At 67.1% G+C, this 56,597-nt stretch carries 57 protein-coding genes, 3 tRNA genes and 1 pseudogene (2 of these 61 running past the window's edge); 53 read left to right on the forward strand and 8 right to left on the reverse strand.

From position 1 onward, the window contains the following. From H9Y04_RS18165 to H9Y04_RS18195, 7 genes are all read left to right on the forward strand, one after another. Window positions 1-1,274, forward strand: partial view of a recombinase family protein gene (locus H9Y04_RS18165; RefSeq protein ID WP_187814912.1) — the 3' portion only. The gene continues 388 nt to the left of window position 1, outside the view; the window shows 1,274 of its 1,662 coding nt (coding positions 389-1,662); its start codon lies off the left edge, out of view; its stop codon occupies window positions 1,272-1,274. Window positions 1,275-1,398: 124 nt separating this feature from the next. Further along, window positions 1,399-2,079, forward strand: a complete 681-nt coding sequence (locus tag H9Y04_RS18170; protein WP_187814913.1) for a hypothetical protein — start codon at window positions 1,399-1,401, stop codon at window positions 2,077-2,079. Window positions 2,080-2,117: 38 nt separating this feature from the next. Beyond that, window positions 2,118-2,381, forward strand: coding sequence for a hypothetical protein (locus H9Y04_RS18175; protein WP_187814914.1), 264 nt, complete (start codon window positions 2,118-2,120; stop codon window positions 2,379-2,381). Window positions 2,382-2,776: 395 nt separating this feature from the next. Next, a tRNA-Trp gene (locus tag H9Y04_RS18180) sits at window positions 2,777-2,847 on the forward strand. 101 nt (window positions 2,848-2,948) lie between these two features. Beyond that, window positions 2,949-3,019: transfer RNA gene (locus H9Y04_RS18185), tRNA-Asp, on the forward strand. A 25-nt stretch (window positions 3,020-3,044) separates the two neighbouring features. Then, a complete protein-coding gene (locus tag H9Y04_RS18190) occupies window positions 3,045-3,266 on the forward strand; it encodes a hypothetical protein (protein ID WP_187814915.1) in 222 nt (73 codons plus the stop codon). Between the two features lie 3 nt (window positions 3,267-3,269). Continuing rightward, window positions 3,270-3,368, forward strand: a tRNA-OTHER gene (locus H9Y04_RS18195). Between the two features lie 170 nt (window positions 3,369-3,538). On the opposite strand, the gene H9Y04_RS48460 is transcribed toward H9Y04_RS18195, so the two are convergent. Further along, window positions 3,539-3,865: a carbohydrate-binding protein gene (locus tag H9Y04_RS48460; RefSeq protein ID WP_368858433.1), complete on the reverse strand. Its 327-nt coding sequence runs from the start codon at window positions 3,863-3,865 to the stop codon at window positions 3,539-3,541. Window positions 3,866-3,972: 107 nt separating this feature from the next. Then, a complete protein-coding gene (locus H9Y04_RS46775; RefSeq protein ID WP_236071083.1) occupies window positions 3,973-4,170 on the reverse strand; it encodes a hypothetical protein in 198 nt (65 codons plus the stop codon). On the opposite strand from H9Y04_RS46775, the gene H9Y04_RS46780 reads away from it, so the two are divergent. From H9Y04_RS46780 to H9Y04_RS18350, 32 genes are all read left to right on the forward strand, one after another. Beyond that, window positions 4,114-4,239 carry an HNH endonuclease gene (locus tag H9Y04_RS46780; RefSeq protein WP_308801026.1) on the forward strand — a complete coding sequence of 42 codons (126 nt, stop codon included), beginning with the start codon at window positions 4,114-4,116 and terminating at the stop codon, window positions 4,237-4,239. The two genes, H9Y04_RS46775 and H9Y04_RS46780, sit on opposite strands and share 57 nt — an antisense overlap. A 263-nt stretch (window positions 4,240-4,502) precedes the next feature. Further along, window positions 4,503-4,874, forward strand: coding sequence for a phage terminase small subunit P27 family (locus tag H9Y04_RS18205; protein WP_214661305.1), 372 nt, complete (start codon window positions 4,503-4,505; stop codon window positions 4,872-4,874). Between the two features lie 88 nt (window positions 4,875-4,962). After that, window positions 4,963-6,444 (forward strand): terminase large subunit domain-containing protein, encoded by a 1,482-nt coding sequence (locus H9Y04_RS18210; protein ID WP_214661306.1) that lies wholly within the window; start codon window positions 4,963-4,965, stop codon window positions 6,442-6,444. A gap of 120 nt (window positions 6,445-6,564) precedes the next feature. Then, a complete protein-coding gene (locus H9Y04_RS18215) occupies window positions 6,565-7,821 on the forward strand; it encodes a phage portal protein (RefSeq protein ID WP_214661307.1) in 1,257 nt (418 codons plus the stop codon). After that, the gene (locus tag H9Y04_RS18220) at window positions 7,787-8,536 is read left to right on the forward strand and encodes an HK97 family phage prohead protease (RefSeq protein WP_187814920.1); all 750 of its coding nucleotides are present in this window, start codon (window positions 7,787-7,789) and stop codon (window positions 8,534-8,536) included. The genes H9Y04_RS18215 and H9Y04_RS18220 overlap by 35 nt, the downstream gene beginning before the upstream one ends. Continuing rightward, a complete protein-coding gene (locus H9Y04_RS18225) occupies window positions 8,505-9,707 on the forward strand; it encodes a phage major capsid protein (protein ID WP_187814921.1) in 1,203 nt (400 codons plus the stop codon). The genes H9Y04_RS18220 and H9Y04_RS18225 overlap by 32 nt, the downstream gene beginning before the upstream one ends. Window positions 9,708-9,775: 68 nt before the next feature. Further along, window positions 9,776-10,141, forward strand: coding sequence for a phage head-tail connector protein (locus tag H9Y04_RS18230; protein ID WP_187814922.1), 366 nt, complete (start codon window positions 9,776-9,778; stop codon window positions 10,139-10,141). Between the two features lie 9 nt (window positions 10,142-10,150). Continuing rightward, window positions 10,151-10,585: a hypothetical protein gene (locus H9Y04_RS18235; RefSeq protein ID WP_187814923.1), complete on the forward strand. Its 435-nt coding sequence runs from the start codon at window positions 10,151-10,153 to the stop codon at window positions 10,583-10,585. A gap of 9 nt (window positions 10,586-10,594) precedes the next feature. Further along, the gene (locus tag H9Y04_RS18240) at window positions 10,595-11,605 is read left to right on the forward strand and encodes a phage tail tube protein (protein ID WP_187814924.1); all 1,011 of its coding nucleotides are present in this window, start codon (window positions 10,595-10,597) and stop codon (window positions 11,603-11,605) included. 6 nt (window positions 11,606-11,611) lie between these two features. Beyond that, complete coding sequence (locus tag H9Y04_RS18245; protein WP_187814925.1) at window positions 11,612-12,046, forward strand: HK97 gp10 family phage protein; 435 nt, start codon at window positions 11,612-11,614, stop codon at window positions 12,044-12,046. Between the two features lie 2 nt (window positions 12,047-12,048). Next, a complete protein-coding gene (locus tag H9Y04_RS18250; protein ID WP_187814926.1) occupies window positions 12,049-12,327 on the forward strand; it encodes a hypothetical protein in 279 nt (92 codons plus the stop codon). A 210-nt stretch (window positions 12,328-12,537) separates the two neighbouring features. Continuing rightward, a complete protein-coding gene (locus H9Y04_RS18255) occupies window positions 12,538-14,934 on the forward strand; it encodes a phage tail tape measure protein (protein WP_187814927.1) in 2,397 nt (798 codons plus the stop codon). 38 nt (window positions 14,935-14,972) lie between these two features. Next, a complete protein-coding gene (locus tag H9Y04_RS18260; protein ID WP_187814928.1) occupies window positions 14,973-15,776 on the forward strand; it encodes a phage tail family protein in 804 nt (267 codons plus the stop codon). Continuing rightward, window positions 15,755-16,843 (forward strand): hypothetical protein, encoded by a 1,089-nt coding sequence (locus H9Y04_RS18265; protein WP_214661308.1) that lies wholly within the window; start codon window positions 15,755-15,757, stop codon window positions 16,841-16,843. The genes H9Y04_RS18260 and H9Y04_RS18265 overlap by 22 nt, the downstream gene beginning before the upstream one ends. Before the next feature lie 19 nt (window positions 16,844-16,862). Then, entirely contained in the window at window positions 16,863-17,660 is a 798-nt protein-coding gene (locus H9Y04_RS18270) for a hypothetical protein (protein WP_214661309.1), read from the forward strand. A gap of 9 nt (window positions 17,661-17,669) precedes the next feature. Then, window positions 17,670-17,915, forward strand: coding sequence for an MreC domain-containing protein (locus tag H9Y04_RS18275; RefSeq protein ID WP_187814930.1), 246 nt, complete (start codon window positions 17,670-17,672; stop codon window positions 17,913-17,915). Window positions 17,916-17,977: 62 nt separating this feature from the next. After that, a complete protein-coding gene (locus H9Y04_RS18280; protein ID WP_187814931.1) occupies window positions 17,978-19,891 on the forward strand; it encodes a collagen-like protein in 1,914 nt (637 codons plus the stop codon). Window positions 19,892-19,986: 95 nt separating this feature from the next. After that, entirely contained in the window at window positions 19,987-20,754 is a 768-nt protein-coding gene (locus H9Y04_RS18285; protein WP_308801027.1) for a peptidoglycan-binding protein, read from the forward strand. Between the two features lie 106 nt (window positions 20,755-20,860). Continuing rightward, window positions 20,861-21,061, forward strand: a complete 201-nt coding sequence (locus tag H9Y04_RS18290; protein ID WP_187814932.1) for a hypothetical protein — start codon at window positions 20,861-20,863, stop codon at window positions 21,059-21,061. 55 nt (window positions 21,062-21,116) lie between these two features. Then, window positions 21,117-21,695 carry a deoxynucleotide monophosphate kinase family protein gene (locus tag H9Y04_RS18295; RefSeq protein ID WP_187814933.1) on the forward strand — a complete coding sequence of 193 codons (579 nt, stop codon included), beginning with the start codon at window positions 21,117-21,119 and terminating at the stop codon, window positions 21,693-21,695. A gap of 184 nt (window positions 21,696-21,879) precedes the next feature. Continuing rightward, window positions 21,880-23,079: a hypothetical protein gene (locus tag H9Y04_RS18300; protein WP_187814934.1), complete on the forward strand. Its 1,200-nt coding sequence runs from the start codon at window positions 21,880-21,882 to the stop codon at window positions 23,077-23,079. A gap of 170 nt (window positions 23,080-23,249) precedes the next feature. Next, window positions 23,250-23,453, forward strand: a complete 204-nt coding sequence (locus tag H9Y04_RS18305) for a cold-shock protein (protein ID WP_187814935.1) — start codon at window positions 23,250-23,252, stop codon at window positions 23,451-23,453. Between the two features lie 306 nt (window positions 23,454-23,759). Then, window positions 23,760-24,602: a PD-(D/E)XK nuclease family protein gene (locus tag H9Y04_RS18310; RefSeq protein ID WP_187814936.1), complete on the forward strand. Its 843-nt coding sequence runs from the start codon at window positions 23,760-23,762 to the stop codon at window positions 24,600-24,602. Window positions 24,603-24,764: 162 nt separating this feature from the next. After that, window positions 24,765-25,469 (forward strand): hypothetical protein, encoded by a 705-nt coding sequence (locus H9Y04_RS18315; protein ID WP_187814937.1) that lies wholly within the window; start codon window positions 24,765-24,767, stop codon window positions 25,467-25,469. Continuing rightward, a complete protein-coding gene (locus H9Y04_RS18320) occupies window positions 25,466-25,660 on the forward strand; it encodes a hypothetical protein (protein WP_187814938.1) in 195 nt (64 codons plus the stop codon). The genes H9Y04_RS18315 and H9Y04_RS18320 overlap by 4 nt, the downstream gene beginning before the upstream one ends. After that, a complete protein-coding gene (locus H9Y04_RS18325; RefSeq protein ID WP_187814939.1) occupies window positions 25,653-25,937 on the forward strand; it encodes a hypothetical protein in 285 nt (94 codons plus the stop codon). Before H9Y04_RS18320 ends, H9Y04_RS18325 begins: the two co-directional genes overlap by 8 nt. 271 nt (window positions 25,938-26,208) lie before the next feature. Further along, window positions 26,209-26,337, forward strand: a complete 129-nt coding sequence (locus H9Y04_RS47510; protein ID WP_268980480.1) for a hypothetical protein — start codon at window positions 26,209-26,211, stop codon at window positions 26,335-26,337. Further along, window positions 26,330-26,833, forward strand: coding sequence for a hypothetical protein (locus H9Y04_RS18330; protein WP_187814940.1), 504 nt, complete (start codon window positions 26,330-26,332; stop codon window positions 26,831-26,833). Before H9Y04_RS47510 ends, H9Y04_RS18330 begins: the two co-directional genes overlap by 8 nt. A gap of 49 nt (window positions 26,834-26,882) precedes the next feature. Further along, window positions 26,883-29,360, forward strand: a complete 2,478-nt coding sequence (locus tag H9Y04_RS18335) for a phage/plasmid primase, P4 family (RefSeq protein ID WP_187814941.1) — start codon at window positions 26,883-26,885, stop codon at window positions 29,358-29,360. Window positions 29,361-29,389: 29 nt separating this feature from the next. After that, window positions 29,390-30,316 (forward strand): DNA cytosine methyltransferase, encoded by a 927-nt coding sequence (locus tag H9Y04_RS18340; RefSeq protein WP_187814942.1) that lies wholly within the window; start codon window positions 29,390-29,392, stop codon window positions 30,314-30,316. Window positions 30,317-30,389: 73 nt separating this feature from the next. Beyond that, window positions 30,390-32,237 carry a DNA polymerase gene (locus tag H9Y04_RS18345; RefSeq protein WP_187814943.1) on the forward strand — a complete coding sequence of 616 codons (1,848 nt, stop codon included), beginning with the start codon at window positions 30,390-30,392 and terminating at the stop codon, window positions 32,235-32,237. 485 nt (window positions 32,238-32,722) lie between these two features. Beyond that, on the forward strand, window positions 32,723-33,610 hold the full coding sequence (locus H9Y04_RS18350) for a sigma-70 family RNA polymerase sigma factor (RefSeq protein ID WP_187814944.1): 888 nt from the start codon (window positions 32,723-32,725) through the stop codon (window positions 33,608-33,610). Between the two features lie 732 nt (window positions 33,611-34,342). On the opposite strand, the gene H9Y04_RS18355 is transcribed toward H9Y04_RS18350, so the two are convergent. Next, window positions 34,343-35,686 (reverse strand): NsdA family TPR-like regulatory protein, encoded by a 1,344-nt coding sequence (locus H9Y04_RS18355; RefSeq protein WP_214661310.1) that lies wholly within the window; start codon window positions 35,684-35,686, stop codon window positions 34,343-34,345. Between the two features lie 983 nt (window positions 35,687-36,669). On the opposite strand from H9Y04_RS18355, the gene H9Y04_RS47515 reads away from it, so the two are divergent. The 3 genes from H9Y04_RS47515 (at window position 36,670) to H9Y04_RS18365 (ending at window position 39,088) form a co-directional block, all read left to right on the forward strand. Further along, window positions 36,670-36,795 carry a hypothetical protein gene (locus H9Y04_RS47515; RefSeq protein WP_268980488.1) on the forward strand — a complete coding sequence of 42 codons (126 nt, stop codon included), beginning with the start codon at window positions 36,670-36,672 and terminating at the stop codon, window positions 36,793-36,795. 86 nt (window positions 36,796-36,881) lie between these two features. After that, the gene (locus H9Y04_RS18360; RefSeq protein ID WP_187815125.1) at window positions 36,882-38,348 is read left to right on the forward strand and encodes an asparagine synthetase B family protein; all 1,467 of its coding nucleotides are present in this window, start codon (window positions 36,882-36,884) and stop codon (window positions 38,346-38,348) included. 26 nt (window positions 38,349-38,374) lie between these two features. Then, window positions 38,375-39,088: a class I SAM-dependent methyltransferase gene (locus tag H9Y04_RS18365; protein WP_236070959.1), complete on the forward strand. Its 714-nt coding sequence runs from the start codon at window positions 38,375-38,377 to the stop codon at window positions 39,086-39,088. 23 nt (window positions 39,089-39,111) lie between these two features. Here H9Y04_RS18365 and H9Y04_RS18370 read toward each other — a convergent pair whose 3' ends face one another. The 4 genes and pseudogenes from H9Y04_RS18370 to H9Y04_RS18385 form a co-directional block, all read right to left on the reverse strand. Then, complete coding sequence (locus H9Y04_RS18370) at window positions 39,112-39,369, reverse strand: winged helix-turn-helix domain-containing protein (RefSeq protein ID WP_306660148.1); 258 nt, start codon at window positions 39,367-39,369, stop codon at window positions 39,112-39,114. A 757-nt stretch (window positions 39,370-40,126) separates the two neighbouring features. Beyond that, on the reverse strand, window positions 40,127-41,293 hold the full coding sequence (locus H9Y04_RS18375; RefSeq protein WP_187814947.1) for a pyridoxal phosphate-dependent aminotransferase: 1,167 nt from the start codon (window positions 41,291-41,293) through the stop codon (window positions 40,127-40,129). Between the two features lie 109 nt (window positions 41,294-41,402). Beyond that, window positions 41,403-42,167: pseudogene (locus H9Y04_RS18380) on the reverse strand (aminotransferase class I/II-fold pyridoxal phosphate-dependent enzyme); the annotation flags it as partial. 72 nt (window positions 42,168-42,239) lie between these two features. Next, complete coding sequence (locus H9Y04_RS18385) at window positions 42,240-42,929, reverse strand: hypothetical protein (protein ID WP_187814948.1); 690 nt, start codon at window positions 42,927-42,929, stop codon at window positions 42,240-42,242. A 757-nt stretch (window positions 42,930-43,686) separates the two neighbouring features. On the opposite strand from H9Y04_RS18385, the gene H9Y04_RS18390 reads away from it, so the two are divergent. The 9 genes from H9Y04_RS18390 to H9Y04_RS18430 all read left to right on the forward strand — a co-directional run bounded on the left by H9Y04_RS18390 (window position 43,687) and on the right by H9Y04_RS18430 (window position 53,587). Then, window positions 43,687-44,214: a DUF2617 family protein gene (locus tag H9Y04_RS18390; RefSeq protein WP_187814949.1), complete on the forward strand. Its 528-nt coding sequence runs from the start codon at window positions 43,687-43,689 to the stop codon at window positions 44,212-44,214. 113 nt (window positions 44,215-44,327) lie between these two features. Next, window positions 44,328-45,932: a polyamine aminopropyltransferase gene (locus tag H9Y04_RS18395; protein ID WP_187814950.1), complete on the forward strand. Its 1,605-nt coding sequence runs from the start codon at window positions 44,328-44,330 to the stop codon at window positions 45,930-45,932. 395 nt (window positions 45,933-46,327) lie between these two features. Continuing rightward, complete coding sequence (locus H9Y04_RS18400; RefSeq protein WP_187814951.1) at window positions 46,328-47,314, forward strand: SRPBCC domain-containing protein; 987 nt, start codon at window positions 46,328-46,330, stop codon at window positions 47,312-47,314. Between the two features lie 43 nt (window positions 47,315-47,357). Then, window positions 47,358-48,155 (forward strand): aldose epimerase family protein, encoded by a 798-nt coding sequence (locus H9Y04_RS18405; RefSeq protein ID WP_187814952.1) that lies wholly within the window; start codon window positions 47,358-47,360, stop codon window positions 48,153-48,155. A 121-nt stretch (window positions 48,156-48,276) separates the two neighbouring features. After that, entirely contained in the window at window positions 48,277-48,828 is a 552-nt protein-coding gene (gene pyrE / locus H9Y04_RS18410) for an orotate phosphoribosyltransferase (protein WP_187814953.1), read from the forward strand. Window positions 48,829-48,994: 166 nt separating this feature from the next. Further along, on the forward strand, window positions 48,995-50,017 hold the full coding sequence (gene fbaA / locus H9Y04_RS18415; protein WP_187814954.1) for a class II fructose-bisphosphate aldolase: 1,023 nt from the start codon (window positions 48,995-48,997) through the stop codon (window positions 50,015-50,017). A 182-nt stretch (window positions 50,018-50,199) separates the two neighbouring features. Then, a complete protein-coding gene (malX, locus tag H9Y04_RS18420) occupies window positions 50,200-51,792 on the forward strand; it encodes a maltose/glucose-specific PTS transporter subunit IIBC (protein WP_187814955.1) in 1,593 nt (530 codons plus the stop codon). A gap of 1 nt (window position 51,793) precedes the next feature. After that, window positions 51,794-52,945 carry a MalY/PatB family protein gene (locus tag H9Y04_RS18425; RefSeq protein ID WP_187814956.1) on the forward strand — a complete coding sequence of 384 codons (1,152 nt, stop codon included), beginning with the start codon at window positions 51,794-51,796 and terminating at the stop codon, window positions 52,943-52,945. A 57-nt stretch (window positions 52,946-53,002) separates the two neighbouring features. Further along, window positions 53,003-53,587: a hypothetical protein gene (locus tag H9Y04_RS18430; RefSeq protein WP_214661311.1), complete on the forward strand. Its 585-nt coding sequence runs from the start codon at window positions 53,003-53,005 to the stop codon at window positions 53,585-53,587. 53 nt (window positions 53,588-53,640) lie between these two features. On the opposite strand, the gene H9Y04_RS18435 is transcribed toward H9Y04_RS18430, so the two are convergent. Beyond that, window positions 53,641-54,054: a DUF3151 domain-containing protein gene (locus tag H9Y04_RS18435; RefSeq protein ID WP_187814957.1), complete on the reverse strand. Its 414-nt coding sequence runs from the start codon at window positions 54,052-54,054 to the stop codon at window positions 53,641-53,643. 92 nt (window positions 54,055-54,146) lie between these two features. On the opposite strand from H9Y04_RS18435, the gene H9Y04_RS18440 reads away from it, so the two are divergent. After that, on the forward strand, window positions 54,147-55,784 hold the full coding sequence (locus H9Y04_RS18440) for a hypothetical protein (protein WP_214661312.1): 1,638 nt from the start codon (window positions 54,147-54,149) through the stop codon (window positions 55,782-55,784). A gap of 136 nt (window positions 55,785-55,920) precedes the next feature. Then, window positions 55,921-56,597, forward strand: the 5' portion of a protein-coding gene (locus H9Y04_RS18445; RefSeq protein ID WP_187814959.1) for a tryptophan 2,3-dioxygenase family protein. It continues 178 nt past the right edge of the window; the window shows 677 of its 855 coding nt (coding positions 1-677); it begins with the start codon at window positions 55,921-55,923; its stop codon lies beyond the right edge, outside the window.

Here is a 56,597-nt window from a genome sequence, read left to right on the forward strand (position 1 = left end):
GGAAGCGAATCTTCTTCGGCGCGGACAACCTTGACACCAGTAACCGAAATGACCGCCGCATGATCATGTGGCGAGCGGAGGACGCTAAGGAGTTCTCCGATCAACTCTCGGGGCGCATATCCGACGCGTGGCGCCATTCGAAAGAAGAGGGGATCTGGCTTGCGAAGAAGGTTCCCTATGGGCTGAAGAAGACCAAGAAGCGCAGGCTGAAGGGTGATGACGCTCCGGCAATTCCTGGCAAGCTTGACGGGCCGACGAAGGGGGAAGTCGTTCAGCGCGTTTATCAGGAAGCTGACGATGGGGCGACAGGTCCCACCATCTCCAACCGGCTGAACGAGGAAGGTATTACGGCCCCGGGTACCGCCGTTCGTTGGACTCCGATCCATGTGTATCGGATTCTTCAGAATCCTTCGTACATCGGCTATCAGCCCGCATCGAAGTGGCAGGAGCGTAAGGACCCGTGCTACCGAAACGACGAAGGGCGCCGTGTTCGCATCGGAAAGCCGCTGGTCAGCGAGGCTCAGCAAATGAGGGCCCGTGAGAAGCGAATGGTGCGCGCCAAGGTTTTTGGCCCGAACAACTTGACCCGAGGGGATCGTTCAACGCCAAAGCATCTCCTCAGCGGTCTCGCGTTCTGTGCCGGGTGTGGAAGGACGATGACGAAGTCTGGCCGCTCGTATCAGTGCTCGCACAAAATCAGGGGTGGAGAACCGTGCCCGGCGCCGGCTTCGATGATGGCAACGCATGCGGAGGGCTTTGCATTTCAAGCCTTCCGGAATCGCCTGTCAGCGTGCGACCCGGGAGACCCGCTCATTCAGGAAGTCGCTTCCCGGTGGTTGTCGAGTGAGCGGCCCGACAAGATCTCTGCCAAGAAGGAAGCGGAGACGCGGCTTGTCAATGCTAAGGCGGAGCTTCAGGATCTCTTGGACGCAAAGTACAAGCGCAAGGAGTTTGAGGGTCCTTCGGCGGAGTTCTTCCCGAAGCTGAAGCGTGAGGCAGAGAAGATGGTCAGGGCGGCACAGAAGGCGTACGACGAAATTCCGGAGGGGAACGCGGATATCGGCTTCCTGTTGGACGCGGAGCTAATCCGCGAAGCCTGGGAGGAAGCGACATTGGAGAAGCGCCGCATGCTCCTGCGTCTGGCGCTGGACGGGGTGTGCATCCGGAAGACGCACCTTGCCGGGCGGCACACGGTCACCCCGGACCGCCTCCACTACGCGTGGACCGGCGTGCCGCGCGAGATCAACGCGAAGGGTATGAGCTTGGCTGCCTGATCGTTACGAGCCCCGTCCCTGGGAAGCCGGGGCGGGGCTTGTTCCCATGAGGACATTGCCAGGCGCCCATTGAGGGTCAACGGGTAGACTGCCGGCGGCAGTTCAACCGCTGAGAGGGGGTGTCGTGACAGAGGACGAGCCGGACCGTGCCGAAGAGCCGATGTGGCTCCCGTTGAATCTCGAAGCTGCCGCTCCGGGTGAGTGCGCGGGGCAACTGCCCGGTTTGGGGTCGGAAGAACCCCTTTTGGGGCCTTGCGACCTGAACGAGAGCCAAAGGGCCGTATTGCGTGAGTGGGCTACCAGCCATGAGGTGTCGCCTGATCGCCGTCTTGTGATTTCAGGAACGCCGGGTTCCGGTAAGAGCGCCATCCTTTCAACGGTCATTCAGATGGTCGGGCGGGGTGTCCGTCGCGGAGTCCCTCCTGAGAATCTGATCATCCTTGACGGGTGCTATGTCGGACGTGCGTTCGAGGGCGAAAATGCTCACGCTCGCGTCAAGAAGGCCGCGGAAGGTCTCCGTGCAGCGTCCACGGCCGTACAGCGAAGGGCAGCAGTGAAGGAATATCTCTGCGCTCTGGCCGAGCTGATCGTTTGCCTTCTGCGGTTCCTGCTGGATGTGCTCATCGCGATCCTGTCCGCGATTCTTGGACGCGAAGCGACGGACGACGTACCTGTTTGGAAGCCCGACCCGATCGAAACAACACCGCAGATCACCCCCCGTGGGCCCAATGCCGCCTTCCCTGTGAACACTTACCGGGGCGGGCACTCGCGTAGCGCGCTGGGGAGCGTTGTACTAGCTGCCTGAGTGGCCCGCCGACCCTGCAAGGTCGGAAGGTCAAAGCAGTGAACTGGGTCGGCAACCTGATGCCTGTTGATGCGCCGTGGCAGGCCGTGATCATTCTTCTTGTTCTCGTTCTGCTCGTCTTCGGTGCGTGCAAGATCGCTGGGGCTGTCTGGCCCCAAGAATCAGCGGACCGTGCGGCACTTTTGAAGGATCGTCAGCGGCGGCGTGATGAGCGGCGCCGTGCGCGCGTCCAGGAACGTATCCGCCGGCGAATGTTGGCGGAGGAGCGTAAGCGGGAAAGGGCGATTGAGCCTCCCCGGTGACTGACCGGAGCAGCGCGGAGGGCGGGGCGCAGATTGCCCCCCTTTGCGCACTTACACAGAGTCAGGCAATTGGGCACCCGGTAGTTGCCAGTGACGAAGTGACGGAATGACGATTAGGTCCAATCCACTCTTCAGAGATCCAAATAACGAACCTGTAGAGGCAACCCGGACCGGCACGCCACTTCGTCACTTCGTCACCGGAGCCTGCCACGAGCCCGCCACCGGGCCAACTCCGGCCCGTCCATGGGCAATCCACGCACCAGATACAGGGTGAGGGCAGGGGATACCGCGCACCCTTCCGGCTTCGCGCCACATGGCGGACTGAGTACCCGCCCTCAACTGCCCGCGTGGCTCCCCGGTGTGGCTCTCCTCCCGGGTTCAGAGCCCCGGGCCTTATGGGTGTAGCTCAGTGGAAGAGCGGCGGTCTCCAACACCGTTGACGGGGGTTCGATTCCTCCCGCCTGTGCGAGCGCGTGAAAGCGAACCTTGCGGTGAGCGGCAGCGCGTCAACAGGGCTCGTACTGCGATCCCTTGGCATGGTGGGTAGCTCCCGCGGAATCGCCTAAAGGTCTGGTAGTTCAGCGGCCCAGAACCCCACCGGTCAGGTGGTGACGCCGGTTCGAATCCGGCCCGGACCAACGTAAGACGACAACGGGGGTGAACGTGAGCGGCTACACGGTGGGTTGGCTCGTCTGGCTTGCGGCGCTCGTGGCCCTTGAGGGCAGTGCGCTCGTGAACAAGAAGCCGGGCGACACCCTGAGCGAGCACGTGTGGAAGTGGTTTGCGGTCAAGAGCCGGGGCCGGTTCGCCGGCTTCCGAAGGGCCGTGCTCCTCATGGGGCTTGCCTGGCTCGCCGGGCACTTCCTGTTCCCGGATCGTTTCTGATTAGCCCGCCTGACCCAATCGGTAGAGGTGCGCGGTACCGGCCCCTTCGGGGAGATCCGGCAGTAATCCGCAGAGTTCCCGGTTCGAGTCCGGGGGCGGGCACTGGCCCATGCCGTTCGTGGGGGCACCTGAGCCGCCCATTAGTAACCCGCCCTTGAGGGGTGAGACGAACGGGGTAGCAAGCACGCTCAGGTGGAGCGGCATGGGCCTTAACTCGAAGCTGCGCCCCGGCACGGGCGTTGATCGGCTTGTGCCGGGGCGGGTGAACCTTGCTAGCGCGCCTCCGCCCACAGTGTGAAAGCTTCTGCTGGAGCCCATCCATGGTTGGACGTGTGACTTTGGAGGCAGGTGTATTGCTTGCCCCGGTAGGTAACTCTGTCGCCCGTTTCGTACGGCCGGCTGTTGGGAGTCCATTCCGGGTACGTCGGCGCAGATTCGCTTTCCTCAGACATGTCAGCGTTCCTCCCTGGTCGGCACGCTGCCGACCTGGTCAGAGCGTTACAGGGTGCAGGGTTATGGGGCAGCAACTTTGAATCCATCGGCTGGGAATCGACAGAGTGGCGCAAAGGCGCTGTAGGAGTGCCCCGGTAGGGGGTCATGCGCGTACAAGGGGGTGGCCATGCGGACTCGTTGTCTCGACTGCCGTGCGTTCGCCACCCATGCGGGGCGTTGCGCTGAGCACCACCGGGCCTATGAGTCCGGGCGGTCAGTGCAGTCTCACCGCAAGCGCCGTGCCGCTATCGCCCGGGGCAACAATGCTGCCGTTCGTCTTCGACGTGCTCTGAAGCGTGTGGGCCATGGCCAGTGCGCGCACTGTGGTCTGTCCTTCCTGGCTTCGGCCATCGACGTGGACCACATCGTTGCCCTGTCGTGTGGCGGTGAGGACGTGGACGGAAACGTTCAACTCCTTTGCCATCCATGCCACAGGGCGAAGACCCGCGTGGACATGGGGCACACGTCTCCGCCCTTCTGAGGGAGGGGGAGAGCGGCCCGGAAGTTCCCGACCGTGCCCGCCGGCGATCCCGGCCCCAGCTCGCCTTTCGCGCCCTAGGTGCGGCTCCGCTTTTGGGGCCCCGGGCGCTGTCTGACCTGGGCAAAGCCCGTTACGTACCCCTGAGAAAGGCACTCCTGAAGGGGTCTTAACCCCGGTTAGGAGGGTGTCAGGTGTCGCGAGCGAAGAGCCCGGCCCAGCGAACGGGCAACCCCAATGGAGCCGCTTCTCCGGATGCTGCTCCGGTGGTCTACGAGGGACGCGCCCCGCGGGTGCCTGCCCACCTGAAGGCTTCGGGCCGGGAGGTGTGGCGGGCCGTGTGGCAGGCGGGAGCCGGGGCGTACAGCCCGGAGACGGACCGCAACGTCATTCTCCGATACGCGGAACTCCACGACCGGCGCGCGGACTTGCTGGACCTGATCCACGCCGAAGGGCTCTCTGTCGTGGGCTCCACCGGGCAGCCCGCCATTCACCCGGCCATGCGGTTCGTGGAGTCAACGGAGCGCGAACTCCGCGCCATTGAGAACGCCATTGGATTCACGCCTGAAGCCCGCATGCGGCTGGGCATTGTTGCGGCGGAAGCCCGCCGGGTGGCGGCAAGCCCCGCCGATTTCTGACCGGGGGTGCCGCATGTGGGACGGGCTTGATCCTGTCATCGCACGGCACATCCCGGCCGGAGCTGACTTCCCCTCCGAAGGCCACCGCGTGGCCAACTGGATAGAGACCTTCTGTGTGTTGACCGGCTCCTTCGCCGGGCAGCCCTTCACGCTCCTACCGTGGCAGCGCGAACTACTCGTTGACGCCTACCGGCTCGAGCGGGACGCCTTCGGCCAGTGGTGCCGGACGCACCGCACGGCCGTGGTGTGCGTCGCGAGGAAGAACGGCAAGAGCACGCTTGCCGCCGGGATCATGCTGTACCACCTGGTGGCAGACCGGGCGGACGCTCAGCGTCAGATCATCGCTGCCGCCAACGACCGGGCCCAGGCCCGCATGGTCTTCGACGCTGCGAAGGCCATGGTTGTTGCGTCGCCCCGCCTGTCGGCTGTCTGTGAGGTTCAGCGGGACATCATCCGGTACGGGGACAACACCTATCGCGTGGTGTCCGCGGACGCGGGCCGGCAACAGGGCCTGAACCCCAGCTCCGTCAGCCTTGATGAGTACGCCTTCGCCAAGAGCGCTGATCTCTTCGACGCGCTGACCCTGGGCTCTGCCGCACGGAATCAGCCCATGTTCTGGGTGATCTCCACCGCCGGACCGGACCCCGATGGGCCCTTCGCTCTGCTCTGCACCCAGGGCGAGCGCGTGAACGCCGGAGAGCTTGAGGACCCCACGCTCTTCTACCGCTCGTGGGGCCCGCGCATCGGGGACACCGTGGACCACACGGACCCAGAGGTCTGGCGACGCTGCAACCCGTCCTTCGACATCCTGAACGTGGCGGACTTCGAAGCCGCCTGTCAGCGCTCCACGGAAGCTAGCTTCCGGATCTACCGTCTCAGCCAATTCGTCCGGGGCGGTAGCTCGTGGCTGCCGCACGGCCTATGGGACTCCCTGGCCGTGGACGACGAACTCAGCCCCGGTGACGCCGTGGTCCTGGGCTTCGACGGGTCATGGAAGGGCGACTCCACAGCGTTGGTCGCTGCCCGCGTGGCAGACCTACGCGTCTTCGTCGTGGGCCACTGGGAGGCTCCGCCGGATGACGCCCACTGGCGGGTGCCCATGGCGGACGTGCGGGACGCGCTCCGCTCCGCGCTGGACACGTACACGGTCCGCACGCTGGTTGCCGACCCGTACCGCTGGGAGGAGACCCTTGACCGCCTTGAAGCGGAGGGCCACCCAGTGGAGAGCTTCCCGACGAACTCTCTGAAGCGCATGATCCCGGCGACTCAGGCCGTGTACGACGCGGCAAGGGACGGCCGGTTGAGCCACGACGGGAACCCGGCGTTGGCCCGCCACATCGGCAACGCGGTGCTCCGGGTGGACAAGCACGGGGCCCGCATCACCAAAGAACATGCGTCTTCCAGCCGGAAGATTGACCTTGCCATAGCCATGATCCTTGCCGCCCACGGTGCGGTGCTGTGGCGTGAGGACAACCCCGGCTTCGCTGACGCGCCAATACTCGCCACCTGGGAAGACGGTGGTGAGGTCTTCGCCTACGGGGGTAGCGCGGAGTTCTTCGACGATCTTTAGCCCGCCTCTGTGCGCGGGCACGGGGGTGAGATCGTGGGCTTTTGGTCTGCGCTTTTCAAGCCCCGCGCTGAGACGCGGGCCACCTGGGAGCCGGATACGGACCTGTACCCGTACCCCGGTGTGGTCTCGTCCGCCGGGCAACGGGTGAACGGCTCCACCGCCCTTCAGGTCTCCGCGGTGTTCGCCTGTATCCGGCTCCTGTCGGAGACGATTGCCACGCTCCCGGTCGCTACCTATTCGCGGCGGGGCGGTGCTCGCCGGGAGATCAACTCACCGCTGTGGCTGGACTACCCCACGGCGGAGCCGGGCGGGCTGGGCCGCATCGACCTGATTTCTCAGATCGTGCTGTCCCTGCTCCTTGAGGGCAACGCCTATCTCGCCGTGCGGTGGTCGCCGGACAACACCGGCATTGCCGGGCTGGATGTGCTGGACCCGTCCCGGATCACCACGCACGCGGTGACCGTGGACGGCAGCCGGCGCAAGGTCTTCGAAGCCTGGGACGTGGACGCGGACGGCAACGAAGTGGCCGTTGGCTACTTCACCTCCCGGGAGATTCTGCACATCCCCAGGATGATGCTGCCCGGTGAGTTCACCGGCGTGAGCCCGATCAACTACGCGCGTGAGTCCATCGGTCTCGCGCTCGCGGCCCAGACGTACGGCAGCAAGTTCTTTGCGAACGGCGCCGTTCCCGCGGCCATCGTGGAAGTCCCCGGGGCCATGAGCGAAGAGGGGCTTGCCCGTGCCCGGGAGGCATGGCGCCTGGCCAACACCGGCCCGGACAACGCCCACCGGGTGGCGCTCCTGACAGAGGGAGCGCGGTTCTCGAAGGTCTCGCTGAGCCCGGACGAAGCCCAGTTCCTACAGACCCGGGCCTTTCAGGTTCCCGAGATTGCCCGCATCTTCGGCGTTCCGCCGCACCTGATAGCCGACGCGTCCGGCTCCACGAGCTGGGGAAGCGGTCTAGCCGAACAGAACCAAGCCTTCTCCATGTTCAGCCTTCGGCCGTGGCTCGAGCGCATCGAAGCCGGGTTCACGCGCCTGTTGTTCGCAGAGACCGCCGACCGGCACAAGTTCGTGAAGTTCTCGCTGGACGGAATCCAGCGCGGAGCCCCGAAAGAGCGCATGGAGCTTTACAGCCTGGGCCTTCAAAACGGCATTTACAGCATTGACGAAGTGCGGGCCGCTGAAGACCTTGAGCCGTTGCCGAACGGTCTGGGCACCACCTACCGCGTGCCGCTGAACCTGGGCGACGTGTCCGCCGAAGACGAGACCCCTGAGAGCGCGACCACGCCGGAGCCGGAGACCCCGGAGCCGGACGAGACGAACGAGGGGGACGAAGACGATGACGGAGACACGAAGCCTGACGAGTCCGGCTGAGATCCGGGCGAAGGGCGACGGCTTCACCATGCGCGGGTACGCCTACCGCTTCAACGAGCTGAGCCACGACCTGGGCGGCTTCCGTGAGCGCATCACACCGGGCGCCGGAATGGCGTCTCTCGAGCGCAACGACGTGGTGGCCACCTTCAACCACAACGTGGATCAGGTGCTTGGCCGGCGCTCGTCCGGAACGCTCCGCGTGGGTGAGGACGAGCACGGCGGTTGGTACGAGATTGATCTTCCCGACACGAGCACTGGCCGGGACCTTGCCGAACTCCTCAAGCGCGGGGACGTGAAGGGAAGCTCCTTCACCTTCCGCGTGGGCAGGGGCGGGCAGCGCCGGGCGGGCTCCGACCCGGAGACCGGTCTCCCCGTGCGGGAGATCACCGAAATGGATGTTGCCGAAGTGGGGCCAGTCCTCACCCCGGCGTATCCCACAACTGACGCGGCACTTCGGTCCATTGAGGCAGTGCTAGGCGTCGCTCTCCGCTCCGCGAAGGCGGACGACGAAGACCCGAAGGAGTCCGAAGAGGACACCCCGGATGAGTCGCAGGAGAGCACGGACGAGCCGGCTGGGGGGCCGGACGAGCCGAACCCGGACGAGCCCGCAGAGGACGAGCCGGACGAGCACAAGAACGCGCGTGCACTGTTCCGCGCGCTCATCATCACGGGGGGAAACACAGATGGATGCAACGACCCTGAGCGCGAACTTTGAGGCGCGCGAGCGGGCTACCGCCGAACTCCGGTCACTGACCGAAGAGTTCGCGGGCAAGGAGATGGACGCGGACGCGCGGTCCAAGGAGACCGCGCTCCTGGGCGCCATTGCGGACTATGACGGTCGGATCAAGCGGGGCATTGAAGTCCTGAAGTCCGGCGAGTCCGTCAGCGCCCTCATGGCCGGGCTGAACGGCACCGGCTCCGCGAAGGCGAAGCGAGAGACACAGGACAAGTTGGCCCAGGCGGCGGAACAGCTCCGCTCGCTGAAGATCAACGAGGGGCTGACCTTCGCCCCGGAAGCGCCGGAGTCCCGCGCGGCCATCGACACGAAGACCAACCCGGGCAACACCACCTTCGGACGCACCCTGTACGGGCGGCTTCTGGCCCAGGCCGTGGAGCGCTCCACCATCATGCGCGGGGGCGCCACGATCCTGACCACGAGTGCCGGTGAGCCCATGGACTTCACCGTTGTCACCGGCCGGGCTGCCGCGTCCATTGTGACGGAGAACGCTGCCGTCCCGGAGTCCAACCCGACCACGGTTCAGCGGTCCGTGGGCGCCTACAAGTACGGATACGCCTCCACCCTGTCCACGGAGTTCGTACAGGATCAGGCCCTTGATCTCGTCTCCTTCCTGGTGGGTGACGCGGGCCCGGCCATCGGTGCGGGCATGGGGGCGCACTTCCTCACTGGCACGGGCACGAACCAGCCGCGCGGCATCATCACCGCCGGCGCACCGGCCACCGCCACGTTCACGCCCACCGCGAAGGACGCGACCGTTTCCGACGCGCTCATTGACCTCTTCTACGAGCTGCCCAGCTCCTACCGGGCCAGTGCCGCGTTCGTCGTCTCCGACAAGGTGGCGGCCCAGATGCGCAAGCTCAAGGACGGTCAGGGTCAGTACCTGTGGCAGTCCTCCGTGATCGTGGGCGCTCCGGACACCTTCAACGGTCGCCCGGTCCTCACTGACGTGGGCGTGCCGGACGACAAGGTGACCTTCGGTGACCTGTCGAAGTACACCGTGCGTCTGGCCGGTCCGCTTCGCGTGGAGCGCTCCGTTGACCTCAAGTTCCTCAACGACCAGATCGTTTACCGCTTCCTTCAGCGCGCTGACGGTCTGCTCGTGGATGAGCGCGCGGTCAAGGTGCTCACGGTCAAGGCAGGCGCGTAAGAGCACGCACGAATGACGGGGACCCCCTACTCACGTGAGTACGGGGTCCCCTGCTCTGGGGGGAGCGCATGTCATACGCCACCGTGGACGAGTTGAGGGCGCTGGACGGGCTGGATGACACGGCCACCTTCCCGGATGCGTTGCTGTCCGAAGCCATCGACTACGCCGTTGAGACGGTCGAAAGCTACTGCGGACGCACGTGGGAAGGCGTCGATGCCCCGCCGGAAACGATCCGGTGGTGTGTCCGCAAGATCGCCCGGCAGTACGTGTTGGATCTCGTCTCTCGCGTCCCGGACCGGGCGCTTCAGCTTCAAACCGAATTCGGTTCGATCCAGCTTGCCCAGGCGGGCGGCAACTGGCGGCCCACGAGCCTGCCGGAGGTCAACGCCCAGCTCAACAGGTACCGGGTCCGCCTGCCGTTTTTCTTCCTGTAGGGGGCCCGAATGCCGCTGATCTTTGAGGCGAAGGTTGCGCTCTTCGACGCGCTCAAGGGGCTCGTCCCTACGGGGGTGCAACTCACCTTTGCCGAGACCGGCCAGTCCGATAGGCGGCAACAGATCTGGTTGGGCGCCACCACGGACGAAGAGCTTGAGCCCGTCGCCATGCGGGCCGGGCCCAGCAAGCCCACGAGCGTCACCGGCTACGTGGAAGCCCACGCGGTGGTGATCGCACCGGGCGACCCGATCGGCGCTGAGCGGGGCGCCTACGTCCTTCGGGACGTGGTGGCGGACGCCTGCCGGGCCGTGGACCGGGCGAGCGTGGCCGGACTTCTGGACCTGCGCCCGGAGTCATCGAATGTCGAGACCGCAGAGACCACAGACGGGGCGTACAGCGCCCTGACGGTCCGCGTGAGGGTGCGCGGACGCACCACAACCTAGGGGGACCGCATGGCGCTGGACGCTGCCATTGGAATTGGAGAAGAGGCCACGTACGGCACGGCGCCTACGTCCACGATCGGCTACGAAGGCAAGGCCGATTCGTGGAAGGTGGCCAAGGAGTTCATTGAGTCCGTGGGCTTTCGCCGGGGCATGCAGACCGCCCGCGCGGACCGCCGCAACATCGTCACGATGGGCGGTGAGGGAGAGCTTGAAGTTGATCTCCTGGACGTGGGCGCTGCCGCTCTCCTGAGAGCCGCCTTCGACAAGTACAGCTTCACCGACACGGAGACCGCACGGGTCCACGTCTTCGAGACCGCCCCGGTCTCCCAGTCGCCCAGCTTCACGGCCCAGATGATCCGGCCGACCGTCGATGGAACGGAAGTCGCCTACCGGCATGTGGGCTGTGTAGCCACTGAGTGGGAGCTGACCGCAGAGACGGAGAGCGCGGTCACGCTCAACGTGTCCTTCGACTTTCAGGACGTGTCCCACTCGAGCGCGCCGGCTCAGGCGCTGCCCATCACCTACCCGACCGTGGCCCGCCCGTACGACTGGACGCGCACGGCCATCACCCTGACTCGGGCCGGGGCACCGGTCGCGCTGGACGCGGGCAAGCTCTCCCTCACCGGGGATAGGGGCATGAAGACGGACCGCCGCTTTCTGCGGGCCAACGCCCTGAAGAAGACCCCGGTCCGTGCTGCCGTACCCACCTACGAGGGTGAGCTTGAAGGGGAGTTCTCCGCGGACTCACTCAAGCTCTACGAAGCCTTTGTTGCCGGTGAGGTCATCGGCTTCCGTACAGACCTCACGGGCCTGACCCCGGGCACATCACTCAAGATCGAATGCCCGGCTATCCAGTTCACCGGGGAGTCCCCGGAGGCGTCCGTTGATGACGTGACCGTTCACACCCTGCCCTTCCGCGTGCTGGACCCGGGCGACGGGACCCCGGCCATCCGGCTGACCTACACGGAGCCGAAGCCCGCCGCACCGGCGAAGGCAATGAGCACCCCAGACAAGGAGTGAGGCCCGGTGGCCCGCACGAGCGCCTTCACGGTCCGCGTGCAAGGCATGCGGGGCCTTCAACAGAACGTCCGCCGGCTCAAGAGCCGGGAGTTGAACAACTCCATGCGGGCCGCGAACAAGAAAGCCGCTGAGGTGGTCAAGCCGGAGGCGGAGTCAACCGCCCCGAAGGGAGCGCGGGACGCGAAGTCCAGCAAGCGCTACAAGCCGGGGAAGTTGGCGAAGTCCGTCAAGGTCACCGCGTCCGTCAAGGGCGCCCAGGTGAAGGCGGGCTCCGCCGCGCGCGTCCCGTACGCGGCCCCGGTGCACTTCGGCTACCCGAAGCGTGGGATCAAGCCGAACCGGTTCTTGTTCAGGGCCATGGCGCGCAAGAGCGCCGAAGTATCCGAGACCTACGAGCGCGAGATAAGCGCCGTGGTCCGTCAGCATCTTGAGGGGGACTAGGCATGGCGAAGAGGCCCGGCATGGGCGGGGACCTGGGAGAACTTCTCTCCCTGGATCTCAACAGCCTGACGATTGACGAAATCGACATTATCGAAGAGATCACGAACGCCCCGCTGGACGAGCTGCGTAAGCCCGGTCAGCGCCGGGGCCCGATGCTGCGGGCCATGGCCGTGGTCCTCAAGCGCCGTGAAGACCCGAACTTCTCGGCAGCGGACGCGGGCCGCCTTCGGCTCGAGTTCAAGGGCAAGGCGAAGCCGGACCCTACCGCGCCCAGCGCGTAGTTCTCTGCGCCCGACTCGTAGGCCACTTCCGTGGACTCACGTGGACGGACGTGCGGTCCCTGCAACTGCGGGACTTCAACGCGCTGGTGGATCAGATGACCGCCGACGTTGAGCGGCAGAACAAACAGAACCGACGCGCGCAACGGGGGCGCACGTCCGGGAGCACCACGGGGGAGCGGCGCACGCCGGTCATGACGTAAGGGGGCCGGGGTGGCAAAGCCCATCACCATCACGCTTCTCGGGGACGAGTCGGATCTTGCCGCGTCCCTCGAGCGTGGTTCCGCGGACGTGACCGCCTTCGCTGATCAGGTGGAGGCAGCACTCCGGGAAGCGACCGAAGCGGCGGGCAACCTGGGGGACGCCGTTGCCGAAGGCGCGGACGAAGCCGGGGCCGAAGTCGGCTCGTTCGGAGAACGCTTCAGCGGAGCGGCAGCATTCGCCGGCGCTGCCATCGGTGCCGCTCTCGTGGCCGGGCTCAACGAAGCCCTTGAAGAGGAGAAGGGCAATGATCTTCTCGCGGCTCAGCTAGGCGCCACTCCTGCCGAAGCCCAGGCCCTGGGCCAGGCAGCCGGACAGATCTACACGTCCGGTTGGGGTGAGTCGGTGGCGGACGCCAACGCCGCTCTCAAGGCGCTTTGGCAAGAGGGACTGGTTCCCGCGAACGCCACGGCGGACGAGCTTGCCAACGTCGGCAAGCGGGCCATGGACGTTGCCGCCGTACTGGGTGAGGAAGTCGGGCCCACGTCCAACGCCGTGGCCCAGATGATCAAGACGGGGCTCGCGAAGAACGCTGACGAAGCCTTCGACATCATCACGGCCGGTGCCCAGAACGGCGCCAACAAGGCCGAAGACCTAGCCGACGTACTCAACGAATACAGCACCAACTTCCGGACCCTGGGTCTGGACGGTGCCACGGCCATGGGCCTGATCTCCCAGGGCCTACAAGGTGGAGCCCGGGACGCTGATCAAGTCTCCGATGCCATCAAGGAGTTCAGCCTTGTAGCCGGTCAGGGCGGTGCGGCCGTTGAGGAAACGTTCAACTCCATCGGGCTCAACGGTGGGCAGATCGTCAAGGACGTGGCAGCCGGAGGCGACTCCGCGAAGGCAGCCATGGACAAGGTGCTTGACGCCCTCCGGGAGATGCCCGCTTCCGCAGACCGCGCGGCAGCCATCAAGACGTTGTTCGGCGGTCCCGGTGAAGACCTGGGTGCCGCCCTGTTCGCCATGGACGTGGACAAGGCCGCGGGCTCCCTGGGCAACATCGAAGGGGCCGCGAAGCGCGCCGGCGACACCATGCACGACAACGCCTCAACGCGCCTGTCCGCGTTCTGGCGCTCCCTTCAGCACGGCGCCGTGGACGTGATCGGGGGCCTGTTGCTCCCGGCGCTGGACACCCTCATTGACGTGGGCGCCGGGGTGGGCCGGTTCTTCGAGGAATACAAGACGCCCATCACCATCGTGGCCGGGCTCATCACCGTTCTTCTCCTCCCCGCGCTTATCGCCTGGGGCGCCACGGCCACCACATCGGCCATAGCCAACGTGACCGCCTGGGTCACCTCCACAGCCACCGCCACCGGCAGCGCCGCAACACAGGTGCTCGCTCACTGGGCCGTGGTCGGAGGGTGGCTCAGAGCCGCCGGACAAGCGGTGGTCTCCGCGGCCATCGTCGTGGGCGGGTGGATCGCCATGGGCGCCCAGGCGCTCATACAGGCGGGCCGCATGGCTGCCGCGTGGTTGATCGCCATGGGCCCGGTCGCGCTGATCATCGCTGCCGTGGTCGGTCTCGCGGCCCTGATCTGGGCCAACTGGGACAGCATCGTTGCTTGGACCACCCAGGCGTGGGACTGGGTGTGGAACAAGATCAAGGGCATCTGGGACTTCCTGGTTGCCCTGTTCATGAACGTCACGCTGGTGGGCTTGATCGTCCAGCACTGGGACACGATCAAGAACGCGACCGGGGCAGCCTTCGACTGGATACGCGACAAGATCAAGGCCGCCTGGGACTTCCTGGTGAACCTGTTCATGAACTTCACCGGCCCAGGGCTCTTGATCAAGCATTGGGACACGATCAAGAAGGCCACGGCCCAGGCATTCCAGTGGGTCCGCGACAAGGCGCGCGACGGACTGAACGCCGTTCTCGGCTTCTTCCGTGATCTGCCCGGCCGGATCGGTCAGACCGCCGGGAACATGGCCCGCGCGGCGCTGAACATCGGTGGCCGGCTCATCGACGGACTGAAGGACGGACTGTCTCGCCTGGGCGGCTTCGCGTCCAGCCTCGCAGCCACCGTGACCCGGGCAGCCAAGGGAGCCCTCAACGGGGTCATCGACCTTCTGAACTGGGCCATCCCGAACAAGCTCGGCTGGGGCGCACTGTCCATCGACCTTCCCGACAGTCCGATTCCCCACGTGCGTGCCATGGGCGGTCCGGCCCAGGGCCTGACCCGTGTGGGTGAGCGCGGACCGGAATGGGTGTCCCTGCCCAGTGGATCAACCGTGATCCCGAACCACACGAGTCCCGCCAGGGGCTCCGCCGTGGTCAACGTCCGCACGAACGCGGACCCCTGGGCCATCGGGCGGGAAGTCGCCTGGGCCCTTCGCACGGCATGACGCCCTACCCACGTGAGTAGGGCCAACGGGGGGTGAGCATGGCGGAGTTGAACGACTGGACCGCCGAATACGCCGGACTCGTCATGGGGGAACCAGACTCCGCCATATCCATCGTCGGAGTTGACGGGCTCGTGTCCCTGCCGGACGTGAGGTCATCGGACCTCACCCTTGTGCAACAGCACGGCCAGTATCCGGGGGACGACTACCTGAATGGCCGGACCGTGACCTTGACTCTTGAGGTCTACGGCTCCACCAATGACGAGTTCGCCCAGGCCCTGGGGCTCGTCAATGCCGCGTTCGCTCCGGCCGGGGAGGAGAGACCGCTCCGGTTTCGCTTTCCCGGTCTTGCTGCCGGACGTACGGCCTTCGTCAACGCCCGACCCCGGAAGCGCTCAGGTCCCATTGATCTGAACTTCGCCAACCGGGTCTGCAACATCGTCGTGGAGCTGTACGCCACGGACCCGCACATCTACGGGGACGAGCTGGTGACGCTGAAGCTCTCCTCTCCCTGGGAGGGAAGCAACCCCAAGCTCCGCTTCGTCTACCCCGGGTCCGTTCCGGCACTGCCCGTGATCACGCTGGACAACGCGAAGGACTGTGTTCTCACGGACGAGATCACGGGTCTGTACTTCGGCATGGTGCCGCTCGCGGGCGGGATCACAATCAACAGCCCGGCCCAGCTCGTCACCGCCACTGCCACCGGCACCGGGTTCAACGACCGGATCACCGCCGGCTCAACGTGGCCCGAATACGGCTTCGGGGAACACCGGCTCAGCCTGTCCAGCACCGCCACCACTCGAGCCACGGAGGCGGTCCTCACGTGGCGGAACAGGTGGGTGTGATGGGCGCGAAGTACACGGTCCTACAGACCAACCTGAAGACCGGCGCCGTGGTGACCCGCCTGCCGGTCACCGGCATAGCGTTCACGCACTCGCTGAACGCTGCCGGGTCCGCCTCCGTGGGCATGCCGCTCTTCGCTCCGGAAGCCGACCCCACCACCTTGAGCCCCGGAATCAGCGGGCTCGTCATCGTGCGGGACGGCTTGCCGGTCTGGGGCGGGATTGTGTGGACCGCCTCCGCGGACATCGCGGCAGGAACGCTGAGCCTGGGCGCCTCCGGCTACCACTCGCACTACAAGGGCCGTGCCTTCGTCAACGGCTGGACAGCCCGCACCGTGGAACAGGCGGACCTTCTCAAGGCGTGGTTCGGCTACTTCAACGCAGACAACGGCATCGGAACCGCCACGGACACGATCACCACCACCGGGCACAAGCGAACCGCCGTATGGACCCGCTACGAGCTGAAGAACGCCGGTGAGGCCATTGAACAGTTGGCTGACAACATCAATGGCTTCAACTTCCGCTACGTGCCGTACTGGGCCACGCCCAACACGAAAGTCGGGCACCGGTTCGTGATCTCGAGCCGGGAAGGCTCCTCCACGCGCACGCTCACACATCGCGTCAACGCCGTTGTAACCCAGGTGAGTTACGACTCCACCGCCCTGTGCACCGTGGCTTATGCGACCGGAGCCGACCGGGGCAACGGCGAAAAGCTCGTTGGAATCTTCGAGAACGCGGAGCTTGCCGCCCGCATGCCTGAGCGCGTCATGGTCGGCACCTATCAGGACGTGAAGGAAACCCAGACGCTCAAGAGCAAGGCCCAGGCCATCGTGAACGCCGGATCAGCCCCGGCAGCCATCCCGGAACTCACCCTCTACCCCGGCCAGTACGGGCCGCTGGACTTCGTGCCCGGCGATTACGTGGCCGTGGACGCTGACGCCGGATACGTGGCCTTCCTGGACGAGTTCGCCGTAACCGAGTGCGCCACCACCGTGGACGCGAACGGCACCGAATCCATACGTCTCGCGCTCGCGAACAAGGAGTTGTTCATCAATGCCAACCCAAGCTAATACGGTCCCCCCGTCCCTGGTGAACGAGCTAGCCGAACTCAAGCGCCGGCTCTCCGCGATCGAACGCGCCCCGGTGCCCGTGAACAGCTTTGACCGGTACCCGCAGACCGAATGGGCAGCCCAGGGACGCCCCCAGGTAGGCGGCAACATCTGGTCATCCTTCGGAATCGCCAACGTGACCGGCATGGTCTTCGATCGGCTCGAAGTCAAGTTCATTACAGACCACTTGCTCACCGGCAAGCGCGAAGCCGAGATCCGGCTTGCCGCCTTTCGACACACGGGCAACGCGCAACGCGAGATCGTCAGCGCCTCCCGGGTCTTCAACCTGACCGGATCGGCCACGCGGTCACTCGGCGTTGTGGTCATGCGCTGGGTCCACGGCATCCCGTACGGCTGGGACTACGCCGATGACACCACGATCTACACCGTGGAGCTTCAGCACCGCTACAAGGTGGGCCCGGAGTCGTACGACTCGGACAAGGACACCATTGACCTGTTCGGCTTCTTCAAGCGAACCAACAAGGCGGCCCCGACGAAGGGCGGCCCGCTGCCGGTGGACCCCGGTTCGGACTGGCAAACCACGGTTCTTGGCGGGTCCAACATGGGCAATGTTGCTGCGGGTTGGATCACCATTCCGCAGATCATTGACGACTCAATCCGGTACGGCTCCTATGGCCTGTCGTCCATGCACTACTGCGTGGGACTCCCCGCGGAACGCATTCCGGAAGCAAGCACTGATGGGTGGGCCTGGGCCCGCGGAAGCGGAAGCTCTTGGGGCCGCGCGCCCGACATCACAGAGCCGCACTTCAGCGTGTAAGGGGGACGCATGGAGCTAGCGCGCCTTTATGGGGCCGCTGAGATCGTCGTTCCGCTCCTGGTGTTCGTTGCCTTCTCGCTCAGGCGGTGGAAGTCGGGGATGCGGGACGCATGGCGGCAGGAAGCCGAAGCGTGGGCGCTCAAAGCCCAGCGGCAGGCGGACGAGATCGTTGAACTTCGCCATGAAGTCAGGGAGTTGAGGCGGGAGAACGCGGAGCTTCGCGCCCAGGTGGCCGAACTTCTGGCCCGCCCGTAAGACCGTTCGGAGGGCGCCTCTACTCACGTGAGTAGGGGCCCCTTTTCGTTTCAGGGGGACGCATGACCACACCATTGCCGCCGGAGATTCCGACCGTCCGCGTACACAGCCGATACCGGGGCCCGGACGGTCGGGCACTCGCGGGCACCATCACCTTCACCGCGCCGGGATTGCTCACCTTCCCCGCGTCGGACCTGTTCATAGCCGGACCCGTCGTGGCCACGCTGGACGAGACAGGAGGCTTCTCCGTGAGCCTGCCGGCAACCGACGCACCGGGCATGAACCCCAGCGGGTGGACCTACACGGTCAAGGAGAACCTTGCCGGAGTCGTGGGCTCCCGGAACTTCGCCCTGTTGCTGCCGAAGGCCACCCCAGACGTGGACCTTGCCGACGTGGCACCGGCCGACCCGACCACACCCAACTATGTGCCCGTACCCGGCTCCCAGATCTACACCGGCAGCACAGCCCCGGCGGCTTCGCTGGGCATGAACGGGGACTTCTACACCCAGTACGACACGCGAACCCTGTTGGGCATCACGCACACCACCGTGACCATGTGGAAGAAGAGCGGTGGCACCTGGGCGAAGGTGGGCGGGGACCTTCGGGGCTCTCAGTGGTACGTGAGCACCACGACCACGCCCAGCACCGACGCGAAGGTTGGGGACATGCTCCTTCGCAGTGATACCGGGGAGATCTGGCAGCACACCGCATCGGGCTGGGGCAACCCGCTGGGCAACCTGAAGGGCCCGAAGGGTGACACCGGGGCCACCGGTAGCACGGGAGCCACCGGAGCGACAGGAGCCACCGGGGCCCAGGGGCCGAAGGGCGACCCGGGCAACGGCAGCGTCAACACCGTGAACGGGAAGCTGGGCCCGGACATTGTGCTTAGCGCTGGTGACGTGGGAGCGGTCGCTAACAATGGCGGGTACTCCCGCATGGACGGCACACTCAATGTCGTCTACGCGGGCACGGGCTTGGACATCTTCAAGGCCACCGCCGCAGACAACACCACGTACACGGCCGTGAACAAGGCGGGACAGCTCCTGTCCAACACCGGCGCGGAGATCCGAAGCCTGATCCTTGGCACCTACGGAAGCTATGGCGGAGGCTCCGGCGGCATCCTGGTCATGCAAGACGCGGGGACCGTGCCCACCACGTCCTTCACTGGTGGCGTCATCGCCTACAGCGAAGGCGGCAAGCTCAAGATCCGGCAGGCTGACGGAACCGTTCTCGAAGTCGGGGCGGGCGGCACCGGGGCAGTCAGCTCCGTCAACGGCAAGACCGGAGCGGTCACGCTCACGGCTGCCGACGTGTCCGCGCTCGCCACCACGGCCCGCGGAGCCGGGAACGGTGTTGCCTCGCTGGACGGAGCAACCCGGCTGCCTTTGGCCCAGCTCCCGCCGGAAGTCCCAACGGACCACATGTGGGAGCCATCGGACCTGGGCCTGAAGGCGTGGGCATTCGATCCCGCGGTTGGGATGAGTACGCCCCTCTACCCGGGGAACGCCACGCTGAGGCTCACGGCCGTGGTCCTGAAGAGCACCCAGACCATTTCCAAGATCGTCTGGCACTTCGGCGGGTACGCAGGCGGGATGCTCGCGGGCTCATGGGGGGCCATCTACAACGCGTCCGGCACCCGGGTAGCGACCACGGCCGTGTTGACCGGAGAGACCGTCATCCCCGGCGTACACGATGCGGGCGGCAAGACGGTGGCTGCCCCACTCACCGCGAACGCGAACCTGGCAGCCGGGATCTACTACGTGGCGTGGTCCTTCCGCTACAACACCACGACCCAGGACGGTCCCATGATGCTCGTGGCCGATTCCGCCTTCGGCGCTCCGCCCAACGTCTTCGGGCTGACCAACGTGAAGCGGTACGGCTCTATTGCCGGAACGGCTGCCACCACGGCCCCGGCCACCATCACGCTCAGCTCTGTGGAGAACGGCAGTAACCGCTTCTGGGCCGCACTCGCATAGGGGCAATCCACTCCCCAGACCCCAGGTGAGAACACAGCCCCTGCCCCTGATTCGGGCAGGGGCTCCCACCTGAAGAGGGAGACGAATTGAAGTTCGTGACCCGTACCCACTGGGGCGCTCGAACTCCCCGCAACGGCCACACGACGGTTGCCCGGAACAAGGGCGTCAAGGTCCATTACCTGGGCGCCCCGTACAGCGCCGGCGACCACTCCACCTGTGCCGCGTACATGCGCAAGGTCCAGAACAGTCACATGGACGGCAACGGCTGGGCGGACTTCGCCTACAACCTTGCCGTCTGCCCGCATGGCTATGTGTTTGACGGTCGGGGCCGCAACGCGCAGAACGCGGCCAACGGCAACACCACACTGAACCGGGACCACTTCGCCGTGCTCGCCTTCGTCGGCAGCTCCGGCCACACGAAGCCCACCGATGCCCAGGTTCAGGGCCTGAAGGATGCGATCAGCTACCTTCGCAGCCACGGCGCCGGGGCGGATATCAAGGGCCACCGGGACGGATACGCCACCGCGTGTCCGGGACCGGCCCTGTACGAGCTGGTGAAGTCCGGAGCGCTCGAGCCGGGCAAGCCGAAGCCGTCGAAGCCGGAGCCGTCGAAGGGCTATGCCCCGTTTCCGGGGGCCGCATGGTTCAAGAAGAACCCGAACTCCCCACTGGTCACGGCCATGGGCCGCCGGCTCTTGGCGGAAGGCTGCACCACCTACGCGGAGGGGCCGGGCCCGCGCTGGACAGATGCGGACCGCCAGTCCTACGCGAAGTGGCAGCGCAAGTTGGGCTTCACCGGCTCCGACGCGGACGGGTGGCCCGGCAAGTCGAGCTGGGACAAGCTCCGCGTCCCGAAGGTCTGACCGTCACTGAACGTGCCGCCTGAGCGGCCGAAGCGCTCCCGCGGGAACCAGCTGGTCCACGCCGGGGCGCACACCATCACTCACAGCAATCAACAGGGGGAACACCTTGCCGTTCATCAAGACTCACGCGGCCCGTATCTACGCGGTGGCCGTGGCCGTACTCGCACTCGTGGCCCACTTCGCTCCGTCGCTGCCGTCCCCGCTCATCCTGGGCGTGGTCGCTGCCGCACTCGGCACCGGTGAGGTAGTCCAGCGCGTGGAGAACGCCAAGACCGTAGCCGCGTACACCGGCCAGTACCGCCCGTAAGGCAACCGGCTCCCCAGACCCCCGGTGACGACCAACGCACCGAAGGGGACTGGGGATGACCTATCGACACACCGCACTCATGGGCCGGGCCCGGACCGGCAAAGACACCGTTGCCCGCCGGCTCGTCTCGGAGTGGAGCTTCACACGGGTGGCCTTCGCTGACCCGCTCAAGGACATGGCCCACGGGCTGGACCCCATCGTCATGTACGAGCCCGCCGGGTATGGTCCGGTCCCGGTCCGCCTCAGTGACGCGGTACGCCGCTGGGGCTGGGAGAAGGCCAAAGACGACTGTCCGGAGATTCGCCGGACGCTTCAGCGCCTGGGGCAGGCAGCCCGCGAACAGGACCCGAACCACTGGGTCTCGCTCGCCATGGACAAGATCACGGTTGCCGACCGGTGGAATCTGCCGGTCGTCGTCACCGACGTGCGCCATGTGAACGAGTGTGAGGCCCTGAAGAACCGGGGCTTCACACTCGTTCGAGTCATCCGTCCCGGGGCTCCGGCCCTGGGCACCAACGCTCAGCACGAGAGCGAAACCGCGCTAGACAACTACCCGGCTGACGTGACGATTTCGAACGTCGGCAGCCTCAACGACTTGCACTGTGCCGCTGACCGGCTCGTTCAGTACATCTGAGCCCCGGCTTCGGTTCGATCGTTTCCAGCCCCTCACCCCTCACCGGGTGGGGGGCTTCGGTCGTTTCAGGGGCCTCTACTCACGTGAGTATGGCCAACTGGCCCCAAACACAAGAAAGTTGCTGCTACCGTTCTTCAAGAAAGAACGCTTCGGTCCAGCTTACGGGGGTGTCGGCATGGGGTCCGTGACGAAGCCGAAGGGCTTTGAGGTCTTCTATCTGACCACGGGGAAGGTCGTACACACGGCCCGACGTACTGATACCCGCACGCTGTGCAACAAGCCGATCAACGGCGTTCGTCTCTGCTACACGCCGTATGTCACGTGCACTCCATGCGTGAAGCTCGTTGCTGCCATGGCGGTGGACGAAGAGAAGAAGTCCGTGCCGAAAAAGAGCCGGGACACAGGGGAGAAGGTCCACATGACTGCGAACGACGCGCTCACGAACGAGATCAGGGCGAACATTGAACGGGCGCGTGCGCTCGCCACCGAAGGCCAGGAAGAAGCGCTCAACGAGCTTGTTGAGGAGACGGAGGCCAAGCTCAAGGCGCTGAAGGGGGCAGGCTCTGTGAAGCTCCGCACCACGCTTCGGGACGAGCTGACGGCAGCGCTCAAGGAGACGCCGGACACCGAAGAGGAAGACGGCAAGGGCCTGTCCGGGCTCGTCATCCCGCCGGACGTTCAGGCGCTCGTGGACCAGGGTGCGGAGAAGGCCCTTGAGGGCGTCCGCCTGGGCGTGGAAATGGGCAACATCGGCGAAGCGGTCTCTCAGATCCAACTGTCCATGCGTCTGCTCTCCGACCACAACGGCCTTCCTGACCTTCTGGCCAAGGAGCGGGAGACCCAGCTCTGCGCGGCCCTGATCTACAAGCAAGTTGCCGCGGAGATCCAGCCCGACGAAGTACAGAAGGACGATGCGCTCAAGAGCCTGAAGCGGGCGGTGCAGAACAAGAACTCCGATGTGCTTGTTGGATGGCTCCGCGCGCTGGACGACGACAAAGAAGCCGGGCTCAAGGAAGCGGAGAGCCGGTTCCCGGACGCTGCCGCCGCGTACAAGAAGGCGAAGAAGTCCCAGACGAAGGCCGCTCCGGCAAGCCTGACGGAAGCCGTCTATTCCCTGTACGCGGCCCAGGGCATCGAACTGCCCCGCAAGGGCCGCACGGAGCTTGAGCGCGAGCGCCGGCAACGCGCCAAGGAGCTTGAAGCCGGGGATGATTCGAGGCTCACGCCGCAACAGCGCCTGACCAACTACGTGGAGTCCATCACGGCGGCTCTCGACAAGACGGAGAAGAACGCTCCGAAGCTGACCGGTGCCGCGAAGCGCAAGGCCCGTAACGACCTTCAGAAGTTGGCGGACCGCATTCTTGCCATCAAGGACACGATCTAGGCCCGTCCGATGGGCCAAGAGGCCCGGCCATCTGCTCAATTGCAGAGGGCGGTTGGGCGCTGAGCATGGTGGGTAGTCTGCGGCGCGTACCAGAGTGCAGGTAAGCGAGGCATGTGCGAGCTGACAGCCGTAGGTGGCTTCGGCCCACGTGATCGAAGGGTGGGGTAGTGATGGCGCAGGGCACCGTGAAGTGGTTCAACGGCGAGAAGGGTTTTGGATTCATCTCGCCGGATGAGGGCGGTGAGGATGTTTTCGTCCACTTCTCCGCAATCGTGGGCACCGGCTTCAGGAACCTTGAGGAAAACCAGCGGGTTGAGTTCGAGATCACCCAGGGGCAGCGTGGGGCGCAGGCTACGGATGTTCGCACCATCTAGGAGTCAATGACTGGGCGACGGAACCCATCTGACCCGTCACACACACCCTGGAGACGCGTCACGTCCCCTGTCGCCCGAAGCCCTGTTGGACCCCAGCGGACCGGCGGGGCTTCGGCGCGTTCGGCGGCAGAGTGACGAAGTGCCGGAACGATGCTTCTTTCCGTTCCACCCATAAGGCCAACCACATCAATACATAGAGCATCAAGCGGAGTTGCACGTCACTACGTCACTTCGTCACTGCCTGGGCAATCCACTCCCCAGACCCGTGGTGAACCATCCACCACGAGCCCAAAGGGGACGTAGCCCATGGGGCAGATTCGCACCATTACACGAAGCGGCAGCCGCTTCTACTTCGACCCGGATACACCAGATATCAAGGTCCCCGGCGTCACGTCCGTGATCAGCATGTTGCCCAAGCCCTTCCTTCAGCACTGGGCATCGAAGATGACCGCTGAACTGGCCGTTGACTCCCTCGATTTCGTCAAGGCCATGGCGGAGCGCGACCGGGCCGGCGCTGTGGACTACCTCAAGGGCGCTGCCCGCCGGTACACGTCCGCCCGCGCGAACCTGGGCAGTGAAGCCCATGACCTCTTTGAGCGCCTAGTTCGCGGTGAGGCTGTGGGCCGTGTGCACCCGGACCTGACCCCATACCGGGACCACTTCCGTCAGTTCCTTGAGGCGGTCAACCCGGAGCTTGTCCGTGCCGAAGACATCGCGTGGTCAGATGAGCACAACTACGCCGGGTCCTTCGATGCCATCTTGAACGTGTGGCTGGACGAGAACGGCAAGCCCACCCCGGACCGCTCCGGCGAGCGTCACACGGTCATAGCGGACTGGAAAACGAGCCGGGCCACCTACCCGGACGTGGCCCTTCAGATGTCCGCGTACGCGCACGCTGACCGGCTCATTGCGTCGGACGGCTCGAGTGAGCCCATGCCCGACTTCGACGGGGCCTGTGTCCTGCACATCACGGACGGGACGTGGGCCTTCAAGCCGGTCCGCATCGACTCCGCCGACGTGTTCGCCACCTTCCTGCGCCTTCGCGAGATCTTCAATTGGGACCGCTCCACGTCCAAGACCGTCATTGGCCGGGCTATCGCTGAGGCGGTCGGCCCGATGACGACCGGCACCCAGCGCCGGGCTACGTAGCCCAGCTCGTTCCTGCCCCCGGTGGCTTCGGCTGCCGGGGGCATTTTCGTTGTCCCCAGCCTGTGGGCAATCGGCTCACCAGACCCCGGGTGAAGGGGGACGGAGCGGCCGGCTAGGAGCCCCGCCCTTCCCCCTGATCAACCAACCAGGGGAGAGCCACACATGGGACTTCAGATCTTCGCCACTGACCCGGACGCGAAGCCGAAGCCGAAGCCTGAGCACGAGTTCAGCAACGATCACACCTTCGCTTTCCGCTCCGGCATGGTCGTGAACAAGAAGCCGGTCAGCCTGGCCAACTGGCGTGCGGTAACCGGTGATCCGGCGGTTGCCGATGCCATAGCCCAGCTCCTGGGCGGCAGCGTGGAGGAGTACGACCCCACGAAGGAGCAGAACCTCCACGTGCTGACGGACACCCCGTCCGTGGAGATCGTCATTGACGGCAGCAAGGCCGTTGAGGACAAGCTCATTCTCTGGGGCCGTACCGGGCCGGTCCACGAGTGCGACGGGGTGGCCTACCTGTCCCCCGCGGAGCGCAAGGGGGAGGCGTGCGGCTGCCCGAAGCTCATGAGTGAGCGCAAGGAAGCGGCCCGTCAGGGCATCGGCCCGGCCCCGTCCATCAACATCACCTTCCGTCTGGCCCATGACTACGAGTTGGGCAAGGGCAAGTTCATTGCGTCCGCGTGGTCCCTCGCTGAGGTGATCCACGAAGTGAAGGACGCCCTTGACGCGGTGCACGGTGAGGCGCTGTGCCGCCTGACGCTCGAGCACGTCAGCTACGTCAACAAGGCGGGCATCAAGGTGGACTTCCGCAAGCCCGTCATTGAGGTTCTGGGCTCCTACAACGATGCGATTGCCGAGGAGCGGTGACGGGCTTCCTGCCTGGCTCCTTCCTGAGCGCCCCCGGCAACAGCCCGGAGTTCCGCACGGTCCTTCGGGCACTGCCGGACCCGGCGCTCAAGTCGCCTCTTTGGGAGTGGAAGCCGGGCCAGATCAAGGCCGTGATCAGTGAGCGCCGGCGACGGTTCGGCGTGGACGAAGAGGAGTTCGTCTATGGGTAAGCGCGGGACGGTCTCCGACTACGCGGGCAACGAGCTGTACCGCGGAGACCTGATCACCTACGGCGCACGGCAGGGAAACCGCGTCCGCATGGCCGACGCGATCATTGAGAAGGTCACCGTCCGCAAGGTGGACGGCATCCTTCGCCCCATGCTGCTCGTCCAGCCGACCGGGACCGAATCGGGCTTCGTCCCGCGCAAGCGCCTTCGCAAGGAATGGATCTCCAACGAGCATGCGCGCTTGTGCCTGCCGGACGTGACCGGCGAACGAGACCAGTAAGAACACGACGAAGGGCCGGACGGTATCCGCTGAGGTACCGCTCCGGCCCTTCGTCTTTCACCCCCTACTCACGTGAGTAGGGACATGGGGGATGGATGGAAGTGCAGATCACAAGAGCAAGCGCTCCGGCGCTGGGGGACCTGCGGGAGCTGGGCGCCGGGGACACGGTGTGGCTCGAGCCCGACGCATCGACCCGGCGTGACTGGGGCCGCTACCGAGACGCGATAGCCCACGCGGTGGGTAAGGGAGCGGACGCACGGTGGGGGCGCTCATGACCTTCTGGCTCCTCATGGGCGTACTCATCACCGCATGGGCCGTGCTCGTCCTCATGCTCCTGTACGTCATCGGCTACGCCGTGGAGCGGGCCGTCTGTGTGCTGTGGCGGTGGCTTCGTGGCTAATCCGTCGAAGGCGAAGGGGACCGCCTGGGAGTCCGCCGTTCGCGACTACATGAACAAGGCCCTGGGACTTGTGGATGAGACCGGCACCTTTGTGGATATCTTCTCCGCCCTCAACGTCCGCCGGGCAGCCCAGGAAGGCGCGCGGGACGTAGGCGACGTGCACGCCGTTCCGTTCGTGCTCGAGTGCAAGGACGTGTTGGGCCCGGCGGTCCCCGCCTGGCTTCGGCAAGCCCACGTCGAAGCCGCCCACGCGGGCTACCCGTACGGCGTGGCAGTCCACAAGGTTCGGCGGGCTGCCGTTGCCCGGGGCCGTGTCCACTTCGGCGTACGCACATGGACCCGCGTCCGTGTCGCCATGGGGCTGACCACACCACAGATGCGAGAGCGGTACGCCTTCGCTCCGGCGGTCCGCGGACTCGACTCCACCCGTTGGTACCTCACCACCGACATGGAGCACTTCACCCAGCTCGTGGCGGACCTCCGCACGGCCCGATAGGGCAGGCAATCCACGCCCTAGAAGCCGAGAGAAGAAGGAGGTACGACACATGCTTTTCTCTCAAATTCTCTCGCGCTTCTCCCAGGTCACCGAAGAGCCGGACGGGGGCTATCTGGCCCTGTGCCCCGCGCACGGGGACTCTCGTCCGTCTCTTCGGATCTGGCGCGGTGACGATCACAAGGTCAGGATCACGTGCCGGGCCGGCTGCCCGACCGAAGACGTGATTGCCGCCGTGGGACTGACCTTCCCGAACCTCTTCGATGCGGGCGGGGAGGGACTGACCGTCTCCTCCACCCGGCCCCAGCTCGTGGGCCCGGCTCAGGTGGCAGCGCTCGCCCGGTACGTGGACGAGTCGTCCCACCGGCTTCAGACGCGAGACGACGAAGCCGCCGCTCGTGCCGCCCAGTACGCGGCCGGACGCTTCGGCATCGACCTTGAAGACGCCAAGGAGCACGGGCTAGGAGTCGATGACGGGCAGTCCAACACCGCCTTCGCCTACCGCTCGCGCTCGTTCTGCGCCTTCCCCCGCCTGACGGTCCCGCTGAAGGACTTCTCCGGCGTGGCCCGGGGGCTTCAGGGCCGGGACCTCACCGGGCAGTGCCCGGGGCGGTGGCTGAGCCTGATGAACCCTGAAGGGGCCCGCTGGACCGCATACGGGGTCTTCCGGGGCGGAGGCGGATACGGCGTCACCATCGTCACCGAAGGCCCCGGAGACGCACTTACGGCCGTGGCCGTTGGCTATGACGCGGTGGCCGTACGCGGGGCATCACTTGCCGGCAACCCGGACCTGATCAAGGAGTTGGCGGACGGGCTCCGCGGCTCTCAGGTCATCGTTGCCGGTGACCACGACGAAGCCGGAGCCGGGTTCACCCAGCGCCTGACCGAAGGGCTTGCCGCCCACGGCGTGGACGTGTTCGCACTCGACATCCCCGCGGAGGGTTACGACCTGACCCGGTGGCGCGAGGATGACGCCTCCGCCTTCCCGATGGCCCTTCACCGGGCGGTCAAGGCAGCCCGCCCCATCCACCCCATGGGCAGCGCGCTCGTGGATGGGGAAACCGGGGCGCTCGTGCCCGACTCCGACGAAGCCGCCCGCGCGGTCCGACTCATGACGGAGTTCGCGGAGCGCTACGGCTCGTCCGACGTGCTCAACGCTCACGCGCTCGTGGCCTTCACGCGGGGCACCATCAAGCACGCCCCTGGGCTGGGCTTCTACCTGTGGAACGGCAAGGTCTGGGAACGCAGTGACACCCGGATTCGTCAGGCCATCCACTACATGGGGGCCGCCCTCACGGTGGCTGCCGCTGAGCTGAGCGCCCAGCACGCGGAGGCAGGCGGAGACCCGAAGGACGATCCGGGCTCCGGACTCAAGAAGGTGGCCCTGGGCTTCACCCTGACACGCCATATCGACTCGCTGATAAGGGAGTTGCGGGCCGTGCCGTCCGTCCATGTGGACGCGTCCGCCTTCGACGCGCACCCACACCTTCTGACCTTCGCCAACGGGACCGTGGACCTGCGATCCGGGGAGCTGAAGCCGCACGACAAGGGCAACATGCTCACATACGGGCTGGACATCGACTACCGGCCCGAAGCCGAGTGCCCCCGGTGGCTGAGCTTCCTTCTCGAAGTCTTCCCAGACACCCCGGAGTTGGCGGACTACTTCCGGCGGCTCGTGGGCTACGGCATCACCGGGTCCGTACAGGAACAGTGCTTCGTGGTCCTGTGGGGCAAGGGCGCGAACGGTAAATCGGTGGCCACGGACACGCTGACCAACGTCTTTAGGTCCATCACGAAGACCACCGCCTTCAGCACCTTTGAGGAGAAGGCATCCGGCGGAATCCCCAACGACATTGCCGCACTCAGGGGCAGCCGGCTCGTCATGGCGAGCGAAGGTGAGAGCGGCAAGCCCATGTCGGAAGCGATCCTCAAGCGCGCGTCCGGCAAGGACATGATGACCGCGCGGTTCATGCGGCAAGAGTTCTTCGAGTTCAAGCCCAGCTTCCTGATTGTCCTGTCCACGAACCACAAGCCGCGGTTTCGCGGTCAGGACGAAGGTCTATGGCGCCGGGTCCGCATGATCCCGTTCACCCGCTGGTTCGCCCCGCATGAGCGTGATCCCTACCTTGACCAAAAGCTCACCGCAGAGGCGGAGGGCATAGCCGCCTGGGCGGTCAGGGGCGCCATGGAGTGGTACGCCTCCGGGCTTCAGGACCCGCCGGTCATCGCGGACGCCACCCGGGAGTACCGCGAGACGAGCGACGCGTTGGCCGGGTTCTTTCCCGGCGTGCTCGAGCGGTGCGACGACGGACAGCAACTGTCCGGCGGAGACGCCTTCACGGCCTATCTCGACTGGTGCGAAGCGGAAAACCTCCCGCTCAAAGAGCGCTGGACGCGACGGGCGTTCTTCGGAGCCATGGAAGAGCGCGGAGTTGTCCGCAAGAAGACCAACAAGGGCGTGGCGCTCGTAGGCGTCCGCCCAGCCGGCGACGCACCGGCACCGGCCGGGCCCGGCATCTTCGCGGGCTGAGAACAGACACACACGGGGGCGGGCTCGTCATGCCCATTTTGGAGTTGTGCGCCGGGTACGGGGGCCTGGGCATGGCAGTAGAGGCGCTGACCGGAGAACCCATCCGGTACGTGGCGGAGAGCGACCCACACGCCTCACTCATACTTGCCGCCCGCTACCCGAACGCCCCGAATCTCGGGGACATCAGGTCAGTCAACTGGGAGGCACTGCAAGGAAAAATCAACATCGTCACGGCCGGATTTCCCTGCCAAGGGATCTCCAACGCCGGACTACAGAGGGGCCTAGCTGATGAACGTTCAGCCGTCTGGTTCCACGCCCTCACAGCCATTCGCACACTACGACCACGATTCGTCTTTCTGGAAAACGTCGCTGCAATCCGAAGACGCGGACTCCCGGAAGTTCTCGGGGGATTGGCCGCGATCGGGTACGACACGCAATGGACGAGCTTCCGCGCGTCCGCCATTGGAGCACCCCACCACCGCGATAGGTGGTTCTGCGTCGCCGTTCCTGAAGGGACCGGAGCACGCCAAGAAGTGGCCTTCGAAGCCCACGGGGGAGGTGAACAACGGGGCCCCGACGCTTCCCGCGGAGCTCGTCTTCTTCCCTACTCCGACAGCCTCAGACGGGGCCGGAGGCCCGGGACGTGCGAAGAGCACCCAGGGCGGAATGAACCTGCGGACGCTCGCCACTCGCCTGCCGCATGGTGGGGGGACTTCCTCCCAGCCGTCCGCCGATGGGAAGACCTGACCGGACAAGCGGCCCCAGCTCCCACGGAGCGCGGACCACGCGGCGGCATCCGCCTCACCCCGGCATGGACTGAGTGGCTTATGGGCCTGCCCGCCGGGTGGGTCACGGACGTGCCGGGCCTGGGCCGCAAGGAACAACTCCGGGCCATCGGCAACGGAGTCATCCCAGCCCAGGCGTACGCGGCTTTCCACCACCTACTTCAGCACTGACAACCGAACACCCCGAAGAGCCTGCCCGGCATCCCTGGGCGGGCTCTTCGCCGTATCTGGGGGGAGCCAGACAGTGGAGACCTACCGCCACAACGTCGCCGGCGACACGGTGACCGTCCACGTACCGCAGAGCCGTCAAGACCTTGATGCCTTCCGCGCGTGGCTCACCGAAGCCGAACGCCGGGGCCCTATCGCGCTGGACACCGAAACCAGCGGCTTGAACATCTACAGCCCCGGCTACCAGCTCCGCACGGTCCAGTTCGGGGACGCCTTCAACGCGTGGGTCATCCCCTGGGAACGCGGGCCCGCCTTTCAGTCCGCCGCTCGAGCTGCCCTCCGCCGGGCGCCCCGCTTCCTGATCCACAACGCCCCCTTCGACTGGGCCGTGTTGGACGCCCACGCCGGGGTGCCGCTCGAATCCCTTGCCCCGCGCACCACGGACACCCGACTGAAAGCCGGGCTCGTGGACCCCCGGCAACCCCAAGAAGGCGGCATCGGCACCGGGCTCAAGCCCCTGTCCGCGTACTGGGTGGACCCCTCCGCCCCAGACACCCAGGGCGACTTGACCAGCATCTTTAGGAGCCTGGGCCTGACGAAGGCCACCGGCTGGGCAGCCATCCCGCTGAGCAACCCCACTTTCGCGCTGTACGCCGGGCTGGACGTCATATACACGGCCCGCCTTGATCCTGTACTCACACGGGAATTGGACCGCCTGGGCGTCCGCCCCACGCTGGTCCGCTACGAGCACGAGCTAGCCCGGATCTGCACCGTTATGCAGCGCGCGGGCATGGTCCTTGATCAGGACTACGTGCACGAGCTGAGCGCGTCCCTGACCACCGAAGAGCACCACTTCGCGGACGTGGCCCGCCGCTACGGCGTGGAGAACGTCAACGCTCCCCGGCAGATAGCCGAAGCCCTCACGGGCATGGGTGAGCACCTGGGCGAGCGCACCGCATCCGGTGCCGTGAAGGTGGACAAGTCCGTTCTCTCCGCGCTCGCGGACCTGTCCCTTCAGGGCGAGCGCCTTCACGTCCGCACGCCCAACCCGCTCGCGGAAGCGGTGATCAGGAGCAAGCGGGCCGGGAAGTGGCGGGCAAGCTACGCGGACACCTTCCTTGAGGTCATGGACGCCCAGGGGCGCGTTCACCCGTTCATCAACTCCATGCAAGCCCGGACCGGCCGCATGTCCGTGACCCGCCCGGCGCTCCAGACCCTGCCCAGCTCAGACCAGATGATCAGACGGGCACTTCTCGCAGACCCCGGACACGTCATGATCAGCGTGGACTTCAGCGCCATTGAGATGCGCGTCCTTGCCGGTCTCGCCGGAGTCACCCGCATGAAGGAAGGTTTCCTCCGCGGGGAAGACATCCACTGGTTCACAGCCCGGCTCGTGAAGGGACCGGACGCCACGGAGAAGGACCGAAAGGTCTTCAAGGGCGCCGGGTTCTCGAAGGTCTACGGCGGAGGAGCGCGCACGGCAGCCCGGCAGACCGGCGCAAGTGAAGAGGCCATGCGCCGGGCCTTCGCGGAGTACGACCGGCTGTATCCCGAGATCCGGCGCGCATCGAACCGATGGCAGCGCGAAGCCTACGAGTCCGGCATGGTCACCGTGTCCGCCACCGGGCGCCGGCTCCCACTGGACCGTGACCGCACATACGCGGTGACCAACTACCAATGCCAGAGCGCCGCACGGGACTGCCTGGGACAGGCCCTGTTGAACATTGAGGAAGCCGGGCTCCTGCACACGCTCAAGCTCCCGATCCATGACGAAGTGCTTGCCTCCGCCCCGCGGGAAGAGGTCCAGGACGTGGCCCGCGCAATTGAGAAGGCCATGACCATGTACCTGTTCGGGGTGCCCATCGTGGCCGAAGCCGACATCGGCGGACGCTCCTGGGGCTCCCTGTACGGCGCGGACTACTAGGCCCGATCTAAGCCCCGTCGCTCTCCAACTTCCGGAGAACGGCGGGGCTTTGCCTTGCCCCTCCACTCACGTGAGTAGGCCCCCAACATCACGGACTCATCAACTCCGTTTGCTGGCCTCATACCTCAGACCGAACGCCGGACTCCGCCGCTCATACCTCAGATCGAACTCAGGTCTCGGCAGGTCACGGCATGCGCACGCGTCACAACTGTCCGTGTGGGTGAGGGCTCTAACTCCATGAAATCGCCGGTGATCTCGCACCGCTCGCCGGCTCCAACGACCGACGCCACGGCCTTGATCAAGCCCCGCGTCAAGACCCCCGGCAGGGGGCTTGATTCGCCGTGCCCTTTTACCAAAACGTCCTGGGCTTCGTGCACCCAGAAACAGGCGTAAGCGCAGGTCAGTAGCGCTGCACGACGGTTCGGCCCTCTCCGGGCAATCGGCTCACCAGACCACGGGTGAGCCAAGCCAAGGAGAGCCCACCCGTGTCCAGCACCCTTGCACTTTCGACCGTCCGCGCTGCCCAGAGCAAGGACCTTCAGGCGACCACGGCGGTCATCGAAGCCACAGAGTCCCGAATAGCCGTTCTCGCCCGAAAGGCGGCCCGGCGCATGGCGGAGAGTGGCCCCCGTCATGACGACTACTTCGACGAGTTCACCCAGCAAGGCCGCATAGCCGTCTGGGAAGCGCTCGCCCGGTTTGACGAGACCGTGAACCCGGACTTCCTGGGCTTCGCGTACACCACCGTGGAGACCATGCTCCTGGGCGCCACCCGCGCGGAGCGCAACCAGGGCGTGGACGACTCCGCTGCAAAAACGTTCCTGTCGATGCTGGACCGCGCGGGCGGTGACCCGTTCCTTGCCGAAAAGCTGTGTCAGAGCGTCCCGCCTGCCGGGCGCCGGCTGAGTTCGGACCGGGCCCACGCGGCTCGTCTCGCCTATCAGGGGGCTGACTCTTTGGATGCTCCCGCACCGGGTTCCACCGATGACGAGCCCTGGGAGCCGGGGACTTCGACCTACGGCGTACCGGAAGACCTGATCACTCCGGACGACGTGAGCCGCGAGGAAGCCCGCATCAAGAAGGCACTCGTTCACGGCATCTTGGACGTGATGGGCGAAGGTCAGGCGTACGTACTCCGCGCCACCTTCGGCATAGAGCCGGTGCCCTACTACGGCAACGGGGCGGACGAAGGGCTTGCCGCGTCCATGAATAGCACCGCAAAGGCCGTGCGTGAGGCCCGTTCGAAGGGGCTGAAGAGCTTCGGGAAGCGCTGGATCAACGCCACCGCCCAGACTCCCGAAGAGGTCAACGAGCTGACTGCCGCCATGAACACGCGCCTGACTCGCAAGGGTGCGGTAGCGTCCCGGGTCTGACCGGCCCTTGGTCAACTCCCCTGTGGCCAACGGGAACCCAGTGAAGATCAACCCCGTTCACCCCCCACTCACGTGAGTGGGGCCGGACGGGAGGAGGGCCCCGCTTCGGCGGGGCATTCTTTGCGCCCTGTATGTCCGAGATTTCCGTGATGCTCCTTGTAATGATCGTCTGGCGTATGTCGGAGGCATATGTCAGCCCCGAGGTGTAGAGTCGAACGACCGTGCGAATCGCGGTCTGAGTCACAAGGGGAGTGGCGCATGTCCAAGATCAAAGGAGTCCCGAACGTCGAATTCCGAACCGAAGCCCCAAGATGTGTCAGGCCGAACCGATGGACCTGGGAGCCCGCTGGTGAGGACTTCCCGCCCATGCCTGACTGGATCAACAGCGCGGACGAGCTGGGGCGCGCGCTGGGGGTGTACGCGGCCATGGTGGCGCGCGTACTCCACGACTTGAGGGACCCGCATCCCTTTCGACTCGTGGCCTACGAACTGACCACCGGCAGGCCCGTAGGGGCCCAAGAGTGGAAGGTGTCCGAAGAGACCGGCAGCCTGATCCCAGCGGGAGAGCCGCTGATCGTTTGGGCTGGAAGGTGGGAGCACGCCGCATAGGCGTGGCGCTGTGCAAGGGGAGGAAGTGCAGCGCTCAGCCGGCAAGGAGCGGTAGCTCTCACCCTTGAAGCGAAGACACAGGAGCCCCGTCACCTCACTGGAGAGTGGCGGGGTTCTTCGTGTTCAACTTGCAAGCATCGCTGGTGCGACAGTGCGGGCGCGCTCGTACAAGTCGCGTGCCGTGCCGTTCTTCAAGTGGGGGCGAAGGAGCCCGAACATGGACTTGACCCGATCGTCCGCACGCCCTGACTGGACCATGGGGAAGTCGTCAAGCGCGAGATGCCATGTGGCACAGGCGGCTTCGAGATGCCCCAACTGAAGCTGACGTTCGGCCAGTGTCGCGCGATGACGCACCCTGGCCCGCCGATACACGCCGTAGCGAAGTTGATCGGACTGTTGCATGGCTTCAACTGAGCCTGCCACGTCGCCCAGTTCATAACGAACCTGACTGATGTGGTAATTGAGTGAGGATGGGTCATATGAGCCAAACGGCTTGCCCCGAGATTCTGCCCTCTCCATGGCGGATTCCGCCTCATTGATCTTCCGCAGTGCGGTAGTCCGGTCCCCGGACTGCGCGGCAGCATGGGCCTGTTGGCCTGCGAGGAAGGCGAACATTCGCGGGCCCGCCTTCGGGGATGCGGCTGCCGCAGCGTCCGCCAAGTCGAGTGCCTTGGAGCTGTGCCTCAAGTCCACGGCTTGGACACTCATGCCCCGGAGCGTGGTGCAGTACGTGAGGTGATCCTCAGCAGCCCCAGCCAACTCCAGAGCCCTGACGTAGTAGCGCTGAGCGAGACCATGAAGACCTTCGTCTACCGCCATGTACCCGGTCAGGTACAGAAGGTCTGAAGCGGCAGAGAGCATGGCCTTCCGGACCTCTTCTGTGGCGTCAGCTCGAAGGTACGGCGCCACAGTGTTGACCATGAAACTGGCAGCCATGGGCCGGGCATGGCGTCCGCCGAACTGATCGTCAAGATCAGAAACGCGCTCCGTCATGGAGATGACCATGTCCACTTCGTTCATGCCGATACGAGACGCCTTGCCGGTCTGTACGGCTTCGGCGCGGCCGATCACATCAGGCCATCCCGGAATGGTCAGCGCCACGGAGAACAGCCCAGCGCCCAGGACGCGCCTCCGTGATGGGTCCATGTCTTGCCTCCCCAGCTCGATCACCCCTTCCACGGTATCCGTGGGGCTCATGGGGTGATCGGCTGGAGGAGTGAAGCCGGCTTCTACGAGCGTGACCGGCCGCTGAAGCCGACGCGAGAACGCTTCAACGATGAATCGTCGTACGGCATCGCTGCGGGGCACGGTGCCACCCAGCCAGTGGTGAACCGCGGATTGGTTGTACTTGAGCGGAGTGCCGTTCTCGCTGCCTACCAGGTTGACGGCACGGGCGAATTGGCTGAGCGACCAGTTGCTTTCGTCGTACAGCCGTTGCAGCCCTTCGTTCGGCTGACCCTTCGCCATGATCGCCAACTCCCCGCGTTCCTGGGCGCGTTAAACGCTTTAAAGTCGTCGCTCCGCTGCAACGGTACCGCTACGTCGGGTTACGCGGTTGCTTAGTTACAGGCGAGATCAACAGGCAACCGGGAGGCGAGAGCCCGTGAACGGAACGAATGCGGATGTGGCAACTGTGCTCGCAGAACGTGTTGTTGCAGATCGCGACCACTTGCCGGAAGCGCGTGGACGCCACCATGTCTCACCCTGTCAGGGCAGCCCCGATGCACAGTCCAGACCCACTGAAGTAGATCTAGTGGGATGGCTGATCGCGTGACCAGTGGCGCGCGGGCAGCGCTCTCCCAGCTCATGCAGCAAGCCAACGCAGATGGGTTCTTGTTGCTCCCCCGGGCGCCGGCTGAGGTCTCCACCGGGTCCATGGCGTTCCCGCCGTGCGGGTGCCAGAAGCACAAGGGCAAACCTGTTGCCGCAGATCCGCCGTTGTTCGCGTGTCCTGAGACGGAGATTCACGAATCGTCACCCGAGCCCCGTGCCCGTCCGGTGATCACGTGAGGCGATTACTGGGCCCCATGGCGCGCTACACCGGCGTACTCATGATCGTCATGGTCAGCGCGTCATGCGGATTCGTGGTCGGCGCGTCCCTGGCCATGCGCTAGCTCCGCTCTCTGCCACAGGAACCCTGACTAAGCGCGCTGGGGTGGCCGTGGCAGAGAGCGGGATTCAACTCCTCGTTCCCCTTGACGGAGGTGATCATGCCGCAGCAGGAGCAAGCCACTGCCGAACCTGAGATCAACCAGCCCGAAGAGGGCCAGGAGCCTGCCCCTGAAGTCGAAAGGTGGGGAGCCCCGCGCCAAGGGGCGGTTTTGCCGCCTGGGCAGCGCTACCACCGATGAGCCCCCGCCCGACTGCCCAACCTTCTAGTGCAAGGCAGCCGGACGGGTTCCACTTCGTGGCGTCCGCCACGGAGTAGTAACAACCCTAGGAGATGCACCGTGAACGTTGACGAACTGTTCACCGGCGAACTGGTCACCGGAGTGCCGAGCACGGACGCCGGGCTCATGGACAAGATGCCCGGCGGTGGCGACAACAACGGCGATCACTGCTCCATGACCGCCTGACGATCACCAGTTCCTATGTGCGGCGGGGTGGGGCTGATTCAGCCACGCCCCGCCGCTCCACGTGGAGGAGTAGCCGAGTGATCTCTATGCACCTGCGCTTGCGGGATCTTCGTGAGCCGAACTGGACGCTGTTCGGAGGGGTGTGGACCACGGGAGCAAGCTGGATCAAACCGGCGAACCTGTCGGTGCTCGTCACCGAGTTCAACGACGATCGCGCGCCGAACTGGGTCAACGTGATCGTGCGGGAAGAAGGTAGGGAGCAGAACGATTACGTGTCGCTGACGATGGCCCCCGAAGAGGTTCAGTTGGCGGCAGGCGCGTTCGGTACCGCCCCTGTCTACGTCGTCGCGGACGGTGAGGAGCTGTACGGATCATGGGACATTGCAGACTTGCGTCCGTATATCCGAACGGACCGGTTGGTCCCGCGGGTGGTCGCTCGTACCTTGACCCGACAACACAGGTACACCGCAGACACTCTCTTTGAAGGTGTGTACCGCCTCACGGAGCGTGCCAGCGTGGTCTTCAACGCTGCTGGACTCAGCGTGCATTACCCGGAGCCTGCCGAACACGTCCTTGAGCCACGGAAGTTACGAGCTGATCTCGACCCAGTGGACGCCTTCGATGGGCTCTTGAACCACGTAGTCCGCCAAGCGTCCACAGGCGTGGAGTGTGTCGGAGTTGAATTGTCCGGTGGGGCCGACTCCGGCAATGTCGCGCTCTCCGTTCGTGCTGTGGGCTTCCCTCGAGCGCACAGCTTTGGACTGCTCGTGGGTGGGGCCATCGGCGTTCAACAACGTGTGCGAAGAGCCGCGTTGGCGGAGCTATGCGGGTTCCGGGACTCAGCGATTCCGGCACTGCAACACCCGCCGTTTGTCTCGGGTGGTGTACGAGCCGCCCGGCGTCCACATGATCCTGCCGGGGCGTTCTATCAGGAGGCTTTCGACGTGCTACGTGATCAGGCAGCCACACGAGGGTGTGAAGTCATGTTCACGGGGAGCGGGGGTGACGAGATCAACGCCCACCACTCACGGACAGACGTTCAATTACCTGATCCCCCTTCGGTGCCGTGGCTGGGCAGACGAGCCGTTGAAGCCATTACCGACGTGAACGAGGCGCTTGCGCCCATGTCGGTGTTGCCGCTCCCGACATTGATGGGCTTCGGGATGCACAATCCTGGTTACCTCAGACGGGGAATCTGGCCGGTAAGCCCGCTCGTGGACCCTCGCATCGTTCGGTTCATGGAGCAGCTTCCGCATGAGTACAAGCGGGGCAAGGCCATGTTCCGTAGCCGCCTTCGACGCGCAGGATTGTCCGACTCGGTAGCGGCGCCGGCTGAGCCGGAGAACTTCCTTGCGGTCATGGAAGCCGGGTTACGCATGTACGGGCTGCCGGAGTTGGACGCCATGTTGGGGGACTCGGTTCTTGTGGATCTGGGTTACGTGGACCCGAAGAGACTCGCCCAGGCGCGTCAGGATGCCAAGAGCGCATCCGTTGTCCCTGATCTGTTGTGCGACGTGCTCGCACTGGAAGTTGGGTTGCGGGCACTCACATGACCAGTCCCGACATGGAAGCTAGGTGCATGGAAGGTACCAACGTCTTCTACCGGAATCCGGCGCTGTATGACGCGGTGCAGTCGGACACCGGCAGCGCAGAGACATGCCTAGAGCTGATCGAACGCCACCGCCCCGACGCAACCACGCTCGTGGACTTCGGATGCGGTACCGGGCGTGACGTTGAAGTTCTCGCCAAACGCTACGAGTGCGTTGGAGTAGATCTTCAGCCAGGCATGGTGGAGTACGCCCGGCGCGTGCGTCCGGAGCTGGACTTCCGTGCGGGAGACATGCGGACAGTGCGGCTTTGGAAGCGCATGGACGCCGTGACGTGCTTGGGGAACTCCCTTGCGTACGTCCACGACAACTACAACATCGGGCGCGTGTTCGCGACGTTCGCGGCGCACGCGCGGGCCGGGGCAATCCTGGTGCTCTGCTCGCCAGTGTGGCCGGTCACCCAACCTGAGCCGACCCAATCCACGGTGGACACTCCGGACGGGCCCGCAAGTGTCACGATCCGGTACGCGTGGGACCTCCGGACCCAGATCAACACCATGCACCGGGAATGGGTCTTCCCAGCCGGTGAACGTGTGAGCGACGAGATCACGCGTCGGGTCCTGTTCCCTCGTGAACTAGAGCAGTACGCGACGGCAGCCGGGTTCGAAGTGGTGGACATGACGGATGGGCCCGGAATGGGGCTCACCGGTCCCGTGGCGTACACCGTGGCGCGGTACACCCGCTGAGGGTGTCGCCACTGTCCCGGGCGCTAGTGGTTGCTGGTGGGCTCCGCGGGACCGGCTACGAACGAGCCCTTGCCCCACAACGTTTCGACTAGCCCACGCTCGCGAAGGACACGCACGGCCCGACGGGCGGTCTCGCGGGCAACCTTGTGCCGCTCGCACAGCTCAGCTTCAGACGAAATTGGATCGCCCGGCTTCTTGCTCTTGATCTCGTCAATGAGCGCGTCCACTACCCGCATGTACGGGGCGTGGGGGGCGTGTAGGTCCCTAGGGCGCTCAGGCATGGGGGAAGCGTAGACAACGGGGCAATGTTGGGCGACTTAGACAGGCAGATGAGTTAGACAGGTAGACGAGTTAGACGTGTTGGCTTAGCGTGATGCTGCGAACACAAAACGCCCCGAGAGACCGATTAGGCCCGGTCCGCTCGGGGCTTGCCGACTCAGCTAAGTAGGAGCTGAACGACCATGCGCGATGCTATCGCCCGTGCCCTTATCTGGGTGCTCTCCGTACTGCCCTGCACTCGCCGGCAAACGCCCGGCAGGCACTCCGTCCGGTATCTCAGCGCGTACGCCCCGAAGCCGATCATGGACCCCTGGGCCAGGCCATGGACGGGGCCCAGTAGCGCCCAGGTGCGTGCTGTCTTCCGGTCGCGAGAAGACGACACTCTTCCGCTCACACCTGTGCAGCGTGAACGCCGGTACGCCGCTCGCTTCGCTGCCATCGGCGTGGACTACGACTTTCCCGGGGCGCCGTACCCGGGACGACTCGTGGCCGCGAATCTGGGCGGTGCAGCGTGACGCGCGAAAGGCTCACCGCCAGACCCGGCGTCAATGACGTGGCCCTGTGCATCAAGTGCCACAAGGTCACGAATGCGCCCGTGCCCGTCCGCTGGATTGAGAGCACGAGTGGCCCGGGGACCACGCTCTACGCCTGCCCTGACCACGCGGCAGAGCTGACACCCGGGCCGATGCCCGGGGAGCTGGAGAGTCCCTTCTAAGCGGCTCAGAGCCCCGCCTACCTGCGTCTTTGGTCGGGTGGGGCTCACTTCCGCAACTGAGACAACCTTCGGATTGCTTCTTCTACCACATCGGTCCGCTTGCAGAAGGCGAATCGGACCTGGCTGCGGCCAGCCTCCCTATCGTCGTAGAAGACGGAGTTGGGTACAGCGACCACGCCACACCGCTCGGGCAGCGAACGGCAGAAGGCGAGGGCGTCCTGTTCGCCGAGCTTGGCGACGTCGGTCGTGATGAAGTACGTGCCCTGGGGGCGGTAGACCTCGAAGCCCGCCGCGATCAGGCCATCAGAGAGGATCTCGCGCTTGGCTGCCAGGCTGGCGCGGAAGTCCGTGAAGTAGCTGTCGGGCAGGCGTAGAGCCTCGGCGATCGCGTACTGGAACGGGCCTGCGGAGACGTAGGTCAGGAACTGCTTGGCCGTGCGGATCGCTGCGATCAGGGGACCGGCGGCGGTGATCCAGCCAACCTTCCATCCTGTGAACGAGAAGGTCTTCCCGGAGGAGGAGATGGAGACCGTGCGGTCGCGCATGCCCGGGAGCGAGATGAGCGGGATGTGTTCGCCGTCGAAGACCAGGTGTTCGTAGACCTCATCCGTGACCACGATCAGGTCGCGTTCGACGGCGAGTTCGGCGATCGCGGTGAGCTCGTCGCGGGTGAGGACCATGCCGGTCGGGTTGTGCGGGGAGTTGAGGAGTAGTAGGCGTGTGCGGTCGGTGATCGCGTCGCGCAGAGTGTCGAGGTCGGGACGGAAGTCGGGGGCGCGCAACGTGAGCGGGACGCGGTGGGCGCCGGCCATCGCGATCGTCGCGGCATAGGAGTCGTAGTAAGGCTCGAAGGCGATGACCTCGTCGCCGGGCTCAAGGAGCGCGAGCATCGTGGCGGCGATGGCCTCGGTCGCGCCCGCGGTGACCAGGACCTCGGTGTCGGGATCGAAGGCCAGCCTGTAGAAGCGCTGCTGGTGCTCGGCCACGGCGGTACGTAGCTCAGGGACGCCGGGGCCGGGCGGGTACTGGTTGCCGCGGCCGTCGCGCAGGGCGCGGACTGCTGCCTCGCGTACGACCTCGGGGCCGTCGGTGTCGGGGAAGCCCTGGCCCAGGTTGATCGCCCCGGTCTTCACCGCGAGCGCCGACATCTCCGCGAAGATCGTCGTGCCGAAGCCGTCCAGCCTGCGGTTCAGCAGTGGCCTGTCGCCCATGTCCCCACCATCTCCTCGTGCGTGACGCAGATCGTCCCGGGACCATCCTGGCGGACGCGCGAAGCCTGGATCAGGCGCAGGTTGCGAAACGGGTGTGCGAAAGGGGGTTGACCCAGCCGACCTTCCAGCCCGTGAAGGACAGGGACTTTCCCGAGGACGAGATGGTGACGGTGCGCTCGCGCATGCCGGGCAGGGAGGCGAGCGGGATGTGCTCGCCGTCGAAGACCAGGTGCTCGTAGACCTCGTCGGTGATGACCAGGAGGTCGCGCTCGACGGCGAGTTCGGCGATCGCGGTGAGCTCCGCGCGGGTCAGGACCGTGCCGGTGGGGTTGTGCGGGGTGTTGAGCAGGATCAGGCGGGTGCGGTCGGTGATCGCGTCGCGCAGCTCGTCCAGGTCGAGGCGGAAGCCCGTCTCGTCCGGGCGCAGCGTCACCGGCACGCGCCGGCCGCCGGCCATCGCGATGCAGGCGGCATACGAGTCGTAGTACGGCTCCAGGGCGACGACTTCGTCGCCGGGGGCCACCAGCGCGAGCAGCGAGGCGGCGATCGCCTCGGTGGCGCCCGCGGTCACGAGGACTTCGCGGTCCGGGTCGTACGGGAGTCCGTAACGCGTCTGCTGATGCGCGGCGATCGCCTGCCGCAGCTCGGGCACGCCGGGGCCCGGCGGGTACTGGTTCCCGCGCCCGTCCCGCAGCGCGCGCACGGCCGCTTCCCGTACGGACTCGGGGCCGTCGGTGTCCGGGAAACCCTGGCCGAGATTGATGGCGCCGGTCCGGACGGCGAGCGCGGACATCTCGGCGAAGATCGTGGTCCCGAATTCGGCGAGGTGGGCATTGAGGAACGGGCGGGCTGCGGCTGCGGTCATGGCGGCCATCCTGCGCCGGGGCGGGGGTGCGGCTCAAGCGGGCGGGCCCCTGGACCTCGCTCGTCGCTCCCTCCTTTTCGCTCAGTCCGCTTCGAGCTTCCTGACGCTCAGGTTGAGGCCCCGCTCGGGTTCGTCGGTCTCCCAGATCATCAGGTCGAGCGGGACGCTCTGGGTGCGCGAGATGCCGAGGACACCGAAGCGCAGGGGGATGTTGATCTCGGAGCCGACGTAAGCGCTCTTGGGGCCGTCGCAGCCGGGTTCGCCGATCCGGCCGGTCAGTTCGAGCATGAACGACTTCCCCGGTTCGAGGTCGAAGGGGACCTCAAGAGCCCGCGTGGCCACCTCCCCGTCCATGACGAAGAAGCGCGCCCGCACCGGCTGCCAGGCGCACGGTGCATTGCTCTCACGCCAGTCGGCCAGCGCAGGACCGGGGTCGAGGATCTCGATGCCGCGCGAACCGACGTTGTGGATCTCCTGGTGCAGGGTGACCGTGGCCCCATATTCGTTCCTGACCAGCAGAGCCCGGTTGTCGAAGAGGAACGAGTCCACTTCCCAGGCGTCGGTCGACGAGGTCGCGTCGAGCTGACCCGCCGCGAGCGGCCGGAATCCGTCCAGCCACGCCCGGCCCGCCAGGAGTACGGCCACGGCGGCCGCGACGATGCCGATGACCAGGCCCCAGATGGCCCGGCGCCGCGTGATCCACCCCCGGCGCACCGGGCCCTCCCCGGCATCGTCCACGGATTGCCCGGCTGGCGCGCTCGTCTCCGGCATGCGGGCCATCCTGGCCCGGTCCGCCACAGTCGGGAAGGTGCGGAAACCTCTGAAGTTCCTCAACTCCGCTTTGGGTCGGTGTGAGGGCGGGCATCCCCACCGCACGCAAGAAGCGGGGTGACCGCTTCGGGGGACAGAGAGGCGGGGGTGGTCTCCGTGGGGATTGTCATCGCAATCGGCGTCGTGTTCGTGGCCTTGGTGCTGGTCGGTACGTACGGGTCGAGGTCGTCCGGTACGCCGGCGCGGCGGCGGCGCAGCGGCTGGGCCGGCTCGGGCGGAAGCGGGAGCGGAAGCGGCGGGGGCTGCGGAGGAGGCTCGTCGTGCGGCGGAGGGTCGTCGTGCGGCGGTGGCGGGGGATGCGGCGGCGGAGGCAGCTGACCAGGCCTTCGGGGCGGTCCGCGGGCGACGGGGGCGCGGACCGCCGTATGTGTCACGACGGAGGCGGCTGACACGGGGCAGCCGGTCCGAACGTGGCATCTGCCAGGGGGAATGCATCCGGCATAGTCGCCACACCCAGGGGCCCGGCGGGGGAGAACTCCCGTCGGGCCCCGGCTTGTTGAACTGTGGAGAACAGTTGAACTGTGGGGCCCTCGGGGGGATGGAAACCCCACGAAGTTGGGTAAAAACGCTGTGGCAGCGCTCCCCTTCATGATTCCCTTTCACCTGTCGACGCAGCCCGGACCGCAAGAGCCAAGCCCAAGTGCCACCAAGTGCCAGGTCCGCCCCACTTCCCACTGCGTGTTTGCGGAGCCGACCCATGCTCACCACCCTCCAGACCACCTACACCGACACGCGCGCGGCCGATCTCGCCTGGGCGCTCGGCCGCGAGCCGCTGCCGGCGCTCGCCGTCCTCGATCTCGAACTGGCGGACGCCAAGGTGCAGTTGCGGCTGCTCGGCGCCTCGCACCAGGTGCTCCTCGACCAGGAGGAGGGCACGTGTTCGGAGACCGTCGCGTGCATGCCGGGCAGCAGTACGCCGCTGCCGCTGGGGGTCGCCAAACGGGTGGGCGACTGGGAGTACGAGTTCGCGGCGCGCGTCGAGACCCTCTCGCGCGGCTCGTTCGCGGGGCGCGCCCAGGAGCTGCTCGCCCTGGTCGCCGATCACCCGAACGGGCTCGCCGGGGTCTTCCCCGGCAGCCCGCACGCGTTCACCGCGCTGCTCGTCCAGCGGCACCCGGACAACCCCTCGCAGGTGCACTGGCGCACCTGGCACGCGTACCCCCAGGAAGGGCAGCTGGTCGCGACCCGCACGCGGGTCGGGGTGCGGCAGCCTGCGGTCGTCTGAGCTGCCTGTTCGGCCTCCCGGCCGTCAGGTGTTCGGCAACTCAACCCTCAGGGCGTCGAGTTAAGCCGTGTGGGTGACAGGCTGTCCATGCATCGTGACGTAGCGTTCGCAACGTGATCGAACCGCCCCTGCCCGCATCTCCGGGCGTTCCGCCGCCCAGGGAGGCGGCCGTCGACGCCTGCCTGCCGGTGTCCGCGCGCACCGGCCGGTTCCTGGTGCTCCTGGGCGTCTTCATCTGCGCGGCCTGCGGACTCGTCTACGAGCTCGAACTGGTCGCCCTCGGCTCGTACTTGATCGGCGACTCCGTCACGCAGGCCTCCGTAGTCCTGTCCGTGATGGTCTTCGCGATGGGCATCGGGTCGCTGGCCGCGAAGCGTCTGCGCTGCCGGGCCGCCGCCGGGTTCGGCATGATCGAGGCCGTGCTCGCGCTGGTCGGCGGGGGCAGCGCGATGGCCCTGTACGCGGGGTTCGTCTGGGGCGGTGAGGCGCGGGCCCTGCTCGTGACGTTCTCGCTGGCCATCGGGATCCTGATCGGCGCCGAGGTCCCCCTTCTGATGACGCTGATCCAGCGGATCCGCCGGCAGGACGCGGGTGGGGCGGTCGCGGATCTGTTCGCGGCGGACTATGTCGGGGCGCTGGTCGGCGGCCTGGCGTTTCCGTTCCTGCTGCTCCCGCTGTTCGGGCAGCTGACGGGCGCGCTGCTCACCGGCGCGGTGAACGCGGTCGCGGGCGGCGCGCTCGTCCTGTGGCTCTTCCGGCGCGATCTGACCCGCCGCAGCCGCCGGCTGCTGCTGTTCGTCAACCTCGCGGTGCTCGCGCTGCTCGCCGCCGCGGCCGTGCTCGTGGACGACTTCGAACGGGCCGCGCGCCGTGCGGTGTACGGGTCGGACGTCCGCGTCGCGGTCCAGACCGACGTACAGGAAGTCGTGCTCACGGGCCCGGCCACCGGCCCCCTGAACCTCTTCCTGGACGGGCGGCTGCGGGTCAGCGGACGCGACGAGCACCGCTATCACGAGGCGCTGGTGCAGCCGGCGATGGCGGGGGCGCACGGGCGGGTGCTCGTGCTCGGGGGCGGGGACGGTCTGGCGTTACGGGAAGTGCTGCGGCATTCCGGCGTACGCAGGGTCGACGTGGTGGAACTCGACCCGCAGGTCGTGGAGTTGGCGCGGCGGGATCCGGCGCTCGTGGCGCTGAACCGGCGTGCGTTCGAGGACGGGCGGGTGCGGGTGGTCCAGGCGGATGCCTTCCAGTGGCTGCGGGGGGCGCGGACGGACGCGTACGACGTGGTGATCTCCGATCTGCCGGATCCGGGGATCACGGCCTCCACGAAGCTCTATTCGCAGGAGTTCTTCGGGCTCGCGGGGCAGGTGCTCGCGCCGGGCGGCCGGCTCGCGGTGCACGCGGGGTCGGTGAGCACGCGGCCGCGGGCGTTCTGGACGGTGGACGCGAGTGTGCGGGCGGCGGGCCTTGCGACCGTGCCGTACAGCGCGGGCGGGCGGCTCGCGGGGTTCGCGGCGGGGCCCGACCGGGGGTCTGCCGCGCCCGTGCCGCGTGACTGGGGCTTCGTCCTCGCGGGCCGCTCGCGTCCGGGACTGGCCCTCGACCCCTCGTACCGCTACCGGTCGCTGAGCGAGGGGGTGCTGCGGGCGGGGGCCCGGGCGGCGGAGCGGACGCGGGTGGTTGTGGGGCCGTCGACGTTGGTGCATCCGCGGTTTTGAGGGTGGGTGGGGTTTGTCCGGGCCGGCGTGGGTGCCTGCGCGGTGCTGTGGGTGGGCCGCGGTGCGGGGGTGCAGGGGGCGAAGCCCCCGCCCTCGGGGGTGCGGGTGCATTGCCGTCTGCGGCCGGGTGCGCCTGCGGCGGGCCTCTCTCCCCGCCCCGCCCCTTGCCGAAACCGGGGCTCCGCCCCGGGCCCCGCATCCGGCCTTCGGCCGGATCTGCTCAAGCGCCGCAGGGGCTGGGGGTGGGGCTCCCCGGAACCCGTTGACGGGAGCCCTCAGGGTGGGTGGGGCCGCTGGGGGCTGCGCCCCCAGCCCCCGCCGACCGCAGGGGCTGAGTGCCCCGAACGCTCAGAACCACTGCCCCCGCGCGAACCACCCGAGTAGGCTCGCGAAGCATGGAGCTTGAGGTGTTCGTACCCGTGGCCGAAAGCGAAGTGCGGCGCGTGCTGGGGGACCCCGGGCAAGTGGCCCGGAGTGTTCCGGGGCTGCAGCGCGCCGCGGACGGTGAGCCGCTCGAAGGCCGGCTCAAGGTGCGGATCGGCGGCCACACCATCACCTACCGCGGTTCCGCGAAGGTCGCCCGACGCGGTGGCGCGTACGCCATCGAGGGCGAGGCGGCCGAGGTGCGCGGCTCCGGTTCCGTCCAACTCGCCCTGAAGCTGCGCCTCGTGGCGGCCGAGGGCGGTACGACGCTGGCGTTCAGCGGCGGCGCCAAGGCCGACGGCCGGGCCGCCGAGGCGGACGAGGCCGCGGTGGACTCGGCGGCCCGCAGGCTGCTGACCCGGTTCGCCGAGCGGCTCGGCGAGGTGGCGGCGCAGACGACGGTGGCCGAGCCCGCGGCCAAGGACGGACCCGACGCCGCCGAGGCGCCCGCCGAGTCCTCCACTCAGCCCTCCGCCCAGCCCTCCGCGCAAGAGGCGGGCGACGCCGCCGAGCCCGTCACGGGAGACGTCGACGAAGCCGGCCTCCCCACCGATGGCCCCGGCCTGACCGAGGACGACGCCCCCTCCGCCGAGGCCACGCCCGCCGAGGCCACGGACACCGAGGCCACGCCCGCCGAGGCCACGGACGACACCCCCTCCTCCGTATTCGAGACGGAGGTCCCGCCGCCGTCCCTCGACCCCGCCTACGACGAGGCGCTCGCCGAAGAGGTGGACGAGGTGTTCGGGGAGGCGCCCACCGAGGCCGCGCACGCGCGCCGCACGATGATCGGCCGCAGCGCCGAGGAGGTCGACCACGCCCCGCCGCGCGGCCGCTACGCCCCCATGCCCGCCCCCGCCGGCTCCGCCGCCACCGACACCCTGCGCTGGGTGGCGCCGGCCGCGGCACTCGCCGTGGCGGGAGCCATCGTCGTGAGCAGGGTGCTGCGCCGCCGCAAGTAGGGTGCTGCGCCGCCGTAAGCGAGGCGGGACTAGGGTTCGAGACGTGACGACACAGGACGACATCACGCTGGTCGCGGGCGCGACGAAGCTCACGGTGCAGGGCGGCAACGGCTGCCGGATCGGTTCGCTGCAGATCGACGGCACCGAGGTGCTGCGGCAGGGCGACCACTACGGCTCCTTCCCGATGGTGCCGTGGTGCGGGCGCACCGACAACGGGCAGTTCCGCAGCGGCGGTCAGAGCTACCGGCTGCCGATCACCGACCCGCCGCACGCCATCCACGGCACCGTGCGCGACCAGGCCTGGCGGCTTGCGAACTCCTCGGAGAACGAGGCCTCCTTCACGTACGACCTGATCGACCCCTGGCCGTGGAGCGGCCGCGTGACGCAGGTCTTCACGCTGGCCGAGGACAGCGTGACGATCACGATGGGGATCGAGACGTACGGGGACTCCTTCCCGGCGCAGATCGGCTGGCACCCGTGGTTCAAGCGCCACCTGCGCGAGGGCGGCGCCGAGGCGCGGATCGACTTCGACGCGGCCTGGCAGGAGGAGCGCGGCGAGAACTATCTGCCGACGGGCAAGCGCATCGACCCGCAGCCGAGCCCCTGGGACGACTGCTTCGGGATGCCGGACGGTGTGGACGTCACGGTGACGTGGGCCGATGAGCTGGAGCTGCGGGTGCGGAGCCGCGAGCAGTGGGTGGTGATCTTCGACCACCAGCAGGAGGGTGTCTGCGTGGAGCCGCAGACCGGCCCGCCCAACGGTCTGAACACCCACCCGCGTCTGGTCACGCCGATCGACCCGCTCGAGGCGTCGACGACGTGGTCGTGGCGTCGGCTCTGATGCGTCGGCCCGGACCCCCGCATCCGAACTCCGTTCGGATCTGCTCAAGCGCCGCAGGGGCTGAGTGGGGCTGGATGGTCTGCTCAAACGCCGCAGGGGCTGAGTGGATACCCTGATCCTCATGACTGACGTACGCGGCGAGCTGCTGCAGCAGATCAAGGACAAGGCCGTCGTGCACGGCAAGGTGACGCTCTCCTCCGGCATCGAGGCCGACTACTACGTCGACCTGCGCCGGATCACCCTCGACGGCGAGGCCGCCCCGATGGTCGGCCAGGTGCTCCTGGACCTCACGGCGGACCTCGACTTCGACGCGGTCGGCGGCCTGACGATGGGCGCCGACCCCGTCGCCGGCGCCATGCTGCACGCCGCCGCCGCTCGCGGTGGCCGGAAGCTGGACGCGTTCGTGGTCCGCAAGGCCGCCAAGGCCCACGGTCTGCAGCGCCGTGTCGAGGGCCCGGACATCAAGGGCCGCCGCGTCCTGGTCGTCGAGGACACCTCCACCACCGGCGGCTCCCCGCTGGAGGCCGTGCAGGCGGTACGGGAAGCGGGCGGCGAGGTCGTCGGTGTGGCCACGATCGTGGACCGTGCCACGGGCGCCGCCGAGAAGATCCAGGACGGCGCCGGAGTGCCGTATCTCTACGCGTACGGCAAGGACGAGCTCGGCCTCGACTGACGGGCACGGAGACGGGGGACTTAGGTCCCCCGTTTCGCGTCCGCCCGTGGACTGGAGCAATCCCCCGAGTCTGGAAAGATAGGGACGACGATGACGTCATCCCCCCTCAGTGAGGGGCCCTAGGTCAGGGCCAAGCACCCACCCGCGTACATCAAGGAGCGGACAGATGCCCATCGCAACCCCCGAGGTCTACAACGAGATGCTCGACCGGGCGAAGGCAGGCAAGTTCGCCTACCCGGCCATCAACGTGACCTCGTCCCAGACGCTGCACGCTGCCCTGCGCGGCCTCGCGGAGGCGGAGAGCGACGGCATCATCCAGATGTCCACCGGTGGCGCCGAGTTCCTGGGCGGCCAGCACAACAAGGACATGGTCACGGGTGCCGTCGCCCTCGCCGAGTTCGCGCATGTCGTCGCCAAGAAGTACGACATCACCGTGGCGCTGCACACCGACCACTGCCCCAAGGGCAAGCTGGACACCTACGTCCGCCCGCTGCTCGACATCTCCGCCGAGCGCGTGGCCCGCGGTGAGAACCCGCTGTTCCAGTCGCACATGTGGGACGGCTCGGCCGAGACCCTCGCCGACAACCTGGCCATCGGCCAGGAGCTGCTCGCGAAGGCCGCCGCCGCGAAGATCATCCTCGAGGTCGAGATCACCCCGACCGGTGGCGAGGAGGACGGTGTCTCGCACGAGATCAACGACAACCTCTACACCACGGTCGACGACGCGATCCGCACCGCCGAGGCCCTGGGCCTGGGCGAGAAGGGCCGCTACCTGCTCGCCGCCTCGTTCGGCAACGTGCACGGCGTGTACAAGCCGGGCAACGTCGTCCTGCGTCCGGAGCTGCTCAAGGAGCTGCAGGAGGGCGTCGGCGCGAAGTTCGGCAAGACCTCCCCGTTCGACTTCGTCTTCCACGGCGGTTCGGGCTCCACGCTCGAGGAGATCCACACCGCCCTCGAGTACGGCGTCGTGAAGCAGAACCTCGACACCGACATGCAGTACGCGTTCTCGCGTCCCGTCGTGGACCACATGTTCAAGAACTACGACGGCATGCTGAAGGTCGACGGCGAGGTCGGCGTCAAGGGCCTGTACGACCCGCGTACGTGGGGCAAGAAGGCGGAGGCCGGCATGGCCGAGCGTGTCGTCGAGGCCGCGAAGGCGCTGCGCTCGGCGGGCACCAAGCTCAAGTAGTCCACCGCCGCTCGCAGTCCACTGCGGCTCAAGCGGTCCACCGCGCGTGCCCCTTTGCGAAAAGGGTCGTGAAGCTGTGGTGACAGGCCCGGGTTCCCGCTGCGGAACCCGGGCCTTTCGGCTGCTCAGAGGCGGACAAGGGTCACTTATCTGGTCTATACCTCTCGTGCAGGATGGGCCGTATGAAGAAGACCAAGGCCGCGCTCTGGGAGTTCCTCCAGGGGCTGGGCAAGACGTTCATGCTCCCCGTGGCGCTGCTCGCGTTCTGCGGCATCATGCTCGGGGTCGGCTCCTCGCTGTCGAGCGAGCGGGTCGCCGAGCAACTCCCGTTCCTCAAGGGCGAGGTGTTCCATCTCGTCTTCACGTGGATGGCCAACACCGGTCTGGTCGCCTTCAAGTTCCTGCCCGTCATGTTCGCGATGGCCATCCCGCTGGGCCTGGCCCGCGAGGACAAGGGCGTCGCCGCCTTCTCCGGTTTCGTCGGCTTCGCCTCCCTGAACCTCGCGGTGAACTTCTTCCTCACCGCCAAGGGCGTCGACTTCGAGGACGAGAAGGTCATCGCCCACTACGGCATCGCCGACGTCCTGGGCGTCAAGTCCATCGATACGGGGCTGCTCGGCGCGGTGGCCGTCGGCATCGTGGTCGCCGTACTGCACCGCCGCTTCCGCACCCAGCGGATGCCCGACGCCCTCGCCTTCTTCGGCGGGCTGCGCTTCGTGCCGATCGTCTCGGCGCTCGTCCTCAGCCTCGTCGGCCTGCTGATCCCGCTGGTCTGGCCGGCCCTCAACAGCGGCATCACCGCCGTCGGCCGCGGCATCGGGCACGCGGGTGTCTTCGGACCGTTCTTCTTCGGCATGGGCGAGGTGCTGCTCCGCCCGATCGGACTGCACCACATCCTCGTGGCGATGTTCCGCTTCACCGATGTCGGCGGCTCCGGCATGGTCTGCGGCGAGCAGGTCTCGGGCGCGCTGAACCTCTTCTACTCGCAGCTGGGCTGCAAGGCCGCTCCCACCGGCGAGGTCACCACGGCCACGCACTTCCTGTCCCAGGGCAAGATGGCCGTCTACCTCGGCGGACTCCCGGGCGCGGCCCTCGCGATGTACCACTGCGCCAACAAGAAGATGCGCCCCGAGATCAAGGCGCTGCTCGTCTCCGGTGTGGTCGCCTGTGTCGTCGGCGGCATCACCGAACCCCTGGAATTCCTCTTCCTGTTCATCGCGCCCTGGCTCTACCTGATCCACGCGGTCCTGGTCGGACTCGGCTTCCTGGTGGCCGCGGTGCTCGGGATCTTCATCGGCAACACCGACGGCAATGTCATCGACTGGCTGGTCTTCGGAGTGCTCCAAGGGACCACCACCAAGTGGTACTTGGTGCCGGTGATCGCCGCGATCTGGTTCGCCGGGTACTACTTCCTCTTCCGCTGGGCGATCGTCCGCTTCGACCTCAAGACGCCGGGCCGCGAGGAGCCCGCCGCCGAGGAGAGCGCGGAGGAGAGCGCCGAGGACGCCCCGAGCGGTGAACTCGTCGCCGGCAAGTACGACCCCGTCGCGATCCTCGCGGCGATCGGCGGCCACGCCAACATCACCTCGCTCGACAACTGCATCACCCGGCTCCGTATGACGGTCGAGGACGCCGCCCTCGTCGACGAGGCGCGCCTGAAGAAGCTCGGCGCGGTCGGTGTGGTGAAGCTGGACGCGCACAACGTGCAGGTGATCATCGGCCCCCAGGTCCAGTCCGTGAAGGATGCGATCGCCAAGCTTGCGCCGGTGGGCTGACATGACCTCACATGACGCGCAGGCGTACGACTTCGACCGCGTTGTCGACCGCCGCGGCACGTGGTGCACGCAGTGGGACTACGTGGAGGACCGGTTCGGCGTGGCCGATCTGCTGCCCTTCACCATCTCGGACATGGACTTCGAGGCGCCGCCCGAGGTGCTCGCCGCCCTGCGCGGGCGTCTGGAGCACGGGGTGCTCGGGTACTCGCGCTGGCGGCACGAGGACTTCCTGTCCGCGGTCGTGGACTGGTTCGGCAAGCGGTACGCGACCGAGGTCGACCCCGCGTCGATCGCGTACGCACCGGCCGTGCTCTACCAGGCCGGTGCACTGATCGACCTGTGGTCCGCGCCCGGTGACGGCGTGGTCGTGCACACCCCCGCGTACGACGCCTTCCCGCGGCTGATCGCCGCGCACGGGCGGGAGATGCGGGGCTGCGGGCTCGACGACTGGGCGGAGTTCGAGCGGCTGCTCGCGCTGCCCGACACCTCGGTGCTGCTGCTCTGCTCGCCGCACAATCCGACCGGGCGGGTGTGGACCGAGGACGAACTGGAGCGCATGGCCGCGCTGTGCGCCCGGCACGATGTCGCGGTCATCAGCGACGAGATCCACGCGGACCTCGCGCACCGGCCGCACACGCCCTGGGCACGGGTCGGCAGCGGGCGCTGGGCGGTCGTCACGTCCGCGTCCAAGTCCTTCAACATCCCTGCTCTGACCGGCAGTTACGCCATCATCGGCGACCCCGCGTCGCATGCCGCGTATCTGCGCCGCTTGAAGGACGCGGACGGTCTCTCCTCGCCCGCGGTCCTGTCCCTGGTGGGGCATATCGCCGCGTACCGTGAGGGCGGGGCCTGGCTCGATGCGCTGCGGGCGTATGTGGCGGGCAATCTGGAGCTGGTCGCCGAGCGCCTCGCGGGTACGGGCCTCGACTGGCAGCCCCCGCAGGCGGGTTACCTGGCCTGGATCGACCTCCGCCCGCTCGGCATCCACGAGGACGAGCCCTTGCAGCGCGAGCTGATCGAGCGCGAAAAGGCCGCGATCATGCCTGGCGGCTCCTACGGTGCACCGGGCTTCGTCCGCCTCAACGTGGGCTGCCCGCGCGCCAAGGCGGAGGCGGGGGTGGACGCGCTGGTGCGGGCGGTTGCGCGGCTCTGAGGCGCCCGCACCCGAATCGAGGTGCTCGGGACCGGGTTCCCCTTGGATGATCGGGGCATGGCGAATCCCGCTTCCTTCCGCGACCTGACCAACTGGGGCGATGGCTACGAGCTGGGCATCGAGACCGGTTCCACCGGTGACGCCGAGCTGCAGGCTCTCCTGAGTGCGCTGTGGTCGGCAGCGCAGGTGCAGGGGTGTTACGGGCGGCGCGACTGCGAGCCGTACGAGCAGGAGGAGGTGCCGTGCACGGTGGCCTCGCTGGCCGAGTACGGTCAGCTGCTCGGTCAGATCCGCTTGCCGACAGGGCAGTTGGCGGTGTGCGGCTGCGACGTCATCCGGGGTGGCGACGCCGGCAGCGACTGGCTGGACTTCTACGTCCCCACGGGAGCACTGGACAAAGCGGGCATCTCGTACTGGGGCGGCCGGCCGTTCTTCCGGTCCGCGGTCGTCGACGACTGGCTTGCCGGTATCGCGGCCAAGGCCTTCGAGGAGGCGCCGTTCAGCCTGGGCATCGTCGGCTGGATGGTCTCCGGGCTGGCCGAGGACGCAGCCTCCCTCGCCGGCGAGATGCCGCAGAAGCGCGGTATGGGATATCTGCTGCCGCGTGACGGCGTCCTGCACTACGGGCCCGCCAACGACTGAGCCGAGCATCGGACGGAAGAGGGCCGGGCGATGTGCCCGGCCCTCCGCTTCGCTCAGCCCTTGAGCTGGGCGTAAGCCTCGTCGCTGCTGTCGCGCAGGAACTGCCAGCAGCGCTCGTGCTCTTCCTTCTCGTCGATCTCGCCCGCGGCGCGGGCCAGCGCGGCCAGGCAGCGCAGGAAGCCGCGGTTGGCCTCGTGGCTCCACGGCACCGGGCCGTGCCCCTTCCAGCCGGAGCGGCGCAGCGCGTCCAGACCGCGGTGGTAGCCGGTGCGCGCGTACGCGTACGACTCGATCACGCGGCCGCCCGCGAAAGCGTCCTCCGCGAGCAGGGCCCAGGCCAGCGAGTAGGTGGGGTGCGCGGCCGCCACCTCGGCCGGGGTCGACGAGCCGACCATGGCCTTGGCCGCCTCGTTCTCCGGCAGCTGGGTGGGGGCCGGGCCGCCGAGCAGGTTCTTGTGCGTCTCCATGCGGGCCAGTCTGCCACCCCGGCCATTCGAGTGATTTGATGCGGCGCGGGGGAAGCTACGGGGGTAGCCGCATGCCGATACACCGCACACAGGTGCGCAAACCTGTCCTGCTCGGACGCCTGTCCGCCGCGCTCGGCGACCATCCGCGGCGCGCACTGGCCGCGGTTGCCGCTGCCGGGGCGCTCGTTTCGACGCTGCTGCTGCCGTGGGCGATGCCCCTCGGCTGGGACGAGCTCGTCTACGCCACGCGTTTCCCGTCGTACGCCGACGGCCTCGACGTCGAGTTCAGCGCGCCGCGCACCCGGGGTGTCCCGCTGCTCCTCGCCCCGGTCGCCCTGTGGAGCGACTCCGTCGTGCTCCTGAGGCTGTGGCTGACCCTGCTGTGGCCGGCCGCCCTGTACCTCGGCTTCCTGCCGTGGCTGCGGATCCTGCGGCCGAACGCGGTGGTGGTCGCCGCGGCCTGCTACACCAGCATCTGGTCGGTGCTGTTCTATGCGGCCCAGGCCATGCCCAACCACTACACGGCCATGGGCACCCTCGCCGCCGTCGGCTGCCTGGTGCCGCGTCAGGCAACGTTCGCCCCGTCGCGACGCCCGGCACGCACTCTCGCCGCACCGGCCGAAAGCCCAAGTACGTCCAGTACGAGGACTTCCGGCCGGCACGCCGAGAGCACGCACCAGACGCCGCTCCTTGGCGGGCGAACGTTGCCTGACGCGGCACCAGCCCACCGGACCCGTACCCCGCTCTCGTACGCGGGCATCGTCACGGGCCTCGCCATGGCGACGCTGATGCGCCCCAACGACGGCGCCTGGGCGGCCCTTCCGCTGTTCGCCGCCCTGGTCGTGGTCCCCGCCTGGCGCAGCCGCGCCACGGCCGCAGCGGTCATGGGCGGTGTGGCGGCCGGGCTGCTGCCATGGATCGTCGAGGCCGAGCTGCGCTTCGGTTCGGTGGCCCACCGGCTCTCCGAGGCGAGCGAGGTCCAAGGCGGCCTGCGTCCGGTGTTCGCCCTGCCGTGGCATGTCGCGGCCCTCGACGGGCGGCTCCTGTGCCGCCCGTGCGATGCGGACGCGGTGACCTGGCAGGGGGTGTCGCTGTGGCTGCTGCTCATACCCCTGGCCGCGCTCGGCGTGTGGGCGGCGGGCCGTCCGGCGCCCGGCGCGGCCACGGACGACACGGCGTCCGGCGCCCGGCGCGCCGTCCGTCTCGCGGTGATCACCGCGGGCTGTACCGCGGCCCCCTACTTCTTCCTCGTCCCCTACGCGGCCCCCCGCTTCCTCTTCCCCTCCTACGCGCTGCTCGCGCCGCCCGCCGCGCTCGGCCTGCTCTGCCTCCGGGACGCGGTGCGCCGTTCCCGGTCCCGTACGAGAGGGCGCTTCGTCCCGCGGGCGGCGGGACTCCTCGCGGCCGCCGTCCTCACGGCCCATGTCCTGGGGCAGGTACTTCTCGCGTACGGGCACGGACGCATCCAGGAGCAGGGCCGCCTGGACTGGGAACGGGTCGCGCGGGTCCTGCACGACCAGGGGGTGCGCACCCCTTGCACGCTCGGCAGCCATGCCAGCCGCGTGCCCCTCGCGTACACCGCGGGCTGTCAGCCCACCAAGGGACGGCAGCCCGACGCCTACGTCCTCCTCGACCACGAACCGCCCCGCTGGGCCCGCGACTGGCCGCGGCACTCCGTGCCCGGTGCGCACGACAAGGGCTGGTCCGTGCTGGTCAGGCCTGGCCCCTGAGGGTGGCGAGAGCCCTGTGACCAGGCAGGCCTTGCCGATACGGGGGAGGATTGCGGAGGATGCGGGGTGGGGACCGGGGCCCCCGTGCCGGCATCGGCAGGGGCGGACCGCTACCCGAAGTACCGAGGAGACAGTGATGTCCCACGAGACCGCAGAGGCGGGCACCCCGAATCCGGAGACCCCGGAGACCCCGCATCTCGACTTCGCCGGCACCACGCCGTACGAGGACTACGTGCAGGCCGACGTCCTCACCCACCTGCAGAAGACCCTCTCGGACGACCCCGGGGAAATGGTCTTCCTGGTGACCACCCAGGTCATGGAACTCTGGTTCACGGTGATCGTCCACGAATGGGAGACCGCGGCCCGCGCCCTGCGCGAGGACGATCTCACCGTCGCGAAGGACGCCCTGAAGCGTTCCGTACGGGAGCTGGAGGCGCTGAACGCCTCCTGGACGCCGCTCGCCGGCCTGACCCCCGCGCAGTTCAACTCCTACCGTGCCGCGCTCGGCGAGGGCAGCGGCTTCCAGTCGGCGATGTACCGGCGGATGGAGTTCCTGCTCGGCGAGAAGTCGGCCTCGATGCTGGTGCCGCACCGCGGCGCACCCCGGGTGCACAGGGAGCTGGAGAAGGCCCTGCACGAGCCCTCCCTGTACGACGAGGTGCTGCGCCTGCTCGCGCGCCGCGGTTACGCCGTACCGGACGAGGTCCTCTCGCGTGATCTCTCCCAGAAGTACGAGCCCTCGGCCGAGATCGAGGCGGTCTGGGCCGAGGTCTACCGCGGCGACCAGGACAGTGAACTGGTGCGGCTCGGCGA

Source organism: Streptomyces polyasparticus, assembly GCF_014493765.1.
GTDB classification, from domain to species: domain Bacteria; phylum Actinomycetota; class Actinomycetes; order Streptomycetales; family Streptomycetaceae; genus Streptomyces; species Streptomyces polyasparticus.

What these genes read in the sequence shown, in the direction of transcription:
- H9Y04_RS48460 (WP_368858433.1), bottom strand. Translation starts at nt 3,865, where the DNA reads ATGACCCCCTACCGGGGCACTCCTACAGCGCCTTTGCGCCACTCTGTC.
- H9Y04_RS18220 (WP_187814920.1), top strand. Translation starts at nt 7,787, where the DNA reads ATGACGGAGACACGAAGCCTGACGAGTCCGGCTGAGATCCGGGCGAAG.
- H9Y04_RS18225 (WP_187814921.1), top strand. Translation starts at nt 8,505, where the DNA reads ATGGATGCAACGACCCTGAGCGCGAACTTTGAGGCGCGCGAGCGGGCT.
- H9Y04_RS18230 (WP_187814922.1), top strand. Translation starts at nt 9,776, where the DNA reads ATGTCATACGCCACCGTGGACGAGTTGAGGGCGCTGGACGGGCTGGAT.
- H9Y04_RS18235 (WP_187814923.1), top strand. Translation starts at nt 10,151, where the DNA reads ATGCCGCTGATCTTTGAGGCGAAGGTTGCGCTCTTCGACGCGCTCAAG.
- H9Y04_RS18240 (WP_187814924.1), top strand. Translation starts at nt 10,595, where the DNA reads ATGGCGCTGGACGCTGCCATTGGAATTGGAGAAGAGGCCACGTACGGC.
- H9Y04_RS18250 (WP_187814926.1), top strand. Translation starts at nt 12,049, where the DNA reads ATGGCGAAGAGGCCCGGCATGGGCGGGGACCTGGGAGAACTTCTCTCC.
- H9Y04_RS18260 (WP_187814928.1), top strand. Translation starts at nt 14,973, where the DNA reads ATGGCGGAGTTGAACGACTGGACCGCCGAATACGCCGGACTCGTCATG.
- H9Y04_RS18275 (WP_187814930.1), top strand. Translation starts at nt 17,670, where the DNA reads ATGGAGCTAGCGCGCCTTTATGGGGCCGCTGAGATCGTCGTTCCGCTC.
- H9Y04_RS18280 (WP_187814931.1), top strand. Translation starts at nt 17,978, where the DNA reads ATGACCACACCATTGCCGCCGGAGATTCCGACCGTCCGCGTACACAGC.
- H9Y04_RS18295 (WP_187814933.1), top strand. Translation starts at nt 21,117, where the DNA reads ATGACCTATCGACACACCGCACTCATGGGCCGGGCCCGGACCGGCAAA.
- H9Y04_RS18305 (WP_187814935.1), top strand. Translation starts at nt 23,250, where the DNA reads ATGGCGCAGGGCACCGTGAAGTGGTTCAACGGCGAGAAGGGTTTTGGA.
- H9Y04_RS18310 (WP_187814936.1), top strand. Translation starts at nt 23,760, where the DNA reads ATGGGGCAGATTCGCACCATTACACGAAGCGGCAGCCGCTTCTACTTC.
- H9Y04_RS18315 (WP_187814937.1), top strand. Translation starts at nt 24,765, where the DNA reads ATGGGACTTCAGATCTTCGCCACTGACCCGGACGCGAAGCCGAAGCCG.
- H9Y04_RS18325 (WP_187814939.1), top strand. Translation starts at nt 25,653, where the DNA reads ATGGGTAAGCGCGGGACGGTCTCCGACTACGCGGGCAACGAGCTGTAC.
- H9Y04_RS47510 (WP_268980480.1), top strand. Translation starts at nt 26,209, where the DNA reads ATGACCTTCTGGCTCCTCATGGGCGTACTCATCACCGCATGGGCCGTG.
- H9Y04_RS18335 (WP_187814941.1), top strand. Translation starts at nt 26,883, where the DNA reads ATGCTTTTCTCTCAAATTCTCTCGCGCTTCTCCCAGGTCACCGAAGAG.
- H9Y04_RS18340 (WP_187814942.1), top strand. Translation starts at nt 29,390, where the DNA reads ATGCCCATTTTGGAGTTGTGCGCCGGGTACGGGGGCCTGGGCATGGCA.
- H9Y04_RS18355 (WP_214661310.1), bottom strand. Translation starts at nt 35,686, where the DNA reads ATGGCGAAGGGTCAGCCGAACGAAGGGCTGCAACGGCTGTACGACGAA.
- H9Y04_RS18360 (WP_187815125.1), top strand. Translation starts at nt 36,882, where the DNA reads ATGCACCTGCGCTTGCGGGATCTTCGTGAGCCGAACTGGACGCTGTTC.
- H9Y04_RS18365 (WP_236070959.1), top strand. Translation starts at nt 38,375, where the DNA reads ATGGAAGGTACCAACGTCTTCTACCGGAATCCGGCGCTGTATGACGCG.
- H9Y04_RS18370 (WP_306660148.1), bottom strand. Translation starts at nt 39,369, where the DNA reads ATGCCTGAGCGCCCTAGGGACCTACACGCCCCCCACGCCCCGTACATG.
- H9Y04_RS18375 (WP_187814947.1), bottom strand. Translation starts at nt 41,293, where the DNA reads ATGGGCGACAGGCCACTGCTGAACCGCAGGCTGGACGGCTTCGGCACG.
- H9Y04_RS18385 (WP_187814948.1), bottom strand. Translation starts at nt 42,929, where the DNA reads ATGCCGGAGACGAGCGCGCCAGCCGGGCAATCCGTGGACGATGCCGGG.
- H9Y04_RS18390 (WP_187814949.1), top strand. Translation starts at nt 43,687, where the DNA reads ATGCTCACCACCCTCCAGACCACCTACACCGACACGCGCGCGGCCGAT.
- H9Y04_RS18400 (WP_187814951.1), top strand. Translation starts at nt 46,328, where the DNA reads ATGGAGCTTGAGGTGTTCGTACCCGTGGCCGAAAGCGAAGTGCGGCGC.
- pyrE (WP_187814953.1), top strand. Translation starts at nt 48,277, where the DNA reads ATGACTGACGTACGCGGCGAGCTGCTGCAGCAGATCAAGGACAAGGCC.
- fbaA (WP_187814954.1), top strand. Translation starts at nt 48,995, where the DNA reads ATGCCCATCGCAACCCCCGAGGTCTACAACGAGATGCTCGACCGGGCG.
- malX (WP_187814955.1), top strand. Translation starts at nt 50,200, where the DNA reads ATGAAGAAGACCAAGGCCGCGCTCTGGGAGTTCCTCCAGGGGCTGGGC.
- H9Y04_RS18425 (WP_187814956.1), top strand. Translation starts at nt 51,794, where the DNA reads ATGACCTCACATGACGCGCAGGCGTACGACTTCGACCGCGTTGTCGAC.
- H9Y04_RS18430 (WP_214661311.1), top strand. Translation starts at nt 53,003, where the DNA reads ATGGCGAATCCCGCTTCCTTCCGCGACCTGACCAACTGGGGCGATGGC.
- H9Y04_RS18435 (WP_187814957.1), bottom strand. Translation starts at nt 54,054, where the DNA reads ATGGAGACGCACAAGAACCTGCTCGGCGGCCCGGCCCCCACCCAGCTG.